This is a genomic window from Paenibacillus cellulosilyticus (assembly GCF_003182255.1).
Taxonomy (GTDB): domain Bacteria; phylum Bacillota; class Bacilli; order Paenibacillales; family Paenibacillaceae; genus Paenibacillus_T; species Paenibacillus_T cellulosilyticus.
On sequence record NZ_QGTQ01000027.1, the window covers coordinates 1 to 57,671 of the forward strand.

General features: G+C 51.4%; 53 protein-coding genes and 1 other RNA gene (1 of these 54 running past the window's edge). 49 read left to right on the plus strand and 5 right to left on the minus strand.

Annotated features, from left to right (window positions below; all coding sequences use genetic code 11):
- The first annotated feature begins 790 nt into the window (after positions 1-790).
- From addB to rnpB, 31 genes are all read left to right on the plus strand, one after another.
- Positions 791-4,405 (plus strand): helicase-exonuclease AddAB subunit AddB, encoded by a 3,615-nt coding sequence (gene addB / locus DFQ01_RS23895; protein ID WP_110046427.1) that lies wholly within the window; start codon positions 791-793, stop codon positions 4,403-4,405.
- Positions 4,386-8,342, plus strand: a complete 3,957-nt coding sequence (gene addA, locus DFQ01_RS23900) for a helicase-exonuclease AddAB subunit AddA (RefSeq protein ID WP_110046428.1) — start codon at positions 4,386-4,388, stop codon at positions 8,340-8,342. The genes addB and addA overlap by 20 nt, the downstream gene beginning before the upstream one ends.
- Positions 8,343-8,381: 39 nt before the next feature.
- Positions 8,382-8,993 carry a hypothetical protein gene (locus DFQ01_RS23905; protein ID WP_146216920.1) on the plus strand — a complete coding sequence of 204 codons (612 nt, stop codon included), beginning with the start codon at positions 8,382-8,384 and terminating at the stop codon, positions 8,991-8,993.
- A 91-nt stretch (positions 8,994-9,084) separates the two neighbouring features.
- Entirely contained in the window at positions 9,085-9,582 is a 498-nt protein-coding gene (locus tag DFQ01_RS31745) for a hypothetical protein (RefSeq protein ID WP_245946853.1), read from the plus strand.
- Positions 9,583-9,774: 192 nt separating this feature from the next.
- Positions 9,775-10,131, plus strand: a complete 357-nt coding sequence (locus tag DFQ01_RS23915) for a histidine triad nucleotide-binding protein (RefSeq protein WP_110046430.1) — start codon at positions 9,775-9,777, stop codon at positions 10,129-10,131.
- 83 nt (positions 10,132-10,214) lie between these two features.
- On the plus strand, positions 10,215-10,388 hold the full coding sequence (rpsU, locus tag DFQ01_RS23920; protein WP_005547957.1) for a 30S ribosomal protein S21: 174 nt from the start codon (positions 10,215-10,217) through the stop codon (positions 10,386-10,388).
- 15 nt (positions 10,389-10,403) lie between these two features.
- Positions 10,404-10,847, plus strand: coding sequence for a GatB/YqeY domain-containing protein (locus DFQ01_RS23925; protein WP_110046431.1), 444 nt, complete (start codon positions 10,404-10,406; stop codon positions 10,845-10,847).
- Between the two features lie 161 nt (positions 10,848-11,008).
- Positions 11,009-12,421 (plus strand): NfeD family protein, encoded by a 1,413-nt coding sequence (locus tag DFQ01_RS23930; protein ID WP_245946854.1) that lies wholly within the window; start codon positions 11,009-11,011, stop codon positions 12,419-12,421.
- Between the two features lie 14 nt (positions 12,422-12,435).
- Positions 12,436-13,431, plus strand: coding sequence for a flotillin-like protein FloA (gene floA / locus DFQ01_RS23935; protein WP_110046432.1), 996 nt, complete (start codon positions 12,436-12,438; stop codon positions 13,429-13,431).
- A gap of 5 nt (positions 13,432-13,436) precedes the next feature.
- Entirely contained in the window at positions 13,437-13,922 is a 486-nt protein-coding gene (locus DFQ01_RS23940) for a hypothetical protein (protein ID WP_110046433.1), read from the plus strand.
- Between the two features lie 147 nt (positions 13,923-14,069).
- Positions 14,070-14,345, plus strand: coding sequence for a sporulation protein YqfC (gene yqfC, locus DFQ01_RS23945; protein WP_110046434.1), 276 nt, complete (start codon positions 14,070-14,072; stop codon positions 14,343-14,345).
- Positions 14,346-14,359: 14 nt separating this feature from the next.
- A complete protein-coding gene (yqfD, locus tag DFQ01_RS23950; protein ID WP_110046435.1) occupies positions 14,360-15,553 on the plus strand; it encodes a sporulation protein YqfD in 1,194 nt (397 codons plus the stop codon).
- 6 nt (positions 15,554-15,559) lie between these two features.
- The gene (locus DFQ01_RS23955) at positions 15,560-16,531 is read left to right on the plus strand and encodes a PhoH family protein (RefSeq protein WP_110046436.1); all 972 of its coding nucleotides are present in this window, start codon (positions 15,560-15,562) and stop codon (positions 16,529-16,531) included.
- A 17-nt stretch (positions 16,532-16,548) separates the two neighbouring features.
- Positions 16,549-18,789: an HD family phosphohydrolase gene (locus DFQ01_RS23960; protein ID WP_110046437.1), complete on the plus strand. Its 2,241-nt coding sequence runs from the start codon at positions 16,549-16,551 to the stop codon at positions 18,787-18,789.
- The gene (gene ybeY, locus DFQ01_RS23965) at positions 18,786-19,283 is read left to right on the plus strand and encodes an rRNA maturation RNase YbeY (protein ID WP_110046438.1); all 498 of its coding nucleotides are present in this window, start codon (positions 18,786-18,788) and stop codon (positions 19,281-19,283) included. The genes DFQ01_RS23960 and ybeY overlap by 4 nt, the downstream gene beginning before the upstream one ends.
- Positions 19,283-19,648: a diacylglycerol kinase gene (locus DFQ01_RS23970; protein ID WP_110046439.1), complete on the plus strand. Its 366-nt coding sequence runs from the start codon at positions 19,283-19,285 to the stop codon at positions 19,646-19,648. The genes ybeY and DFQ01_RS23970 overlap by 1 nt, the downstream gene beginning before the upstream one ends.
- A gap of 40 nt (positions 19,649-19,688) precedes the next feature.
- Positions 19,689-20,123, plus strand: a complete 435-nt coding sequence (locus DFQ01_RS23975; RefSeq protein ID WP_110046440.1) for a cytidine deaminase — start codon at positions 19,689-19,691, stop codon at positions 20,121-20,123.
- A gap of 40 nt (positions 20,124-20,163) precedes the next feature.
- The gene (gene era / locus DFQ01_RS23980; protein ID WP_110046441.1) at positions 20,164-21,087 is read left to right on the plus strand and encodes a GTPase Era; all 924 of its coding nucleotides are present in this window, start codon (positions 20,164-20,166) and stop codon (positions 21,085-21,087) included.
- A gap of 143 nt (positions 21,088-21,230) precedes the next feature.
- Positions 21,231-21,392 (plus strand): YqzL family protein, encoded by a 162-nt coding sequence (locus DFQ01_RS23985; protein ID WP_110046442.1) that lies wholly within the window; start codon positions 21,231-21,233, stop codon positions 21,390-21,392.
- A gap of 79 nt (positions 21,393-21,471) precedes the next feature.
- A complete protein-coding gene (recO, locus tag DFQ01_RS23990; protein WP_110046443.1) occupies positions 21,472-22,224 on the plus strand; it encodes a DNA repair protein RecO in 753 nt (250 codons plus the stop codon).
- Positions 22,225-22,378: 154 nt separating this feature from the next.
- The gene (locus DFQ01_RS23995; RefSeq protein ID WP_110046444.1) at positions 22,379-23,794 is read left to right on the plus strand and encodes an MATE family efflux transporter; all 1,416 of its coding nucleotides are present in this window, start codon (positions 22,379-22,381) and stop codon (positions 23,792-23,794) included.
- A gap of 625 nt (positions 23,795-24,419) precedes the next feature.
- Positions 24,420-25,298: a glycine--tRNA ligase subunit alpha gene (glyQ, locus tag DFQ01_RS24000; protein WP_110046503.1), complete on the plus strand. Its 879-nt coding sequence runs from the start codon at positions 24,420-24,422 to the stop codon at positions 25,296-25,298.
- Positions 25,299-25,300: 2 nt separating this feature from the next.
- Positions 25,301-27,382, plus strand: a complete 2,082-nt coding sequence (glyS, locus tag DFQ01_RS24005; RefSeq protein ID WP_110046445.1) for a glycine--tRNA ligase subunit beta — start codon at positions 25,301-25,303, stop codon at positions 27,380-27,382.
- 971 nt (positions 27,383-28,353) lie between these two features.
- The gene (locus DFQ01_RS24010; RefSeq protein WP_110046446.1) at positions 28,354-29,163 is read left to right on the plus strand and encodes a pyruvate, water dikinase regulatory protein; all 810 of its coding nucleotides are present in this window, start codon (positions 28,354-28,356) and stop codon (positions 29,161-29,163) included.
- Positions 29,164-29,240: 77 nt separating this feature from the next.
- Positions 29,241-29,729, plus strand: coding sequence for a YaiI/YqxD family protein (locus tag DFQ01_RS24015; RefSeq protein WP_245946855.1), 489 nt, complete (start codon positions 29,241-29,243; stop codon positions 29,727-29,729).
- Positions 29,730-29,768: 39 nt separating this feature from the next.
- Positions 29,769-31,601 carry a DNA primase gene (gene dnaG, locus DFQ01_RS24020; RefSeq protein ID WP_110046509.1) on the plus strand — a complete coding sequence of 611 codons (1,833 nt, stop codon included), beginning with the start codon at positions 29,769-29,771 and terminating at the stop codon, positions 31,599-31,601.
- 36 nt (positions 31,602-31,637) lie between these two features.
- Entirely contained in the window at positions 31,638-32,774 is a 1,137-nt protein-coding gene (gene rpoD / locus DFQ01_RS24025) for an RNA polymerase sigma factor RpoD (protein ID WP_110046447.1), read from the plus strand.
- 65 nt (positions 32,775-32,839) lie between these two features.
- Complete coding sequence (locus DFQ01_RS24030; RefSeq protein ID WP_110046448.1) at positions 32,840-33,670, plus strand: hypothetical protein; 831 nt, start codon at positions 32,840-32,842, stop codon at positions 33,668-33,670.
- A complete protein-coding gene (locus DFQ01_RS24035; protein ID WP_245946856.1) occupies positions 33,670-34,464 on the plus strand; it encodes a tRNA (adenine(22)-N(1))-methyltransferase in 795 nt (264 codons plus the stop codon). The genes DFQ01_RS24030 and DFQ01_RS24035 overlap by 1 nt, the downstream gene beginning before the upstream one ends.
- Entirely contained in the window at positions 34,440-35,561 is a 1,122-nt protein-coding gene (locus DFQ01_RS24040; protein ID WP_110046450.1) for a Nif3-like dinuclear metal center hexameric protein, read from the plus strand. The genes DFQ01_RS24035 and DFQ01_RS24040 overlap by 25 nt, the downstream gene beginning before the upstream one ends.
- A 74-nt stretch (positions 35,562-35,635) precedes the next feature.
- Positions 35,636-36,038: RNase P RNA component class A (gene rnpB, locus DFQ01_RS24045), an RNA gene on the plus strand.
- Between the two features lie 227 nt (positions 36,039-36,265).
- On the opposite strand, the gene DFQ01_RS24050 is transcribed toward rnpB, so the two are convergent.
- A complete protein-coding gene (locus DFQ01_RS24050) occupies positions 36,266-38,143 on the minus strand; it encodes a S8 family peptidase (protein WP_245946857.1) in 1,878 nt (625 codons plus the stop codon).
- Between the two features lie 274 nt (positions 38,144-38,417).
- Here DFQ01_RS24050 and DFQ01_RS24055 point away from each other — a divergent pair, with 274 nt between their 5' ends.
- From DFQ01_RS24055 to thiI, 6 genes are all read left to right on the plus strand, one after another.
- Entirely contained in the window at positions 38,418-38,918 is a 501-nt protein-coding gene (locus DFQ01_RS24055; RefSeq protein ID WP_110046451.1) for a DUF3907 family protein, read from the plus strand.
- A gap of 52 nt (positions 38,919-38,970) precedes the next feature.
- The gene (locus DFQ01_RS24060) at positions 38,971-39,171 is read left to right on the plus strand and encodes a DUF1540 domain-containing protein (RefSeq protein ID WP_110046452.1); all 201 of its coding nucleotides are present in this window, start codon (positions 38,971-38,973) and stop codon (positions 39,169-39,171) included.
- 6 nt (positions 39,172-39,177) lie between these two features.
- A complete protein-coding gene (locus DFQ01_RS24065; RefSeq protein WP_110046453.1) occupies positions 39,178-39,606 on the plus strand; it encodes a hypothetical protein in 429 nt (142 codons plus the stop codon).
- A 172-nt stretch (positions 39,607-39,778) separates the two neighbouring features.
- Positions 39,779-40,477, plus strand: a complete 699-nt coding sequence (locus DFQ01_RS31975) for a lytic transglycosylase domain-containing protein (RefSeq protein WP_110046454.1) — start codon at positions 39,779-39,781, stop codon at positions 40,475-40,477.
- 322 nt (positions 40,478-40,799) lie between these two features.
- Complete coding sequence (locus DFQ01_RS24075) at positions 40,800-41,954, plus strand: cysteine desulfurase family protein (protein WP_110046455.1); 1,155 nt, start codon at positions 40,800-40,802, stop codon at positions 41,952-41,954.
- Positions 41,955-42,014: 60 nt separating this feature from the next.
- On the plus strand, positions 42,015-43,229 hold the full coding sequence (gene thiI, locus DFQ01_RS24080) for a tRNA uracil 4-sulfurtransferase ThiI (RefSeq protein ID WP_245946860.1): 1,215 nt from the start codon (positions 42,015-42,017) through the stop codon (positions 43,227-43,229).
- 34 nt (positions 43,230-43,263) lie between these two features.
- Here the strand turns inward: thiI and DFQ01_RS24085 are convergent, their stop codons facing one another.
- On the minus strand, positions 43,264-43,989 hold the full coding sequence (locus DFQ01_RS24085; protein ID WP_110046456.1) for a TerC family protein: 726 nt from the start codon (positions 43,987-43,989) through the stop codon (positions 43,264-43,266).
- 362 nt (positions 43,990-44,351) lie between these two features.
- On the opposite strand from DFQ01_RS24085, the gene DFQ01_RS24090 reads away from it, so the two are divergent.
- The 7 genes from DFQ01_RS24090 to DFQ01_RS31240 all read left to right on the plus strand — a co-directional run bounded on the left by DFQ01_RS24090 (position 44,352) and on the right by DFQ01_RS31240 (position 49,609).
- Complete coding sequence (locus DFQ01_RS24090) at positions 44,352-45,035, plus strand: TerC family protein (RefSeq protein ID WP_174812435.1); 684 nt, start codon at positions 44,352-44,354, stop codon at positions 45,033-45,035.
- A 214-nt stretch (positions 45,036-45,249) separates the two neighbouring features.
- Entirely contained in the window at positions 45,250-45,738 is a 489-nt protein-coding gene (locus tag DFQ01_RS24095) for a hypothetical protein (protein ID WP_245946858.1), read from the plus strand.
- A 67-nt stretch (positions 45,739-45,805) separates the two neighbouring features.
- The gene (gene typA / locus DFQ01_RS24100; RefSeq protein WP_110046458.1) at positions 45,806-47,653 is read left to right on the plus strand and encodes a translational GTPase TypA; all 1,848 of its coding nucleotides are present in this window, start codon (positions 45,806-45,808) and stop codon (positions 47,651-47,653) included.
- A gap of 33 nt (positions 47,654-47,686) precedes the next feature.
- Positions 47,687-47,986, plus strand: coding sequence for a YlaH-like family protein (locus DFQ01_RS24105; protein ID WP_110046459.1), 300 nt, complete (start codon positions 47,687-47,689; stop codon positions 47,984-47,986).
- Positions 47,987-48,023: 37 nt separating this feature from the next.
- Positions 48,024-48,299 (plus strand): hypothetical protein, encoded by a 276-nt coding sequence (locus tag DFQ01_RS24110; protein ID WP_110046460.1) that lies wholly within the window; start codon positions 48,024-48,026, stop codon positions 48,297-48,299.
- Positions 48,300-48,326: 27 nt separating this feature from the next.
- Positions 48,327-49,397, plus strand: a complete 1,071-nt coding sequence (locus DFQ01_RS24115) for an LCP family protein (RefSeq protein ID WP_110046461.1) — start codon at positions 48,327-48,329, stop codon at positions 49,395-49,397.
- Positions 49,398-49,468: 71 nt separating this feature from the next.
- Entirely contained in the window at positions 49,469-49,609 is a 141-nt protein-coding gene (locus DFQ01_RS31240) for a hypothetical protein (protein WP_174812434.1), read from the plus strand.
- Between the two features lie 41 nt (positions 49,610-49,650).
- Here the strand turns inward: DFQ01_RS31240 and DFQ01_RS24120 are convergent, their stop codons facing one another.
- Entirely contained in the window at positions 49,651-50,214 is a 564-nt protein-coding gene (locus DFQ01_RS24120; RefSeq protein WP_110046462.1) for a YhcN/YlaJ family sporulation lipoprotein, read from the minus strand.
- A gap of 118 nt (positions 50,215-50,332) precedes the next feature.
- Here DFQ01_RS24120 and DFQ01_RS24125 point away from each other — a divergent pair, with 118 nt between their 5' ends.
- Together DFQ01_RS24125 and DFQ01_RS24130 are read left to right on the plus strand one after the other, a co-directional pair.
- Complete coding sequence (locus DFQ01_RS24125) at positions 50,333-51,664, plus strand: PhoH family protein (RefSeq protein WP_110046463.1); 1,332 nt, start codon at positions 50,333-50,335, stop codon at positions 51,662-51,664.
- A 163-nt stretch (positions 51,665-51,827) separates the two neighbouring features.
- Positions 51,828-53,102, plus strand: coding sequence for an ABC transporter substrate-binding protein (locus DFQ01_RS24130; RefSeq protein WP_174812433.1), 1,275 nt, complete (start codon positions 51,828-51,830; stop codon positions 53,100-53,102).
- 22 nt (positions 53,103-53,124) lie between these two features.
- Here the strand turns inward: DFQ01_RS24130 and DFQ01_RS24135 are convergent, their stop codons facing one another.
- Entirely contained in the window at positions 53,125-54,210 is a 1,086-nt protein-coding gene (locus tag DFQ01_RS24135; RefSeq protein ID WP_110046465.1) for a coiled-coil domain-containing protein, read from the minus strand.
- 230 nt (positions 54,211-54,440) lie between these two features.
- Here DFQ01_RS24135 and DFQ01_RS24140 point away from each other — a divergent pair, with 230 nt between their 5' ends.
- A complete protein-coding gene (locus DFQ01_RS24140) occupies positions 54,441-55,661 on the plus strand; it encodes a class I SAM-dependent methyltransferase (protein ID WP_110046466.1) in 1,221 nt (406 codons plus the stop codon).
- A gap of 40 nt (positions 55,662-55,701) precedes the next feature.
- Here DFQ01_RS24140 and DFQ01_RS24145 read toward each other — a convergent pair whose 3' ends face one another.
- Positions 55,702-55,938 (minus strand): DUF2626 family protein, encoded by a 237-nt coding sequence (locus DFQ01_RS24145; RefSeq protein ID WP_110046467.1) that lies wholly within the window; start codon positions 55,936-55,938, stop codon positions 55,702-55,704.
- Between the two features lie 474 nt (positions 55,939-56,412).
- Here DFQ01_RS24145 and DFQ01_RS24150 point away from each other — a divergent pair, with 474 nt between their 5' ends.
- Together DFQ01_RS24150 and DFQ01_RS24155 are read left to right on the plus strand one after the other, a co-directional pair.
- Entirely contained in the window at positions 56,413-57,066 is a 654-nt protein-coding gene (locus DFQ01_RS24150) for an RsfA family transcriptional regulator (protein ID WP_110046468.1), read from the plus strand.
- Between the two features lie 202 nt (positions 57,067-57,268).
- Positions 57,269-57,671: the 5' end (the start) of a ketopantoate reductase family protein gene (locus DFQ01_RS24155; protein ID WP_174812432.1), read on the plus strand. It continues 593 nt past the right edge of the window; the window shows 403 of its 996 coding nt (coding positions 1-403); the start codon lies at positions 57,269-57,271; its stop codon lies beyond the right edge, outside the window.

The window sequence follows — 57,671 nt, forward strand, 5'->3', positions numbered from 1 at the left end:
TGCAGTAGAACTTAAAGAGAAGTGCGCATCAACGCAACTTCTGTTCCTGCATACCCCGACTGTGTCATCAACAACTGTCAGCCCTAATTCCATCGCTTCATCCGACATCTTAATAGTTGAAATCCTGCGAATGGTTGAGCATTCGTGAGAGAAACCCTTAAATACGAGGGAAGGTTGCGACAGAGGTTAACAACGTATCATCGATTATTACAAGGCAAATCCGTGCAGTTAAGCTCTATGACAACCCTTACAGCCAGAAATGGTACTCTAAAGGCGATATAAGCTCTGTGGCAACCGTAAGCCGTAAGCCCATTCACCTGCATCGCAGTGATTTCTTAGTTCCTAAAGAAGGCAGTGCTAACATCTAAAAGCACCGTCTTTCAGTTTACTTTTTAATCTCGATCCACCGGCTGTTTAGGAGGTGGATCAACAATCTTCGCTCCTCCGCTTGATGGCGACGTCCGCAATAAGCGGAGAGGCAGGGTCATGCTGTAGAAGCGTCAGCGTTTGCCTTTGTCTCCGGATTGTAACCTTATCTGATCTTATCTAATCAGAACAATCTGGAGACAACAGCAATCGTAAGCATGACCCTGCCTCGCAGCGCCCCGCCGACGTAATCCTTTATAAATTTTTATAATCTTTTGCATCAAACTTCAGTCACCAACAAGCCTTTTTCCCAGAATGTACGTTCGACTTCCCTGTGAAATCTATGTCGCAATATGCTAGAATAGAGACTACTTCATGCCCAATTTGAGAGGCGTGAAAATGATCGGAAAAAAGGTGGATCGAGATGGCGCTGCGATTTGTGCTCGGCCGCTCCGGGGCGGGGAAAACCCGGTACTGCATTGACGAAATTCGCGCCAAGCTGCGGGTGGAGCCCGATGGTCCGCCGCTTATTATGCTGGTGCCTGAACAGGCGACGTTCCAGAACGAATACGAGCTGCTGCGAGAAAGCACGAGACCGGGCACGATACGTGCGCAGGCGATGAGCTTCCGCCGTCTTGCTTTTCGCGTAATGCAGGAGACTGGCGGCACTGCGCTCGTCCCGATAGACGAGAACGGCAAGAATATGCTGCTCTACAAGCTGATGCATCGACTGGCACCTGAACTCAAGTTGTTCGAAGGGGCAGGCGCTCAGCCTGGCTTCATTGAAAGGCTCGGCGAACTGCTTACCGAGTGGAAGCGTTATGGCGTGGACGGCGGAATGCTGGCTGAAGTATCTAACGCTCATCCAGCTGCTGACGCTGCAGCTTCGCCGCTGCTCTCCAACAAAATGCATGACCTGAAGCTGCTGTACCAAGCGCTCGAATTGGAAACGGCGCATCTGTATGCCGATGCCGAAGACTATTTAACCTATCTCGCCCGCGGCTTCGCACTTAGCCCAGCCGTTGCAGGTGCAGAGATTTGGATCGACGGCTTCCACGGCTTTACGCCGAAGGAATACGAGTCGCTCGCTGCGATTATCGGCGCTTCCGCCAATGTGACGATTGCGCTGACGCTCGACCGTCCTTACGAAGCTGGCGAGCAGCCGCATGAGCTGGAGCTGTTCCATCCGACCGCAGAGACGTACATCAAACTGCGTGAACTTGCGGAGTTAAACGATATACAAATCAACGAGACGATTACGTTGAGCAGCCCGACGCTGCCGAGATTTGAAGGCAGAGCAGCGCTGGCTCATGCTGAGCGAAGCTACGCTACCCGCAGACCGATGCCTGCATCTATAAGCACTGAGGCGATGTTCGACCCCGAGCAGCCAGCTGGCGAAGTTTCCTTGCACGCCGCTCCTAACCGTAGGACGGAAGCAGAGGCTGCAGTACGCGATATGGTTCGCCGTGCGCGTGAAGAGGGCATGCGTTGGCGCGATATGGCCGTCATGGTGCGCAATGCAACGGATTACACCGATTATCTTACCGAGTTGATGCACGATTACGGCATTCCATACTTCCTTGACCAGAAACGATCGGCATCGCATCATCCGCTGGTCGAGTTTATTCGTTCGGCGCTGGAAACCGTCCTGCATGGCTGGAGCTACGACGCCGTATGCCGCTGCATGAAGACGGAGCTGTTGTTCCCGGATAGCAGTGAATCCCGATTGACCCGTGAATCGTTCGACCTGCTCGAAAATTACGCTCTCGCCGCTGGTATCGACGGCTGGCGTTGGTGTGAAAAGAAAAGCTGGAAGCCGCTCGTCCGCGAGTCCCTCGACAACGAAGAAGCGGCGGAAGCGAGCAAGAGCGAGCTTGCTCGCTTCCAAGTTGTAATGGAGGCGCGGGAAGCAATTGTTGCGCCACTCCAGCGGTTCGGCGATGCGCTCCGCAGTGCGAAGGATGTCCGCTCCATGTGCATGGCGCTGTACCGGCTGCTTGAGCGAGCTGACGCTGCTGACCGTCTCGAGCGCTGGAGCCGCGCGGATGCAGGAGCAGGCCGCGTACGGCAGTCGCGCACTCACCGCCAGCTGTGGGATGGCGTCATGTCGCTGCTCGATCAGCTCGTCGAAATGACGGGCGACGAACAGATGACGCCTGAGCTCTTTGCAGGCATGATCGAGACAGGTCTTGACAGCTTGAAGCTTGCCTCCGTTCCTCCATCGCTTGATCAAGTGCTGATCGGCAGCGTCGATCGTACGCGTTCAGGCGAGGTAAAGGTTTGCTATGTACTTGGGGCTAACGATGGTGTTCTCCCGAAGCGAATGCAGGAGGATGGCATCTTGACGGAGCAAGAACGTGACACATTGGCGGATAAAGGGCTTCCGCTCGCGCCAAGCGTTCGACGGAAACTGCTTGATGAGCGCTTCATGATTTACAACGCGATTGCTGCACCAAGCCGGCACTTATGGATAAGCTATGCGATGGCAGATGAAGAAGGCAAGAGCTTGCATCCATCGGAGCTGATTCGGCATCTGCGCGTCATGTTCCCACTTCTGCGAGAACGGACGCTTAGCAGTGAGCCAATCGCGGAGATGAGTCGTGACGAGCAGCTGGCATTTGTCGTACGCCCTGCAGCGGTGCTTCCATACCTAAACGCACAATTGCGTGCATGGCGGCAAGGTGCGGGCATTGACGACGTCTGGTGGGATATTTTCAACTGGTTCGCCATTCGGCCGCAGTGGCAGGAGCCGCTGCGCCAGCGGACGGCGGCGCTTGGTTACACGAATGATGTGCAGCCGCTTGATCCAGAGACAGCACGCCAGCTGTATGGCGAGCGTCTACGGGCAAGCGTGTCGCGGATGGAACGGTTCGTATCGTGTCCGTTCCAGCATTTTGCCGTCTATGGCCTGCGTCTTGAGGAACGTCCGATTTATCGGCTTGAAGCGCCGGATGTCGGGCAGCTGTTCCACGCTGCACTCAGCCGTATCGCAGATCGTTTCGGCAAGCGCTGGGGCGCTGTCACAGAGCAGCAGGCTGTCGACGTTGTGTCCGAGGCGGTCGAGGCGATTGCGCCGCGGCTGCAATCGGAGATACTGCTTAGCAGCGGCAGGCACCGGTATATGCTGGTCAAGCTGAAGGCCATCATTACGCAAGCGGCTCTCATGCTTGCCGATCATGCGAGGCGGGCAGCGTTCCATCCGGTCGGCTTAGAGGTTGATTTTGGACCGGAGGGGCATTTGCCATCGCTTATTATTCCGACGCCAGATGGCGGCGAGGTGGAGCTTGTCGGACGAATCGACCGCGTCGATGCGGCAGAGACGGACGAAGGGCTGCTCCTGCGCGTGATGGACTACAAATCCAGCTCGACCAGCCTGAGGATGGAAGAGGTGGCGTTCGGGCTGTCGCTCCAAATGCTCGCATACCTCGATGTGCTGCTGACGCACGGTGCGGCGTGGCTGGGAAGAGAAGTGAAGCCCGCGGGCGTGCTATATTTCCATGTTCATAATCCACTGCTTAGTGCATCAGGCGGTTTGAATCAAGAGGAGGCACGGAAGCAGCGGCTGAAGAAATTTAAGCCCAAGGGACTGCTTGTTGCCGATGAGAACATCGTTCGGCTTATGGACGGCGAGCTGGAATCCGGGCATTCGGAAGTGCTGCCGCTTGCAATTAAGAAGGATGGATCGTTCTACAGCACCTCCTCCGTACTTGCGGAGGAAAGCTGGGATTCGCTTCGCGTATCGGTGCGGCAGGCAATCGGACGAATCGGTAGTGCTATCGGCTGTGGTGCGGTCTCAATCTCGCCTTATCGGATGGGCGGGAAGTCGCCATGTACGTTCTGTTCGTACAAGCCGGTCTGCCAATTCGACCCGCTGTATGATGGCAACGAGTATGCGAAGCTGCCGAAGCTTGGCCGAGATGAGGTATGGTCCGTACTCGGGCATCAGCAAGGTGAGCCGAACGAGCATGTCCGTGAAACGGCAGCCGCTGCAGAGGCATTCATGACGAGGGGGAACGGGAATGACCGGCGTAACGTTTAGTCCGAAGCCGGAAGGCGCCGCTTGGACGGATGATCAGTGGCGTGCCGTATCGGCGGAAGGAAGTAATATTCTAGTTGCGGCTGCTGCCGGCTCAGGAAAAACTGCGGTATTGGTCGAACGAATTATTCGCAAAATCTCGAACGATGCCGACGTCGACCGGCTGCTCGTCGCGACGTTCACGAAGGCAGCAGCTTCCGAGATGAAGGAACGCGTCCGTATCGCCCTCGAAGTCGCGCTCGAGCGCAATCCTGAATCGGAGCATTTACGCCGCCAGCTTGCGCTTATCAACCGTTCATCGATCACAACGCTTCACTCGTTTTGTCTCGATGTCATCCGCAGCTATTACCCGCTGATCGGACTCGATCCGGGCTTTCGGATGGCAGGCGAGACCGAGAGTGAGCTGCTGCGTATCGACGCGTTAGACGCGTTGTTTGAGCACAAATATACAGGTGAGGACGCAGACAGCGGCATCTTCATGATGCTGGCCGACCGTTACGGCGGCGAGCGTGGTGACGAGCCGCTCTATCGGCTCGTTCAGAAGCTGTACGATTTCTCGCGCAGTAATCCGTGGCCGGATCACTGGCTGCGCGAAACGGCGGCGAAGTTTCGTTTTACGCCAGATGCATCACTAAGTGATACCGAATGGGTGGAAGCAGCGAAGGCTGATGTCCATCTGTCGCTAATCGGTGCTGCTGGTTTGCTTGAGCAGGCGTTGGAGCTTACAAGGCGCCCGGCTGGCCCTGCTCCTTATGCGGAGACGCTGTCGGACGATTTGAATATGGTCTCGGAGCTGCTAGGCGTAACGGCGATTGAGCCGTGGGAAGCTTGGGCAGAACGTTTCGCGGGAATAGCTTTTGGCAAGCTGAAAACGATGCGCGGCGATGAGTATGACAAAACGCTTCAGCAGCGGACCAAAGATCTGCGCGATAAAGTGAAAGGCTTGCTGTCGGGCGTAGCGGAACGTTGGTTCCATCGCACACCGGAGCAGTATCGTGCCGAGCTCGAAGAGCTCACACCGATGATGGAGACGCTGTCTGAGCTTGTCATTGATTTCGGCAAGCGATATGAAGCGCTGAAGCGTGATAAAGGGCTGCTCGATTTCAGTGACCTGGAGCACGGCTGTCTGTCCATCCTTCGCGATTCGAAGTCGACACCGGAGCAGGAGGTGCCGTCGGTGGCGGCGCTGGAATATCGAGAGCGGTTTGTCGAAATTTTGCTCGATGAATACCAGGATACGAATACGGTGCAGGAAGCGATCGTATCGCTGATCGCACGACCGGACAATCGGTTCATGGTCGGCGACGTGAAGCAAAGTATCTACCGATTCCGTCTCGCAGAGCCTAATTTGTTCCTGCACAAATATAAGACGTATATGCCAGCCGATCTCGTTGGTAAAAGGCCGACCGAAGCGGCGTCCGCCGAGAAGAGGGAGCAAGGTGTACGAATCGATCTTGCCCGCAACTTCCGCAGCCGGAGTGAAGTCGTCGATGGCGTAAACGGTATTTTCCGCGCGGTCATGCATGAGAACGTCGGCGAGCTGGAGTATGATGAACGCGCCGAGCTTGTGTGTGGAGCCTCGTATCCATCCCCTGACGTTCCTGGACGCTGCGCATCTGAGCTTGTGCTCGTCGATCGTAGTGGGTCAGCATCGGCGCAGACAGAGGAAGAGACGATGGATGCGGACAGCGATTCCGAATCCGAAGATGGAGCGCCGCGGTCGGACGCGGCGGATCTGCAGACCGCACAGCTTGAAGCACGGGTCATTGCAAGACGTATCCTTGATTTGCTGGCAGAGGGACATCCCGTGTGGGATGGCAAGCGCAAGGCGTATCGTCCGCTTCAAATGCGCGATATCGTCATTCTGCTGCGTGCCACAGCAAGCTGGGCGCCTATTCTGATCGAAGAGCTGCAGACGTTTGGCATTCCGGCCTATGCGGAGCTAGGCACGGGCTATTTTGACGCGACTGAGGTTGAAGTGATGATGTCGCTTCTTCGTGTCATCGATAACCCGTATCAGGATATCCCGCTTGCCGGCGTCTTGCGTTCGCCTATATTCGGTCTTACCGCCGAAGAGCTTGCCAAGGTGCGGATTAACGCAGGCAAAGGCAGCTTCTACGACGCGGTGCGGCGTGCGGCAGCGCAAGAGAACCTACGTGAAGAGATTCGGCTGAAGCTGGACCGTTTCCTCACGCGGCTGGAGCAATGGCGGGAAACGGCGCGACAAGGTGCAGTGACCGAGATGCTAGCTGCGCTGTATCGCGAGACGGGTTATTACGATTTCGTTGGTGGTTTGCCGGGAGGCTTACAGCGGCAGGCCAATTTGCGTGCTTTGCTCGACCGGGCTCGTCAATATGAATCGACCTCCTTCCGTGGACTGTTCCGTTTCCTGCGTTTTATCGAACGTATGCGAGATACGGGTGGTGACCTCGGTACAGCGCGTGCGCTCGGTGAGCAAGAAGATGTCGTACGCATCATGTCGATTCATAAGAGTAAAGGCCTCGAGTTTCCCGTTGTGTTCGTAGCGGGCCTTGGTAAAATGTTCAACATGCAGGATCTGAACGCTCCTTTCCTGCTCCACAAAGAGCTTGGCTATGGGCCGAAGTTCATTGATGCCGAGCTTCGCGTCAGCTACCCTACGCTTCCTTGCCTTGCGATTGGGCGGAAGCTGCGGATGGAGATGCTCGCCGAGGAGATGCGTATTCTGTACGTAGCGCTTACGCGTCCGAAGGAGAAAATGATACTCGTCGGCACCCTGAACGACGCGGTTGCGAAGCTGGAGGAATGGGCAGGAGCAATCGATACGAACGGCAGGCTGACGGATGATCGACTAGCGGCTGCGCGCTCTTATATCGATTGGATCGGGCCGCTTGCAGCTGGCAGCGGCGTGATTGGCACGACGAAGGTTGTGTCGTCCGAACCTTCGGACGAGGCGCAGGCGGTCATTGCAGTAGATGACTTGGAGGCGAGAGTGTTACTCGATGGACGCACACCTATCGATCGTTTGCCGCTGGACGGCTGGCGATTCGCCGTAATGCCTGCGTCGTTGTTCGCAGAGGAATCGGCGATTGTCATCGAAGCGGATGAGGAGCAGGAGCGGGAGAAGCGCGAGCGGATGCAGGCGATCGGCGAGCTTGCCATCATGGAATCATCCGATGCGGCGGAGGAAGTGGATCGATTGTTGTCGTGGACATATAATTATACGTCTGCGACTACGGTACCAGCCAAAACGTCGGTGACCGAGATGAAACGGCTGCATGACGAACGTGAGACAGAGGCGGAGCTGCTGATGCAGCTGCAAGAGATGGATCAAACAGCGGACATTGCATTCGGTGAGTCGCGTACGGAGGGTACATCTAACCCATCATCGTACACCTTCCGTCTGCGCAGACCACGGTTCATGGAGGAGAATGCCCTCACCGCTGCGGAGCGGGGAACTGCGAGTCACTTGCTCATGCAGCATGTCCCGCTGGACAAGCCCGTTACGCTCGAGATCCTTCAAGCGCTGGTCGATGATTTGATTTCACGCCGAATCATGACGAAGAAGCAAGCGGAGGCCATCCAGTTGGAGCCAGTTGTGGAGCTATTCACGAACACGCTTGGACAACGCATATTAGCAGCGGACTGGGTGAAGCGCGAAGTGCCGTTTAGCTGTGCTTTCCCGGCTTCACGCATCTATGGCCAACATGTGGAAGGCTCTGAGGATGAGCCGATTCTTATTCAAGGTGTCGTGGACTGCCTATTCCGCGACCAAGAAGGCATCGTGCTTCTCGACTACAAAACCGACCAGGTTTACATGCAGCAGTGGGATCGCGCGGCGGAGAAACACCGATTCCAACTGGAGCTTTATGCGGAAGCGCTAGAGATGTCACTTGGGCTGCCGATTCAGGAAAGCTATGTGCATTTCCTGAGTGGCGGTGTAACCGTACGTTTGCGTTAGGCTTGAAGGTTGAACATGGAATTGACGGAGGGTTTACTCGTGGAAATGAATACGAAGAAGAAGCGCTCATACACCGTTCCGGTGGTGCTGATAATGCTGACGTTCAGCTTGATCGGCAACGTATTTCTGTATTCTCAGCATTTGCAGAACGGCCAGGATAAGAAACAAGCGGATGGTCTGGCGATTATTAATGATGGGTTAGCTGCTAAGGCACATGTAGACGCTGCTCTGAATGCATTGAATGGACTGGAGGCATCGACTGCGGCTGATCGTCCTGAACTGCTGTACAAGCTCGGACAAGCGTCCGCAGACCAAGTGGACCTGCTTGCATTCATTGTCGATGCACGCAAGCATACGCTGTCGCCAACGATTTCGGATGAACAAAGTGTAAATGCACTGCAAGCGTTAAACAGCAAATTCGCTGCTATTGGCGCCATGTCTGGCGAACTGACAGCCGAAGATAAGCAAGCGATTCAATCGCTGCGCACGCTGTATTCGAAGCTGAAAGAACAGCTGGCCTCGTTCAAGCTTGAGAGCGGAGACAAAATGGTGGAGATGTCGGTGCTGACCGGAGGAAGCTGGGTCGATATCGGACTTGCCTTGGATCAGGCGATCGTAGACGCGCAAGCTGGGGCGGCTTCGAACGGATAAGAATTCGCAAGAAAAAGGGCGCGCCAAGTGCCATTCAGTAGCCAAATGCCTACTTCTGCATACATTGTAGGAGACAGGAGGGTGAACTGACATGGAACTTGGTAAATGGGGTCAAAAGCAGGCACCGGCCAAATCGGAAGCGTCGGTCAAGCCGGAAACGCTAGCGAAGCAGGAGACGTCGGTCAAGCCGGGTGCGCAAGCAAAGCCTGGCGCTGTGACGAAGCAGCCAACGGGGCTTAAGCCTTTGACAGCGCCTGTACCGCAGGTGACAGCGCCTGCAGCAGGCGACAAAACGGAAATGAAACATTGGTGCAAGCAGCATACGCACCGTTATGTATTAGCACGGACGTATAACGGCTGGTGCGTAGATGGTATTATCGAGCATATCGATGAGCAATTCGTGTGTCTCGCGGTACCATGCGGCGTTGTTTATGTGGATGCCCGCGGCTTCATGCCATTCGGTGGACCGTTTGGCGGACAGGTCGGCGCACCATTTTATCCATACCCGTACTATCCGCGTCGTCGCTTTATTCGGCAGACGCTGCCACTCGCTGCGCTGGTGGGGCTGTCGCTGCTGCCATTTTATTGACCATCAGATTAGCATTGAACGGCATGGCGCCTTGTGTGCATCTTTCCAAGCAATGGATGGGGCATGCATTTGGCGCCAAACGTTTGATTGCAATTGGACGAGCGGTCCCGATTTCGATATGATGGAAGTACGGAAGCATTGTACATATTGAGATTGTTAATAAAGCCGCCAGGGCAGGAAAGGGTGTAGAAGATGAGCTGTATTTTTTGTAAAATTGTAAATGGCGAACTGCCATCTCGCAAAGCTTATGAGAGCGAAACGGTTGTCGCATTCCATGACATCGTACCGCAAGCGCCTGTGCATGTCATAATCGTACCTAAGAAGCATATTGATACGATGAACGAAGTGGAGACGGGGACGGACGACGCAGTTGTTGCTGAGCTGTTCCATGCTGCTCGACAAATCGCGCGAGAGCTCGGTATTGCTGAATCAGGCTACCGTTTAGTTAATAATTGCAACGAAGATAGCGGGATGGAAGTTAGTCATCTACATATCCATTTATTGGGCGGCCGAAAATTGGGAGCAATAGTTTCTAGTCTAGGAAGTTGACACTGCCTTTCCTTATCCTCTATAATGAAATTTGATTACGGTGAAATGCTCTGGACGGTCTGTTTCGGAGGGAGGGAAAACTGGTGTCTGAAACGAAAGTTCGCAAAAACGAGACGATCGATGCTGCACTCCGCCGCTTCAAGCGCTCCATCGCAAAGGACGGCGTTCTTGCTGAGGTTAAGAAGCGCAAGCATTACGAGAAGCCAAGCGTGAAACGCAAGAAGAAGTCCGAGGCTGCGCGGAAAAGAAAGTTTTAGGAGGATCATGTCCCAATGAACCTTAGCGAAAGATTGAACGACGATATGAAGCAAGCGATGAAAAATCAGGACAAGTTTAAACTTACTACGATTCGCATGATTCGTGCGTCCATCAAGAACGCGGAGATTGATTTGAAGCGTCCCTTGGAGGATAGCGAAGTGCTTGATATACTGAGTCGTGAAATCAAACAACGTAAAGATTCCCTCCAAGAATTTAATAAAGCCGGCCGCGAAGATCTTGCTAAAGATGTTGCCGCAGAGATCGATATTATTGGTGTATACCTTCCCGAGCAGCTGACAGAAGAAGAAATCAAGTCAATTGTACTGCAGACCATCCAGGAAACCGGTGCTTCTTCAAAAGCCGAGATGGGGAAAGTCATGACCGCTCTTATGCCTAAGGTAAAAGGGCGCGCTGATGGTAAACTAGTAAATACGATTGTGCAACAATCCTTGCAATAAATTCATACGGACCCTAAACACTCCCTCGTTAGAGGGGGTGTTTTTTCAATTGTTCTAGTATAATTAAGGCTAAGTACATACAGCTTCTTACAAAAAACGCAACGTGTTGCCTATTCACGCGTATGCATTTGTAAACGGAAACAAGGGGGAGGCATCGTCATTTGTATGTTCGAAACCTGAAAATCGTTCGTCATTCAGTCCTTCGCTGCGCAGTCCTAATGCTGCTCGCCGTTGTGCTGCTGCCGTGGTTCGCAGGAACGTCGGCTCAAGCGGCTGCTGGAGCCGAGGAACAGTCGAAGGCTGCATCCACGGCTGGAGGGGCATTGTACATTGTTGAGGCGAAGCAGACTGTTGAAGCGGGACTAGAGTCATTCCTGGAGCGCGCCTACAAGGAAGCGGACGAGGCGCATGCGGAACGAGTGCTGCTCGTACTTAACACATTTGGCGGGCGGGTCGACAGTGCAGAAGGCATCGGCGAGCTCATTCGCTCCAGCAACGTGCCGACAACGGTGTTTGTTGAAGGGAAGGCTGTTTCTGCCGGTACGTACATCGCGCTTAACGCTGAGCAAATTGTCATGCAGCCCGGTAGTACGATTGGTGCTGCTGCTGTAGTTGATGGGTCTGGCTCACTGATTGACAACCCGAAGACGATCTCGTTCTGGACTGGGGAAATGATGGAGGCAGCTCGACTGCATGGTCGAAATCCAGATTATGCAGCAGCGATGACAGATGTGAATGCTTCGATTGAACTTAAGGAGATTGGCAGGAATAAGGCGAGCGGCGACATCCTGACGTTGACGGCTTCCGAAGCAGTGGAAGCTGGTTATGCGGAGCATGTGGCCAATAGTGTGGGGGAGACGATTCAGTGGCTGGGCCTAGAGGGTCGCACGCAGATTGAGATTGAGCCCTCCTGGACTGAAGATCTTGCGGCATGGCTTACGTCGCCCGTCATTGTAACGCTGCTTCTCATTCTCGGTATCGCAGGAATTGCGATTGAGATGCTGCTGCCAGGCTTCGGCATTCCGGGAATCGTCGGTATCGTTTCCTTCGTTCTGTTCTTCTTCGGTCATTATGTTGCAGGCTTCGCTGGTCAAGAGTCGGTGCTGCTCTTCATTCTTGGGCTCGCATTGCTGGCCTCAGAGCTGTTTATTCCGAGTTTTGGTATTCTTGGTACGCTGGGAGCGATCGCGCTTGTGTCGGGCGTTGTGACCGCCTCGCACGATGCGCTTACGGCGTTATATGCGCTGCTGATCGCTTTTGTCGTCGCAGCGGTTATTGTGTATGTGTTGGCCAAGAAGTACAGCCATCGTGGTATTTGGAACAAATTTATTCTTCGCGATAAGCTGTCTACCGAGCAAGGGTATGTTTCAAATCCTTCTCGCGAGATGATGATCGGAAGAACAGGTATTGCACTGACGCCGCTTCGTCCTGCTGGTGCCGTCGATATCGACGGCGAGAAGCTGGACGTCGTGACGGACGGCCGCTTTATCGCTGCAGGTGTTCCTGTCGTTATCGTCGCGGCAGAAGGTGCCCGCATCGTTGTCAAAGAAGTTCATACCACGACTAAAGAATAAAGGAGAGGTATCGTATGGATTCACAAATCGTCACCTTGTTGATTATCGCAGTCGTTGTCGTGTTTCTTATCATTTTCTTAAGCTTCTTCCCGATCATGCTTTGGATTTCTGCATTTGCTTCAGGTGTCCGCATCAGCATTATTACGCTCGTTGCGATGAGGCTTCGCCGCGTTGTTCCAAGCAGAATCGTCAATCCGCTCATCAAGGCAACGAAGGCGGGTCTTGGTCTTACCATTAATCAGCTCGAAAGCCACTTCCTTGCTGGTGGTAACGTTGACCGTGTCGTCAATGCGCTAATCGCCGCAGAGCGTGCCAACATTCATCTCGTGTTCGAACGTGCTGCAGCCATTGATCTTGCGGGTCGTGATGTACTCCAAGCGGTGCAAATGAGCGTAAATCCACGTGTCATTGAAACGCCAATCGTTGCCGCTGTCGCGAAGGATGGTATCGAAGTTAAGGTAAAAGCGCGCGTGACCGTTCGTGCCAACATCGAACGTCTCGTCGGCGGTGCAGGTGAAGAAACCATCATCGCGCGTGTTGGTGAAGGTATCGTTACAACGGTAGGCTCCTCTAACTCACATAAGGATGTCCTTGAGAATCCGGATATGATCTCGCGTACGGTGCTTGGTAAAGGACTTGATGCTGGTACGGCATTCGAAATTTTATCGATCGATATCGCGGACGTAGACGTAGGCAAAAACATCGGTGCTCATCTCCAGACCGAACAGGCTGAAGCGGATAAACGTATCGCGCAAGCGAAAGCGGAAGAACGCCGTGCAATGGCTGTTGCGCAGGAGCAGGAGATGAAGGCGAAGGTTGTTGAGATGCGTGCTCGCGTCGTTGAGTCGGAATCACAAGTTCCGCTTGCGATGGCGGATGCCTTGAAGAGCGGCAAGATCGGTGTTATGGACTATATGAACTTGAAGAACATCGAGGCCGATACGCAAATGCGCAGCTCGATTGGCAAGCCGGACGCGTCTAACGCTCCGAATGATGATAACAAGGCGTAACTCCTATGGAGAAGCTGATTGAATTTCTAATCCGTAACATTTACATCGTAATTGTAGTCGGAGGCTTCCTGTTGTCTGCGATCGGTAAAATGAGAGGCAGCAATAACAGGCAGCCTCGCCAGATGCCTCCCTTCGGCGGCGGAGAGCGGCAGCCTGCGCCTTCACCTGTTTATGACTCGCCGGACATTCGGCGGTCTGTAAGTCAGAGAGAATGGGAAGACGAAGACGAGGAAGAGGATTCGCCAGATGTGGCAAATACGCCGGCTGTCGAACAACGACCGTCGAGACCGGCGTATCAAGCCGTAACAGCTGCTCCAACTCCGTCTCGCCAGCCGCAAAGTGCAGACAGCGGCACCTCACCCTATACAGCTGGCCATCAAGGAAATCAGCCTGCTTCAGAGCTCACAGCAGCCACGCTGAGGCAAGCGATCGTATGGTCAGAGGTGTTAGGGCCTCCCCGGGCCAAACGCCCGTGGCGCAGCAAATCGTAACGCTAAATCGCAACACCGGCAGCCAGACATCTGGCGCCGGTGTTTTTTTTGTGCCAAATTCACTTCTTCTTGATGGAGGTTCGCTTCATAATTGGGTTTCGCTGCGCATAGGTTGGTAAAGTACGGGAGGAGGGAGCTGATACCGCTATGCGTCGAATGAACCGCAGATTACAGAAGTGGACGGCGAACCTGTTGGAGCTTCCTCAGGATGTTGTCTATGACCTTCCACGATTGACGATGATCGGCGATCGGCAGCTCTATATTGAGAACCATCGTGGCGTGCTTCATTTCTCCAGCGACCGGCTCCGTCTTGCGCTGAGCAAGGGCGAGCTAGAGGTGACAGGCGAAGACCTGGTCATTCGGACGATTTGGACGGAAGAAGTGTTCATAGAGGGTGTTATTAAGCATATTGAAGTTCGTTGAAAGGAGCGACCGGCATGAAGGGGACATGGATGCACTGGGTGAAAGGCATCGTAACGGTACGAGCGAGAGGTGGCGAGCTCGAATCGTTCGTTAACCAGGCGCTTCAAGGCGGTCTGGAGCTATGGTCCATAAGGCGGACAAGTGAGGGACAATTGGAATTCGAGACGACGATAGGACATTTTTTTCGTCTTCGTCCCTACTTAAAGCGGACAGGCTGTCGCATTCATGTAACCGACAGGAATGGTCTGCCGTTCTGGGGTTTGAAAGTGCGGCGCCGCATCTTTTTCGGTGTCGGACTTTTGTTGTTTTTTGTCGGGTTATACTTGCTCTCTTCACTCGTATGGAACGTTCAGGTGAACGGGAATATTCGTATATCGGACGAGCAGATTTTGAAGGCGGCAGAGGCAGAAGGGATTCATCAGCTGCAGTGGTCGTTCAAGCTGGATGATCCAGCTGTGTTGTCCAAGCGTATCGCGGCTCGGCTCCCCGACGCTTCTTGGGTCGGCGTCGAGAAGAAGGGTACCTCCATCGTGATTAACATCGTAGAGTCGACCAAGCCCGACCAGGGACCGCTCCTTAGTCCTAGACATCTCATCGCAACGGACGATGCGGTCATTACCGAAATTCAAGCGGATACCGGAAGACCGGTAGTTAAGCGGAATATGCGAGTGAAGAAAGGCGACATTCTTATCTCGGGTTGGTTAGGCGACGAGACGAACATGCAGACGGTAGTTGCCAAAGGCAAAGTACGTGGAATTGTTTGGCATGAATATGACATCGTTTCTCCATTGACAGAAAAGGTTAAAGTATATACAGGACTGTCGACAACGAAGTGGCATGTTGTCGCAGGAGGGAGAGCGCTGCAGGTCAGCGGCTTCGGCAAGACCCCCTATTCGGAATATGAAGTGGTTCAAAGGGAAGAACAGTTAACGTGGCATGGGATTAAGCTCCCGTTCGGCCGCATGAAAGAATCGGTACTAGAGGTTCGGCTGGATGAACGGACACTGACGAAGGAAGAGGCCGTAACGAAGGGAATCCAGCAGGCGAAAGCTGATTTAATGACGAAAGCGGGGTCAGACGCGGTTATTGTGGCGGAAAAACTTTTGCATGAAAAGACGGACAATGGTAAAGTTTATTTGAAAGTGCTTTTGGAAGTCGAACAATCTATTGTTACCGAAATGCCAATCGTGAGTACGCAAGGAGAATGAGTCTATTTGCACAATGAGACGAAATCGGTAAAATTGACGCTGCGCAATGCGGCGGAAGGTCTTGCAGTATTTGGTCCACAGGATCGATACTTGCGGTTAATCGAAGGACAAATGACTGCGTCGATTCAATCGCGCGATGCTGAAATTGTAATTAACGGTGACGCATCAGAGGTAGAATCGTTAGAACAGCTGTTCAGCGTTCTGCTGCAACTGGTTCGCGGTGGATTCACGCCGACTGAGCGTGACGTAACGTATGCGCTGGAATTGGCACGTTCCCTGCAGGCGGATCAACTGCTTGATTTGCTAACTTATACGATCACAACGACGTATAAAGGCAAGCCGATTCGCGTGAAGACGATCGGACAGCGTCATTACATCCAGACGATAAAGAAGAAAGACATCGTGTTCGGTATCGGCCCGGCCGGCACCGGTAAGACGTACTTAGCTGTCGTGCTCGCCGTTGCGGCGCTCAAGGAAGGCGCTGTCAAACGCATTATGCTGACTCGTCCTGCCGTTGAAGCAGGGGAGAACCTTGGCTTCCTCCCAGGTGATCTGCAAGAGAAGGTCGATCCTTACTTGCGGCCGCTGTATGACGCACTGCATGATGTGCTTGGTCTTGAACAGACGACGAAGCTGTTCGAACGCGGCATGATTGAAGTGGCACCGCTTGCTTATATGCGTGGGCGGACACTTGACGATTCGTTTATTATTCTCGATGAAGCACAGAATACAACACCTGAACAAATGAAAATGTTTCTGACGCGTCTTGGCTTTGGCTCGAAGATGGTCATTACAGGTGACGTTACACAGATTGACCTGCCACGGGGCAAGAAGAGCGGTCTCATTGAGGCGTCTCGCATTCTCCAAGGCATTGATGAAATCGGATTTATAACCTTTTCGGAGCAGGATGTCGTACGTCATACCTTGGTACAGAAGATTATTACGGCTTACAACCACGACGCGGAAAACCAAGCATAGAGAGGATTGTACGCTGCATGGACCGAAACAAGGACAACCGTCATAAATATCGGACGAGAACGACAGGCTGGAAGCAGAGCGCGGGCGTACGCTACGCGCTGCTTTTTCTGTTCATGCTGCTGTTCTATTTCAACTTCTCTCCTTATCTCGTACCGCAAACCTACAATGTGAAGAAAGGCGCGGTCAGTGAGAAGACGATTGAGGCGCCGAAGCAGATTTTCGACGAGAAGGCAACACTGCAGGCGCAGGAAAAAGCTGCTGAAGCGGTGGAGCAGATTTATACGTTTGTGTCCCTGCGAGGCGATCAACTGGCAGATCAGATTTTTGCTCGAATGGACCAGTTGAATCAAGATGACGGCGTCACGACGGAAGAGAAGATCGAAATTTATCGGAATGAAATTCCGCGCAAATATGAGGAGTACCTCGAGCAGTTCGCAAAGTCGAACCGCGGTCTTGGCACTTACAATGACTCGCTGCTCGACGAGATGCTGCAGGCTGCGAAGGAACAGAAGTATGCGATCCCTGAAGAGACGTACTATAAACTTCCGAAGCTAGAGCAAGATCAACTAGCGGAGATGCGTACGGTTGCAATGGAAACGGTTCGCAAGCTCATGGGCGAGCAGCTGCGTGACGCAGAGACCGCTCGTGCGCGTGTATCGGAGCTCGTCAACACCAGCACGCTGTCGAACCGGACGGCTCGCGAGATTGTGCAGGAGCTGGCTCGGTATGCGATAATGCCGAACAAGTTCTTGGATAAAGAAGCGACTAACGATGCTAGAGCGAATGCACGCGAGATGACGCAGCGCGTTATAATCCCGGAAGGCCAAGTCATTGTGGCGAAGGGCGAACTGATAACGGCCGAGAAGTATGAGATGCTCGAGAACGCAGGATTGCTTCAAGACAAGAAAACGTATTGGCCGCAGCTGGGCTCTTTCTTGTTGTCCGTGCTGTTTGTCGTCATTTTGTTTAATTTCATGGCGCAATCCGGCGGCATAAGTGGTGCTAAGCCGAAGTACGGTAATCCGCAATTGTTCATGCTGCTGCTTATCTTTATTCTAAATCTCACAATGATGCAGATCGTTAGCATACCGCAGACTGCGGATACGTCTTATGTCGGTTATCTCGCACCGGTTGCGACGGGCACAATGCTCATCGCGTTGCTGCTTGATATGCAAGTAGCAATCGTAAGCTCGTTCTTGTTCGCAATCGCAGGCAGCATTATATTCAATGCAGACCATGAGCGGCTGTTTGATTTCGATTATGGCTTCGTCATTGCGGTCGTATCGTTCTCGGCGATCTTTGCGGTGCATCGTGCAAGTCAGCGCTCGACGATCCTGAAAGCAGGCATCATGGCGAGCCTATTCGGAGCACTGTCCGTACTGGCGATTCAATTGCTCGGTGAAAAAATCGACGAGAGCCAGCTGCTGTACTCCACTGGCTTTGCATTTGCCAGCGGCTTGATAACAGCAGTTCTCGTTATCGGGATTATGCCGTTCTTCGAAGTTACATTTGGCATTCTATCTGCGCTCAAGCTGATTGAATTGTCGAGCCCGAACCATCCGCTGCTGCGCAAGCTGCTGACGGAGACGCCAGGCACATACCATCACTCCGTGATGGTCGGCAACTTGTCTGAAGCGGCTGCTGAGGCAATCGGAGCAGACGGTCTGCTTTGCCGGGTTGGTTCGTTCTATCATGATATCGGGAAGACGAAGCGGCCGAACTATTTTATCGAGAATCAGACGAATATCGAGAATCCGCACGATTCGATTGAGCCCAAACTAAGCAAGTCCATCATCGTTGCGCACGCGCGTGATGGGGTGGAGATGCTTCGCGGCTACAACATTCCGCGGCCGATCCGCGATATCGCAGAACAGCATCATGGAACGACGTTCCTGAAATATTTTTATCACAAGGCATTGAAGCAAGCGGAGGAGCACGGTGTGGAGCCGGACTTCACAGCAGATGACTTCCGTTACCCTGGACCGAAAGCGCAGTCCAAGGAGGCTGCGATTGTTGGCATTGCAGACTGTGTTGAAGCGGCTGTTCGAAGCTTGCGTAAGCCAACAATGGAACACATTGAAACGATGATCCACAAGATTATTAAGGACCGTCTGGATGATAATCAATTCAACGAATGCGACTTGACGATGAAAGAGCTCGATAAGATCGCTCAGACGCTGAAAGAAGCGGTCATCGGCATTTTCCACTCGCGGATTGAATATCCAGAAGACGTCAAACCGAAGGAGCGGCTGGCATGAGCTTGCAATTAGATTGGAGCAATGAGCAATCGAAGATTGAAATTCCGGATGCTTGGATTACCCGACTGGAGCAGCTGCTTCAGATTGCCGGCGAGCAGGAAGGGATTACGGAAGGCGAAGTATCGCTGACGTTCGTTGATGACGAGGAGATTCATCGTCTGAATCGCGAGTTCCGCAACATCGACCGCCCAACGGACGTATTGTCGTTCGCGATGCAGGAAGATGGCGAGGAAGAACCGGAGATTGTCTTCGAGGTAGAATCGGAGGATGAGCCCGATCCGTTCTCGGGCATGCTGGGCGATATTATTATTTCGACGGAGCGCGCGAAGCTGCAGAGCGAAGACTACGGCCATTCGCTCGAGCGCGAGCTCGGCTTCTTGTTCGTGCATGGTTTCCTTCATCTGATCGGTTATGATCACCAGGATGCAGAGACCGAAGCTGAGATGACGGCCAAGCAAGAAGCGGTGCTGCAGAAGGCCGGTCTGCCGCGTTAATGCGGCGGTTCATTGCGAGCCTGCGGGCTGCATTTGCAGGAATCGGATATGCGATACGCACGCAGCGGCACGTGCGTATTCATCTTACGGCGGCATTGCTCGTGTCAGCTGCTGCCATATGGCTGGAGCTGACAACGATTGAGTGGGCGCTCCTGCTCGTTCTGTTCGCACTCGTCATCGCACTTGAAATCGTCAATACGGCGATTGAGTTGACGATTGACCGCATCGGGCTGGAGCGGCATCCGCTTGCTAAAGCAGCCAAGGATACGGCGGCAGGCGCTGTTCTGATCGCTGTTATTTTCGCTATCGGAGTTGGTTTGCTGCTGCTCGGTCCACCGATGTGGCATCAGATGTTCGGGAAATAAGTAGTGAGTAGAAGACTCGCGGCATAGGAGGTCTGGATGCATGTCAGAAGCAGCAATCAAGCTGCAGCAGTGGGGCGAGTTGATGGATGCGGCGCGTGAAGCTCGGAATCGGGCCTACGTGCCGTATTCCCATTTTCAAGTCGGTGCAGCGCTCTTGGATAAAGATGGACGTGTGCATTACGGCTGTAATGTCGAGAATGCCGCTTACGGTCCGACGAACTGCGCAGAGCGGACCGCACTGTTCCGTGCGATTGCTGATGGCTGCCAGCCCGGGACGTTTCAAGCGATCGCAGTAATCGGCGATACGGAGGGCCCGATTGCGCCATGTGGTGTTTGCCGTCAAGTGCTGTTGGAGCTGTGCGGACCGGATATGCCCGTTGTAATGGGCAACCTGCAAGGAGATCGAGCGGTCATGACAGTTAGCGAATTGCTGCCTGGCGCGTTCTCGGCGGCTGATTTGAACAAAATAACGTAAAACGGAATAAGTACAGGAAGTGTAGAAGGGATATCAATTGATGAAGAACCAAACCGAACAACGTGGTAAACGCAAATTTCATTCTGGCTTTGTAGCCATTGTAGGAAGGCCGAATGTCGGCAAGTCGACACTGATGAATCATATTATTGGACAGAAAATCGCAATCATGTCGGACAAGCCGCAGACGACGCGGAACAAGATTCACGGTGTCTACACGAAGGACGATAAGCAGATCGTATTTCTCGATACGCCGGGCATCCATAAACCGACATCGAAGCTCGGCAATTTTATGGTCAAATCGGCTGTGAGCGCTCTGGAAGAGGTCGAAGCGGCACTGTTCTTGATCGACGTGTCGGAAGGGCTTGGCGGCGGCGACCGTTTTATTATTGAACAGCTCAAGAAAGTAAAGAACACGCCAGTATTCCTTGTCATGAATAAGATCGATAAGGTTGACCCCGAGACGTTGTTGAAGACGATCGTTCAGTACAAGGATCTGTATGAATTCGCTGAGATCGTACCGATTAGCGCGCTGCAAGGCAACAACGTGGAGACGCTTCTCGATCAGATTGGCAAATATTTGCCGGAAGGTCCGCAGTACTACCCGTCCGATCAAATTACGGACCACCCGGAACAATTCGTTGTTGCTGAGCTGATCCGTGAGAAAATTCTCCATCTGACACGTGAGGAAGTACCTCACTCGATCGCTGTGCAGATCGAAGATATGCGTGTACAGGAGAACGGCGTGGTCTATATCGGCGCAGTTATCTTCGTTGAACGCGATTCGCAGAAAGGCATTATTATTGGCAAGCAAGGCTCCTTGCTGAAGGAAGTCGGAAAGAAGGCGCGGCGTGACATCGAGACGCTGCTTGGCTCCCGCACCTTCCTTGAGCTGTGGGTTAAAGTGAAGAAGGACTGGCGCAACCAAGATCGAGTTCTGAAGGATCTAGGCTTCCAGCACGACTAACGAATGAGTCAGTTGGTCAAGGTGTAAGAGCTGCGAACAATTGACTAATTTTGACAAGGATACGTATTCCCCATTTATCGCAAGCTATAGGGTGTCAGGCAACGTTATGCGGTTTCTGACAGGGCGGAAAGGGGCGAATACGTATGCGAGATTTTTCGTGGAAGTATTTTTCGTTGACCGGCAACGTCGACGCGTTTTTGCTCTACAAGGAAATGCACCAGATTAGCGAGAACAATCCCGCAGAAGATGCAGCCTTCCTCGAGATGCAGGAGATTGAGGAGGAAGGAACGCCAGCTCCCGGCTAGAAGTGGGTAGGTGCGATGCATCGCGGTGTTGCTCCTGAACTGGCGCAGGGCGAATGCCTGCGATGGGAGAAGATAGGGGATGCTGTACCGAACCTGCGCCATCATTATTCGAAGTATGGATTATGGGGAAGGCAACAAAATAGTAACCCTGCTGACGGAGGGCGGCGGTAAAGCGGGTGTCATCATTCGTGGTGCGAAGAAAGCCCGAAGCCGTCACGGCTCGCTCGCCCAGCCGTTTACATACGGGGAATTTGTGTATTTCAAAGGAAACAGCGGCGGGCTGGGCACGCTGAATCATGGTGAGATTATGGAATCTCACCATTTGCTGCGCGAGCGGCTGGAGCTGGCTGCATACGCCTCGTATGCAGCGGAGCTCACCGACCGAAGCTTGCAGGAGGACGAGTCAGATCCGTTCCTGTATGCGCAGTTGAAGGCATGCTTCGAAGCGCTGCAAGCAGACAAAGATCCGCAGATCGTCAGCCACGTGTACGAGATGAAAATTTTGCAGCGTGCGGGTTACGATCCACAGCTGGATAACTGCGTGTCGTGCGACTCCGAGGACGCGCCATTCATGCTTAGTGTTGGAAGCGGCGGCGTATTGTGCAGACGATGCGCACATCGAGATCCGTATGCGATCCGTTTATCCGATGGAACGCTTAAGGTGCTAAGGTTGTTCCGACGTATGGATCTGAGGCGGCTTGGCAGCATTGCGCTGAAGCCGGAGACAAAAGAAGAAGTGAAGAAAGCGATGCGCCGTTTGCTTGATGCGCATCTGGGTCTTCAGCTGAAATCGCGAAATTTTCTCGATCAATTGGATAAATACGAGATATAACGGCACTCATAGGCTAATATGGAAGGGATGTTCGGAAATGTCGAACATCTCTTTCTTTTTTCGGCGTAAATGAATGAATTCGATTACATTTGAGGTTTGACGGTCTTTCCGCATGCCTTTACAATTGCGTCAGACAGGAGGGGCGGTTGACCATATGTTTAGAAAAAATAAAGCTTCGTCTTCTTCGGAAGAGTCGAAGCTGTCGATCTGGGCGCTGACGTGGCCGATCATGATCGAGATGACGCTCCAATTCATGCTCGGTACAGCAGATACCGTCATGGTGAGCCGGATTTCGGACGATGCAGTCGCCGTCGTCGGCATTTCCACGCAATTTTTTAATGCCGTAATCGTATTGTTTTCACTCGTTTGCAGCGGGTCCGGTATTCTCATTGCTCAGAAGTTAGGGGCAAACAAGAAGCTGGAGGCGAGGCAGATCGGCGTGATGTCGGTGGCCATTACAGCGATGATTGGTATCGTTGTATCCATCCTGCTTGTCAGCTGTACGAATCTGTTCATTAACATGCTGAATGTTCCGACTGAAATTCGTTCGCTGGCACATACGTATATGTCCATTGTCGGGGGCGGCATGATCATTACGGCGCTCAATCTGTCGTTTAGCACAACCGTCCGCAATACGGGGGATACCCGTTCACCGATGCTCATTGCAGTTGGTATGAACGTGCTTCATATCGTGCTGAACTACGGATTTATATTCGGAGCGTTCGGATTGCCGAAGTGGGGTCTGTACGGTGTTGCGTTATCGATGATCATTGCTCGTGCGACAGCAATGCTGTTCCAGCTGCGGCTGTTCCGGCACGCATTCGGTGAACGAATTCAGTTCCGCGAGTTTTTGACGTTTAACCGCAAGCTGCTGAAGGAAGTCGTCAAGCTAGGCTGGCCGCTCAGCATGAATGGCGCGTCATGGACGTTCTCGCAGCTAACCATCTTTTCATTCATCGCGACGATGGGGGCCGAGCAGTTGGCTACGCGTACATATCTGAACACCATCGAGTCTTTCGCGTTCCTCTTCGGGATGTCGCTGTCGATGGGCATACAGATTCGTATCAGCTATTTGTACGGAGCCGGCCGTTATCGAGAGATGTACTCCGATTCCTATAAGGTGCTTGTGCGAGGAATCGTCATCGTACTTGTGAACACCGGCATTATCCTGTTGTTCCGTCATCAACTGCTTCAGTTGTTCACCGACGATCAGCGCATCATCGACAGCGCCTTGTCGCTGTTATGGCTCAATCTCATATTGCAGCCGGGCAAAATGTGGAACATGGCGATTGGACAGTCGCTTAATGCAATTGGCGACAGTCGAAACGTGATGTATTATACCCTACCGATCATGTGGTTCTGCGCGGTTGTTGTCTCGTATTACCTTGCCGTACCGTTCGAGTATGGGCTCCTCGGTATCTATATCGGGATGATCAGCGACGAGTATGTTCGCGGAACGGTCAGTTTCTTACGCTGGCGCCATCATAAGAAAACAAAATTCGCATCTGCGTTCCGCTCATCTTCCGCGCAACTTGCGGAGGACGGTTCGACAAAGCCGGTATCGATTTGACAATGGAATGAAAAACGAATACTATATTTCAAGGCAAGTTGAATAAGGGTACATGTACGATGATGGAGAGAGTAATCGGAATGGATCGGCCGTTAAGCGATTCGGGGATAGTGAGAGCCCGGACGGATCATTCGATGAAAGGGCGCTCTGGAGTGCATTTTGTTTAAAAGAGGGTAGAAGCGCTGCCGGCTGTGAGCTGGGTGCAGTGATCTGCCAAGTAGGGTGGAACCGCGGGAGCATGCTCTCGTCCCTACGTCTGATCAATCAGGCGTAGAGGCGGGAGCTTTTTTGTGTCTACATAGGACCGGAGCGATGCCTTGAGCTTGAACATTGAATTAGGTAGTTCAAAAAGTCGTCTTTTGATCACGAAGCGGATCAGGAAGCCTATTCGACGTCGAAGCTTGCGTTCACCTTCGGAGTCCGGAGGTTATGCTTCCGATGCAGGTTTCCGCTGGAAACCTTGTACTCATGCAGGTGTTGCCTACACTGCGTTCCTCCGGAAGTTATTTGCGATACTTCAAGCGTTACAACCTGCGAGCAAATAACTTCAGTTCTCGCAATTTTCTCGGCGGACGAAAACCCGACTTTTTGAACCCATACTAAAAAAGGAGTAGAGCTTATGAAAATGAATTTCCAGAACATGATTCTTACGCTGCAGCAATTCTGGGCAGAGCAAAACTGCATTCTCGTACAGCCGTATGACGTCGAGAAGGGTGCAGGAACGCTGAACCCAATGACTTTTCTCCGAGTAATCGGTCCAGAGCCTTGGAATGTTGCTTATGTTGAGCCTTCCCGTCGTCCAGCGGACGGCCGTTATGGGGAGAACCCGAACCGTCTGTATCAGCATCACCAATTCCAAGTCATCATGAAGCCATCGCCTGACAACATTCAAGAGCTGTACCTGGAGAGCTTGAAGCGTCTGGGCATCGATCCAGCGCACCACGACATTCGTTTCGTAGAAGACAACTGGGAGCACCCAGGTCTTGGCGCATGGGGCCTTGGCTGGGAAGTGTGGCTGGACGGCATGGAAATCACGCAGTTCACGTACTTCCAACAAGTCGGCGGCATCGATATGAACCCGATTGCGGTTGAAATTACGTATGGTATGGAGCGTCTGGCTTCGTACATTCAAGAGAAAGAAAATGTGTTCGATTTGGAGTGGGTTGGCGATGTGAAATACGGTGACGTCTTCCTGCAGCCAGAGTTCGAGCATTCCAAATATACGTTTGAGAAGTCTGACACGGCGATGCTGTTCAAACTGTTCAACATGTACGAAGAAGAGTCGAAGAATGCACTCGAGAGCAATCTCGTATTCCCGGCCTATGATTATGCGCTCAAATGCTCGCATGCGTTTAACCTGCTTGATGCACGTGGTGCAATCAGCGTGACGGAACGTACGGGCTATATCATTCGTGTCCGCAACCTCGCTCGTGCTTGCGCAGCGACGTATCTGGAAGAACGCGAACGTCTCGGATTCCCGCTGCTTAAGAAAGGAGATGCGTAAGAATGGCTAAGGATCTATTGTTCGAGATCGGTCTTGAAGAGGTGCCTGCACGCTTCGTACGCGCTGCGGTAAACCAATTGAAAGATAAATTGTCGAAATGGCTGGACGATTCCCGTATTGCCTATGGCAAAGTAGAAGCTTATGCGACGCCACGCCGTCTGGCCGTACTCGTCAGCGAAGTTGCGGAGAAGCAATCGGACGTAAACGAGGAAGTAAAGGGCCCATCGCGCAAAATCGCACAAAACGAGCAAGGCGAATGGAGCAAAGCGGCACTCGGCTTCGCACGCAGCCAAGGCATCGAGCCGGAGCAGCTCTACTTCAAAGAACTGGCTGGCGTTGAATATGTGTACGGCAACAAAAGCAGCGTAGGCGTTGAGACGGCATCGGTGCTGTCGGAAGGTCTCGTCAGCATCATCTCATCGATGACGTTCCCTAAGAGCATGCGTTGGGGCAGCTATGACCTGAGGTTCGTGCGCCCCATCAAATGGCTGATCGCGTTGTTCGGCACGGACATCGTTTCACTCGAGATTACAGGTGTTCAGAGCAGCAATGTAACGCGCGGCCACCGTTTCCTCGGTTCCGAGACGACGATTGCGAAGCCAGCTGATTATGTGGAAGCACTTCGTGCACAACATGTCATTGTTGACATCGCAGAGCGTGAAGCAGAGATCGTTCGTCAGATCGAAGAGCTTGCGAAGGAAAAAGGATGGGAAATCGCCGTCAAGGAAGATTTGCTCGAAGAGGTTTTGTTCCTCGTCGAGACGCCAAGCGTCTTGTTCGGTACGTTTGATCCTTCATTCCTGAACATTCCGCAAGAGGTGCTCATCACGTCGATGCGTGAGCATCAGCGTTACTTCCCTGTCCTGGATAAGGAAGGCAAGCTGCTGCCATTCTTCGTAACCGTGCGTAACGGCGACCGTACATCGCTTGATGTTGTTGCTAAAGGTAACGAGAAAGTGCTTCGTGCTCGTCTGTCCGATGCGAAGTTCTTCTATGCAGAAGATCAGAAGCTCGCAATTGCAGACGCACTGGCGAAGCTGGAGACGATCGTTTACCAAGAAGAGCTTGGTACGGTGGCTGACAAAGTACGCCGCATCCGCGCCATTGCTGACAAGCTTGCATCGCATGTTGGTGCTGACACAACTGCAGCAGCCGACATCAGCCGTGCAGCTGATATCAGCAAGTTCGATCTCGTAACGCAAATGGTTGGTGAGTTTCCAGAGCTGCAGGGCATCATGGGAGAAGACTATGCGCGCAAAGCAGGCGAACGCGAAGCGGTTGCGAAAGCAATTAATGAGCATTACCAGCCGCGCTTCGCAGGTGACCGTGCGCCGGCAACGCTGCCAGGTGCCATTGTCAGCCTGTCCGACAAAATCGATACGATCGTTGGCTGCTTCTCGATTGGTATTATCCCAACGGGCTCGCAAGACCCGTACGCACTGCGCCGTCAAGCAGCTGGTATCGTACAGACTGTACTGTCGCAAAGCCTGCCGCTCGCACTCGGCGACTTGATCGATATCGCAATCTCGGTTCACGAGCAGCGGGGCTTGAAACGTTCTGCCGCTGACATTCGCAAAGACCTCTATGACTTCTTCGCCCTGCGCGTGAAGAACGTACTGACGGAGCAAGGCGTACGTTACGACGTGGTTGATGCGGTTATGGCTGCTGGCTTCGACAACCTGAAGCTGACGGTTGAGCGCGCGGCTGTACTGGCTGCACGTGCGGCTGGTGAAGCGAAGGATGAGTTCAAGCTGGTCGTTGACGCATGGAGCCGTGTGAACAACCTGGCTGCGAAAGCGGAAACGTCTGAAGTGAACGAAACGTTGTTCGTGGAAGCATCCGAACGTTCGCTGTACGATGCTTGGAAGTCCGTTCATCCGACGTATACGGAGCAGCTTGCAAGCGGCAATGTTGCCGGAGCACTGGAGTCGCTCGCATCGCTTAAAGCTCCGATTACGGGCTATTTCGATTCGGTTATGGTTATGGCGGAGCAGGAAGAAGTTCGTCGCAACCGTCTCGCGACGCTGGCATCGATTTCGGCAGATATCGTGAAGCTGGCTGACGTGAGCAAGCTGGTTTGGTAATAAGCTAAAACCTTTAGCTGAATCGAACGCTGCGATGGGCAGATCATTCTTCCGATCGCTGTTGTCCTCGGATTGTTCTGATTATATAAATTCAGAATTGGTAACAATCCGAGTGACAAAGGCGAACGCTGACGCTTCTCCAGAATGATACTGCCCTCTCCGCTGAAGGTGGCGCTACGCGCTTAACCTATTTTGGGGAGATTGATCGTTCGCGTCGTTAACTCCGCTCACGGTAATTTAAAGAGTTTATGGAGGGCCTTGGGGTCCTCCATCTCTGCGATTATCTTAACTTGGGAGAAGGTAAATAATACCTTCACGTCAAAGTAGGTAACGTGCGTCTTAAATACAAAATTGCCTACGTAATATGTTTAAGGTGCACTGATGCAGCGAATGCTGCAATTTTTTCGTTTTATGTGATTTTGGTTAGGACAAGGCGGGTCAATAGACTAAGAAAGCAAAGACACTAACGGATGTAACAGCGCTTATTTGGCTTAAAAAGCAGCTTTTCAAATTCTAACGGACGTAGTAGAGCTTATTTGGTCAGAATTCGATTAAACAGAGTAATTTGACCCCAATAGCCTCTCTTGTAACCGTTAGAATATCTATCTGCCTCCCAAACGCGAAATAACGTTTGTGTCAACCGTTAGGCATCTACTAAGTACGTAGAGTTACTTTTGCTTTACGGTTCCGCGAGTCCGAATTGGACGAGCGTTCAATCATTAAAAAGGAAAGCAGTTGGCATGAGGCGGTCGTGGAGCGAAGGTGTGGAATTGTTCCGTAGAAACGAAGTGTTCGCCTTTGTCTCCGGATTGTTACCTTTTCTGATCTTATCTAATCAGAACAATCGGGAGACAACAGCGATCGAAGGAACATTCCACACCGGAGCGGGGGTTAGAGCACGAACACACGCACTAATTGGTACTTCAACTAACCTACCACCCAGCCTCATGCCAAATGCTAAGGAGCTAGGTATGGAACAAAATCTGATCGTTTATGTCGTGTCTGACTCCGCGGGCGAGACAGGCGAATTCGTTGTCAGAGCAGCTGCGGCGCAATTCCATCCGATTCATGCGGATATTCGCAGAGCTCCCTTTATTCAAGATGTGTCCGCGCTTGAGCGTGTCGTTCAACGAGCAAAGCAGACGGGCGGCATCATTTTGTTCACACTCGTCATTCCAGAGCTTCGAGAGGCGCTGATCCAGCTTGGTCGTACGCAAGGTGTTGAATGCATCGACCTGCTTGGTCCGCTTGTCGCAAGCCTGGAACGCCAGACGGGTAAGTCTGCAAGGCAGGAGCCAGGGCTGAATCATGTACTGGACGCCGATTATTTTCGCAAGGTGGATGCCGTCGAGTTTGCTGTCAAATATGACGACGCACGTGATACGACGGGCGTACTCAAGGCGGATATCGTTCTAGTCGGGGTTTCTCGTACTTCGAAGACGCCGCTGTCGATGTACCTGGCTCACAAGAAATATAAAGTTGCCAACGTTCCGCTAGTACCAGAGCTGAAGCCGCCGAATGAATTGTTCGAGATTCGCAAGGACAAAATTATTGGTCTTACAATCGGCGTTCCGTACTTGAACATTATCCGCAAGGAACGGCTCAAGGCACTGGGCCTTCCGGATAGTGCGGCATACGCAGCGACTTCTCGAATTGAACAGGAGCTGGCCTATGCCGAAAGTATTATGAAGAAGCTGGATTGTACGATTATCGACGTATCTTTCCGCGCGGTGGAAGAGACTGCAAGCCTAATTATGGAACGGATTCGTCTTCAGAGTTAGGTTTGAGCAGGATTTTAATAAGCGATGCCGTATATAATAGTACGGTATTTCATTAACTATGAATGGTGATGTTAGCTATGCAGCCCCAAATGCAATCCGCTGCACAGGAAAGAGTGATCCTCGTCGACGCCGATGCTTGTCCGGTCAAACGTGAAATTGCTCTCGTTGCAGAGCAATTTAAGGTTCCCGTCATTATGGTATCGTCCTACGACCATTGGCTTGAGCCGTCAGCGGGCGTTCAGGTGATTCAAGTTGACCGCGGGAACGATTCGGTCGATTTGTACATCGTCAATCTTGTGAAGCGGGGGCACATTGTCGTCACACAGGATTTGGGGTTGTCATCGCTTGTGCTTGCGAAGGGCGGTCTAGTGCTTTCTAACCGAGGGGAAGAAATCGTCGAGGAGCAAATCGGTTACTTGCTGGAGCGTCGTCACGAATCGGCACGAAGACGCCGAGCCGGAGGCAGGACGAAGGGGCCAAAGGCATTGACCGACGAGGATCGGATTCGGTTTCAGCAAAAACTGACAAAACTTTTGAGCCCACGGCAGGAGTTTAGTCAGCCTTAGCGAATAGTAATTAGGTGCAAGAGGATAAGGGTGAGTAATGTGGCATACGGAAAAATTCCGGAATCCGCCATTGAAGCGGTACGCAATGCGCATGACATCGTGGAGACGGTAGGGAAATACGTGCATCTCACCAAGAACGGGAAGTACATGAAGGGCCTATGTCCGTTCCACTCGGAGCGAACGCCGTCGTTTACTGTAACGCCCGAATTGCAAATCTTCCATTGCTACGGCTGTGGCAAGAGCGGCAACGTCATTCGATTCATCGCTGAGATTGAAGGGTACTCCTTTCCCGAAGCGGTACGCGTATTGGCAGAGGAAGCGAGCATACCCGTTACTTGGGCTGACGCTGCTGATGCAGGACCTCCTGCGGATCCGAACCGAGACAAGCAGATTGAAGCACATGAGCTAACGGCCAAGCTGTATCATCATTTATTGATGAATACGAAGCAGGGGCAATCAGCACTTGCTTATTTGCGTGGACGGGGAATGTCCGATAAGTTGATTGACCAATTCTCGATCGGATATGCGCCAGAGTCTTGGGACACGCTCGCCAAGTTTCTGGATTCAAGGAAGTTTCCGCTTCCGCTGATGGAGAAGGCTGGTTTATTGTCATCAAAGCAGGATGGCAGCGGGTACGTGGATCGATTTCGCGGACGAATCATGTTTCCAATTTGGAATCGTGACGGCAAGGTGATTGCTTTCGCAGGACGTATTATGGGGGATGGCCAGCCGAAATATTTGAACTCGCCGGAATCACCGTTATTTACGAAGAGCCGCACGCTGTACAACTTCAACAATGCTCGGCCGGATATACGCAAACGGCGCAAAGTGGTCGTATTCGAAGGGTACATGGACGTCATTAAGACGTGGAGTGCAGGCATTCGGAATGGTGTAGCGACGATGGGAACGGCACTGACGGACGAGCATGCAGCGATATTAGCTCGATCGGCTGATGAGGTCACGATCTGTTATGATGGCGACTCTGCTGGTAAGGCAGCCGCTATGAAAGCGATACCCATGTTCGAGAAAGCAGGAATGACCGTATCTGTCGCCATGCTGCCAGGCAACATGGATCCGGATGAGGCAATCGAGGCGTATGGACCGGATGCTTTTTTACGAGATGTAATGGATCACCCCGTGTCTGCAGTGAAATTTAAGCTTATATATTTGCGAAAAAACCATATGCTAGAAGAAGATGAGGGCCGTCGCAAATATTTGCTTGAAGCATCGAAAATTGTGGCTGAGCTTGAAACAGCGACTGAGCGCGAAATGTACATGAAAGAGCTGTCACGCGAGTTTGGCGTTTCGATGGATGCACTGAAGCAGGATGTCCATGCGGTACGCTTGACAAATCAAAATTTGCAAAGCCCAAGGGATAATAACGATTTTTCGTGGAATAATGGTAGGAATGAAAAGCGTCCTTCGTCTTTTGGACCACCTACATTGCTCCCTGCCTACCAACAGGCTGAACGGAAATTGTTATCCGTCATGATGCGAGACGCAGCAACGGCTCGGACGGTGCACGATCAGCTAGGCGATGCTTTTTATGTTGAGGATCACGCAGCGCTTGCTGCTTATTTATATGCATTTTATGCGCAAGGTCATGATCCTGATGTCAAACGGTTCATCTCCACGCTTCAAGACGATCGTCTTGAGCGGACAGCCGCTTCGATTCTGTTAATGGACGGCGATTTTTCATTCAATGAGCAGGTGCTCAACGATTTCATTCGGGAAATTCGTAAAGTTCCTCTTTTACGCGAGTTGGAACAGAAGAAGGAGCAGTTGGTGCGGGCGGAGCGATCCGGAGACATTGCGCAGGCTGTGCAAATTGGAATTGAGATTATAACCCTAGAAAAAGAACTGAAGGAATAGCAGGATGATCGTTTCTAGGGAGGAGGGAGTCGGAATATGGCGAATGATCAACATACTGAACTAGATACGGAGCAGAAGCTTGAGTTGGTTAAAGACCAACTAATCGATCACGGTAAGAAGAGATCCTCCTTAACGTACAAAGAGATAATGGAGAAGCTTGCCCCATTCGATCAGGATCCTGAACAAATCGATGAGTTCTTCGAGCAGCTTGATGACTTGGGAATTGAGGTCGTCAATGAGAATGACGATGACTCCCGGATGGGTCGGGACGAGCATGATCGGGAGAGAGATCAAGAGCACGACGAATTCAATTTCGATGATGATCTATCATTGCCGCCAGGCATTAAGATTAATGATCCAGTGCGCATGTACTTGAAAGAAATTGGACGGGTTCCGCTGTTGTCGGCTGACGATGAGGTGGAATTGGCTAAGAGGATCGAGAAGGGCGATGAAGAAGCGAAGCGTCGTCTTGCAGAAGCAAACTTGCGACTCGTCGTAAGTATTGCGAAGCGTTATGTCGGACGCGGCATGCTGTTCCTCGACTTGATCCAGGAAGGCAACATGGGTCTGATCAAGGCTGTCGAGAAGTTCGACCATACGAAAGGGTACAAATTTAGTACCTACGCAACATGGTGGATTCGTCAAGCCATTACGCGTGCGATCGCCGATCAGGCGCGTACGATTCGGATTCCAGTCCACATGGTAGAGACCATTAACAAGCTTATCCGGGTTTCCCGTCAATTACTGCAAGAGCTGGGACGCGAACCGACGCCAGAAGAAATCGCGGCGGAGATGGAGCTTAGCACCGATAAAGTTAGAGAGATCATGAAGATTGCACAAGAGCCAGTATCGCTGGAAACACCGATTGGTGAGGAAGACGATTCGCATCTTGGTGATTTTATCGAGGATCAGGAAGCACTTGCGCCGGCGGACGCAGCCGCTTATGAGTTGCTGAAGGAGCAGCTTGAAGATGTGCTGGACACGCTGACGGAGCGGGAGGAGAACGTACTTCGCCTTCGTTTCGGACTCGACGACGGGCGTACGCGCACGCTGGAGGAAGTCGGCAAAGTGTTCGGTGTTACGCGCGAACGGATTCGCCAGATTGAGGCCAAAGCGCTTCGCAAGCTGAGACATCCAAGCCGCAGCAAGCGGTTGAAAGATTTTCTTGAATAATCAGCAAGGACCTTTCTGCTTCATGCAGCAAGGTCTTTTTTTCCAAATCTGAAGGGGAGCGGATTATGGATCAGCAACGAGGAAAAGTCATTGTACAAGAAATTGAGTACTGGCAAAAAAGCAAGCTGCTGCCGGATCACTACTGTGATTTCCTGCTAAATCTGTATGCTGAGCAAGCGGATCAATCGAAGCCGTCGAACCGGTTAACCGGGCGTGCTGCCGAAGCTGCAAGAAGCGCTTCAGGTAAGCAATGGCTGTTTGCAATTGTCTTTTTTTCCTTGATTTGCTTCGTTGTACTTCATTTTAACGCTTTTCATCCGCTATTGCAAATAGGTGTAACGGCTGTCGGCTTCGTGCTTTTGCTGTGGTACGGGCAACGAATGCGGCGTAAAAATGAGGCTGCAGGTATCGCTGTTATCGGGATGGATATGCTAGGATTGCTTGGTATGGGAATTTATATTCTGCATCAGCATGACGATAACAGCTGGTCTTCAAAAGCACTGCTGCTAGCGGGCTGTGCACTGCTGTGGATTTGTTACGGGATTGGCGCCCGACTATCGCTGCTGCATTTGGCTGGATGGGTTGTACTTATTTTGCTATATGCATGGGTGCTGGCAAGACGAGATGTTGAACCGCCTTGGTATGAAATTCAGCTCTATTGGGTGCCGATGACGTTCGTATTCGCGTGGTTTAGCTGGTTTATACAGCGTTGGTCGCGTCCCGTTGCTGCAGTGCTGTTCATCATCGGCTGCTTCATCTGGTTTATGCCGGAGCTGTATAGTACGATGTTTGTTGAAGATCGAGCATGGCCGCAGTTGATTATGTTCGCCAAGATCGCGATAGGCGGAGGGCTGCTGTTTGGATTAAGAAAACAATGGATTGCGTGGGTCGCTTAATGATAACGAAATTGTCTCATCGGCTTGGCACAATTGCTGAGCTAGTGCAAAGCGGTGCGCGTGTAGCCGATATCGGCTCTGACCACGCGTTGCTGCCGGTCTATCTTGTGTCTACGGGGAAGTGTCCTACTGCTGTCGCCGGTGAACTGAACCAAGGTCCGTTCGAAGCAGCTCGGAAACAGGTTCGCGAAGCAGGACTGTCACAGAAGGTTGATGTTCGTAAAGGAAATGGCTTGGCGGTTGTCACACCTGGTGAGACGGATACGATAACGATTGCAGGAATGGGCGGTCACTTAATCGCTTCGATTCTAGAAGAAGGCCGTGTCGCAGGGAAGCTGGAGCATGTAAGCGAGCTTGTGCTGCAGCCGAATGTCGGTGAGGATGCGGTTCGTCATTGGTTGACGGAGCATGGCTGGTCGCTCATGGAAGAGCGAATTCTAGAAGAGGATGGCAAAATTTACGAAGTGCTTCGAGCAATACGCTCGGAAGAAGCAGCATTACATAACAACGAGTTATATCAACCATCGCGTCTGCCTGTTCAATCGAATTCGGAAGTATCCATTAGCAGCGAAGAGGCAGTAGAACTTCTGTATCGATTCGGACCGTATTTGCTGGTTGAACCAACCGATGTCTTTTATCTCAAATGGGATAGTGAGCTTCGCAAAATGGATCGCATATGCGGGCAGATGGAGCAGTCTGGAGCGGAAGAGGCGATTACTCGAGCCAAGCAATTCCGTCATGAAATGGCGCAAATAGAGGAGGTGCTTACATGTTTGCGAAAGGACAAACCGTAGCGCAGCTGATGGAGCAGCTTGCTCCAAAACATTATGCTGTCGAAGGAGACCGCATCGGACTTCAGCTCGGTACGCTCAGCAAACCCATTACGAAGGTATTGGTTGCGCTAGACGTTACGGATGCGGTGGTAGATGAAGCGATTGAAGCAGGTGCGAATCTGATTATTGCGCATCACGCAATCATTTTCCGACCACTGGCTAAGATTGATACATCGACACCGGCAGGCAGGCTGTATGAGAAGCTTATCAAGCATGATATCGCTGTTTATATCGCGCATACGAATCTCGATGTGACGGATGGTGGTATTAACGATTGGATGGCCGATATGCTTGGTATCGCAGCAGAAGGCCGTACGAGCCTCGAGGAGGTACATACGGATAAGCTGTATAAGCTTGTCGTGTTCGTTCCGGAGACGCACGGAGAGCTCGTGCAGCAAGCGTTGTGGAATGCTGGCGCTGGTGCGATTGGTAACTATGACAGCTGCAGCTTCGTTATTGAAGGAACGGGGACGTTCCGTCCAGGAGCCAATACCGATCCATTCATTGGCAAGCAAGGCAAGCTGGAACAGGTGAAGGAAGTACGCATTGAAACGGTGGTGCCGCACAGCATTCATCGTGCAGCTGTTCAAGCGATGCTCAAGGCACATCCTTACGAAGAGGTTGCTTACGACTTGTATCCGATCGATCTGAAGGGTCGTTCATTTGGTCTTGGACGTGTTGGCAAGCTGGAGCAGCCTACTACAATGGGTGAGCTGGTCGAACGAGTGAAAGCTGCGTTTGAGGTACCGTATGTGCGTGTTGTAGGCGATTTGAATGCACCTGTGAAGAAGCTTGCAGTTCTCGGCGGCTCCGGTGCAAAGTATGTTCGAGCAGCATCGTTTGCAGGCGCCGACGTGCTCGTAACAGGCGATATCGACTACCATACGGCGCATGATGCACTAGCAGACGGCATGATGATTATTGACCCTGGACATAACGTTGAGAAAATAATGAAGCAGCGCGTAGCTGACTGGCTTGCGGCTCGTCTAGCAGAGCGAAAATCGACGACAGAGGTCGTCGCTTCAAGTTTATCGACGGAGCCGTTCCAATTTGTATAACGTTTGGATGCATTGGTTAACGATAATGGGTTGAGCTTTCGTAAATTTGCAGGTATACTAACTAAGCGAACCGGAAAGTTTGACAGACAATCGCTGGCGGCTATAGGCCGCGAGAGGAAAGTCCGGGCTCCGTAGGGCAGGATGCTGGATAACGTCCAGTCAGCGCGAGCTGAAGGATAGTGCCACAGAAATGGACCGCCGATGGCCGGCTTACGCCGGATCAGGTAAGGGTGGAACCGTGGTGTAAGAGACCACGAGGAGTATAGGTGACTATATTCCTGGTAAACCCCATCTGGAGCAAGACCGAGAGAACGCAGCGCTGCAAAGCGCACCCTTGCCCGGGGCGTGTTCGGGTTGGTTGCTTGAGCCGTTCAGCAATGTTCGGCCTAGATAGATGATTGTCGCTAAGTAGGTGGGAGGGTCGTTCCCGTTTGCACCACCGAAAGTACAGAACCCGGCTTACGGCAAACTTTCCGCACGATCCAAATAATGGATACAATAAAGAGTTGGCTCTGCGTCATGCAATCATGACAGCAGCGCGCAACTCTTTTTTTGTTCCTTCGCTGCTCAACCCAAAATAAAAATAAGCGCGACCGAGTCAGTCTCAGCCGCGCTTTTTCTATAACATACTAGCTTGCTCGAACGAAAGCTGTGCCCGCTAGGGCATGCGACTTCTTGCAGGCAGTCAATTACCCGCAAAGCCCCTATGATTTCCCCAGCTTGCGCGCAACATTATGCGGATAACGCTGCAGCGAGACAGCCGATTGCTCTGCGGCATCGAGCGCTTTGACGACGTCGATTTGGCCATAACCAAAGTAGTTGTCCTTGCCTTTATCGCCCAGATCTTTTGCCGTCTGCCGGATAATGTCCATTACTTCCGTGTTCTTCAACTGCGGATTAATGGAACGAATTAGCGCAGCCAGTGCGGCTACGTGCGGACTTGCCATCGAAGTGCCAGACAGGGCAGCATATTGGCTGCCAGGATAGGTGCTTGCGATCGCGTCGCCTGGAGCGGCTACGTCAATGTAGTCGCCGTAATTCGAGAAGGAAGCTCGCTTGCCATTCTGGTCAGTTGCAGCGACAGCGAGCACTTCTTTATAAGCGGCTGGGTAACCCGGACGATCTGTGTTGTCATTCCCGCTTGCTGCGACGAGAACAACGTCATGGTCGAAGGCGTATTTGAGCGCATCGTGCAGAAATTCGGCTTCTGCATAGTTGCCGAGGCTCATGTTGATCACCTTGGCACCGTGGTCAGTAGCCCAGATAACACCTTGTGCGACGGAGTAGGTAGAGCCAGCACCACTGCTGTCGAGTACTTTGACTGGCAATAATTTGTTATACCAAGTCATTCCGGCGACCCCTTCGCCGTTGTTGACGGATGCAGCTATAATGCCTGCTACGTGTGTGCCGTGGCCCACATCGTCGTCGGGCGCATCTTCTTCACTTACGATATTCATCCCTGTGGCGAGCTTGCCTTTCAAATCAGGGTGATCGGCTTGGACGCCTGTATCCAGCACGCCTATAAGGATGGTATCGCTGCCTTTGCCGACACTCCATCCCTTCTCTGTGCTAATCGTAGGTAAATTCCATTGATATTCTTTATAAAGCACATCATTCGGAATAATCGACCTATGATTATCCGATAATGCTGATGGCTGGCCTGATTGTATTTGACGATCGTTCGTCATATATAAATAATGGGGCTCGACATATACCGGCTTCCAGCGCTGCTGAAAATAACGCATCATCGTCTTCGTTTCCATCTTCTTGGAGCGGAACACAAACGTGTAACCAAGCTTCTGGACAGAAATCGCATTAATATCTTTGCGAATTTGTGCCAGTTCAAGATCGGACGGATCTGTATGGAATCGAACGACGACCTCGTTAATGTGGTAGTGGCTTGCGCCGCCGTTGTCTTCGCCTGTTCGTACAGTTGTCTCTTCTGTGGAGTTCGCTTTCACGGACTCGACGCGATAATGTCCTTCAGCTGGATAAGGGACAAGCCGCAGGTTACGGCGTTGATGACGTTCGACTTGGCCTACAACATCCTGCTTCACGAGGCCGACGACGCCACTGCCAAGATGCTTCGGCTCAGGGCTGCCTAGTACGATGTAGCGTTGCCCGTCTTGCATGAACGGGGAAGACGAATACTTATCTCCTTTGGCTACAGCTGCACGAGCTTCCTTGAGCAACTTCACTGCTTTGTCGCCAACATTGTCTGGTATGGCGCCACGATCAACCGACCGCTTAGGGTTCATCCAGCTAACGTAGAGCATATGCTTATGCATGTCCATCATGTTTTTGATTTTCTCGTTCTTGGTAGAACCTTCAGTATGTCCCGAAGCTAGATGCGCGAAATCCTTTGTGCATTCGGTCGTACACAGCATCGATGTAGCGTCCATATCATGCTGCATAATTTTGAGCTTGCTAGCTGTTTCAGCCTTGACGGACTCCGCATGTGATTTGGCGGTAGGAGCTGGTGCTGACTTGCTTGCTTTTGGCTCAGAACAGGACGTAAGGGGCATAACCATTAGTGCGGCTGTTGCCAAAGCGATCCAGCCTTTCCATTGTTGTTGTCGCAACTATTATTCCTCCATCTCCCCAATATGGGGCTATTCGCAGCATTCCTCCTTAGAGTAAGAAATCGGGATGTAAATTATGCGGAGAATGAGCGAAGGAGTGTACCATCGAGCATTTATTTATGGTACGATAATAAAGATTTTGTTGAAATATAAGTCGCGATAAGTCATCGATTTATGTAGGCTTATATTTTACCGGTATGAAACGCTGCTAGCACCACTCAGACGCCAGCAGGCCGTTTTACTTCGACGGGATAAGAAAGGGGAGCAACTCCATATGCCAGTTGCCAACGTTAAAGGTTTAAGCGAAACAACACACGCGAAGCTGAAGGAAGCTATTGTTCAATTAGAGTCGTTCCTGAACGAATATGCAGTGCCGCAGCTTGTGAATGGCGATACGAGTGAAGGCGCGGCGCTCTTCTATAAAGGGCTGCTCGCGGATCTGCGTCATCTGCTCGTTTACTCGGAGACGGTATATGAAAAAATCGGTATCGTCCTGCGCCGTCCGAACTTCGATACGGAAGCTGCTGAACGCAGCCTGTACGAGGCATACCATCAAGCGGTTGCAGCATTCTTCTATCCGAAGAACGAGTGCTACTCGGAAGATGGCCGTTACGCTTACACGGGTCAAGATGCCATTCGTTTCCGTTTTGTTCCGACTCGTCCGGCACGTGAAATCGTATTGTCGGTATCCAAAGTGTATGAAGAGCTTCGTGATGAGCTGGCTTACTACGAGAATGACTACATGACACAGCGCCGCATGCAAGGGCAAAAATAACCTCGCATGTGCTCGCCTCCGCTGCGGCAAGCTAGTAGCGGAGGTGATGGTGATGCCAAGTGGCGTCAAGTGCAGCGTGTCGAATTGTACATTCTGGAAGGAAGGCAATCGTTGCAATGCCGATCAGATCGAGGTCGATTTAGACGCGCATGCCTCATTTTATGCGGAGTTTGCAAGTGAATCATTTATCGATCATCAGGATGAAGCAACTGAATCATCTGTCACCTGCTGCCAAACGTTTCGGAAGAGGTGACTTAAGATGGGCAACGATTGGGAAGATTGGAGTTCACAGCCTGAAGAAGAATCGAACCATCATCATCCGCGCCGTACGGTATGGAGAAGACGCAAGCGGCGGGATGATGCGGAATTTTCGGCTGAAGCAGGAGCATTTCCAAGTTATACGGGCTATTTGCCAGATGCGCACAAGCGCCACGAAGCACATGTATATCAAGAAACGACGCGAAGGTCATCGTCAACGGCTTCATCTACAGTCGGATGGGTCGGCCTTATATTCGCCATTGCTTCTTGGTTTCTGTGGCCGGTTATTATGGGACCGACTGCAGCTGCACTAGGCTTGTACGCATTCAGTACAGGCAGTCGGGCGCTTGGCATATGGGCCATGACGCTTGGTATTATTGCGGCTGCTGTCTATCTAGTGCTCATACCGATCTATATGGCAGCCCGATGAATGTAACGAAGCCGGTGTTTCCGATTATCGGAAATATCGGCTTTTTGTCGAAATCGGACTTTAAGCGGATATAGTTAGGACTGGCGAACTGTGCCGAAACCATGTAGAATAATATCGAAACATGCGTAGGTATCATTTTATAACAAATTACTTGGACATCGGGAGAGATCATATGAGTATCGATCCACGTACTATGGCGACCCTGCTGAAGATGCAATGGACGAGTCAAACAAGCGGCGATTATGCAGCATCGCCTTTCACTGCCGTAACAGGCGACGGTGATTCTACAATATTTGACACATTACTGTCGCAATATATGTCAGGAGCAAGCATTGATACTTCGGACTTGTCGACGTATACATCGCTCGCATCACTTGGACTCGGTGACAATATCGTACCGCCAATTGCAGGTCTTGATGATTTGATGTACGCTTCGCTTCAACAACAGTCGGGCGCTACGGCTTCCTCGACGGAGTATGATACATACATTAATGAAGCTGCAGCGAAGTATGGCATCGATCCATCACTCATACGTGCGGTTATCCAAACAGAGTCGTCCTTCAACTCGAACGCCGTTTCTTCTGCTGGGGCGAAGGGCTTAATGCAGCTTATGGACGGCACGGCAAGAAGTCTTGGCGTAAACAATTCATTTGATCCAGCGCAAAATATAGAAGGAGGCACGAAGTATCTGGCCTCACTGCTGGACAAATATAACGGCAATGAAGCAGTGGCACTCGCTGCTTACAACGCTGGCCCAGGACGCGTAGACCGTTTACAGATCTCAACGAACGAGCAGCTCCAAGCGATGGCGTCATCGCTCCCAGTCGAGACCCAACGTTACGTAGCAAAAGTGCTGGCTGCTAAGTCGTAAAAAGACGAACTTTCTTACACTAATATTTTCAATTCGTCGGAAGGCTCCGTGAGGAGCCTTTCTTGATTTATAAGTATCTTTTCTTCCTTTATTTACAACACAATAAGTAAGCTGTGCCCATAAGGGCACGCGAGTCCCGCCACCTAAGTATGCGACCGCACCTCTGCTCATCCCACGTTTTTCCTTCCGGGGTCCAGGGAACGGGAGTCCCATGGGGTCCTCCCTAGCAGGGAGGATTTAGGTGGGTAGAAATTTTAGATTGTAGAACTTTATAAAGAAAACAACGGGGTTATAGGGGCGGAGCCCCTAAGGAGGCATTGCCATGCATTATTTCGATCACTGTGCTTCAACGCCGCCACGCGAAGAAGTCATTCAGACGCTCGCGGAAGTGATGCGCATTCATTATGCGAATCCATCTTCCATTCATCAGGCTGGTGCCGAAGCTGGTCAGTTGATTGAGCGTTCGAGAGGGCTTATCGCGAAGCTATTCAAGACGAAGCCAGAGGAATGGGTATTCACGTCGGGAGGAACGGAGAGCAATAACCTCGCAATTCGAGGTGTGGCCAAACAGTTTGCAAGCCGCGGGAAGCATTTGATTACGACGATGGTGGAGCATGCCTCCGTGTACGAAACGTTCCAGCAATTAGAGCAGGACGGCTATAACGTTACGTATTTGCCGGTGGATGAGCGGGGGGTTGTGTCAATCGAGGCGCTGAAAGCGGCGCTAACGGATGAGACGATTCTCGTGAGCATCATGCATGTGAATAACGAGAACGGTGCTATTCAACCGATTGCTGAGATTGGCCGATTGCTGAAGGAGTATCCGAAAACACTGTTCCACGTGGATGCTGTACAAAGTATTGGCAAGCTGCCAATTGAATTGACAAGCTGGGGCATCGATCTTCTGTCGGGTTCGGCTCACAAGGTGCGAGGACCAAAAGGGGTTGGCATTGTATACATTCGAAGCGGGCTATCTATTGCGCCGTTGCTCACTGGCGGTGAACAGGAGCGTGCGCTGCGTGCAGGCACGTCGAACACTCCGGCAATCGTTGCATCAGCAAAGGCGTTCCGAATGGCGATGGAAGCGGCAGAGAACCATAACAAGCAATGGACCTTGCTTCGCAATCAATTAATTGATCGGCTATCTCAAATACCGGAGTTAATCGTGAACAGCAGCAAGGACTCACGCCACTCGGCTCCACATATCGTTCATTTCAGCTACCCTGGGATGAAACCGGAGGTAATGGTTCATGCGCTGGAGAAGCTAGGATTTGTCGTCTCGACCAAATCGGCTTGCTCCTCCAAGGATGACAAACCATCGCGTGTTATTTTGGCGATGTCGGGTGATGCAAGACGTGCGGCCAGCGGGATCAGAATCAGCTTTGGGGACGAGCATACGGCAAGTGATGTGGAGCAGCTTGCAGATGCCATTGGGCGTACAGTAGCTGATTTGAAGCCAATGGAGAGGAGAATTTAATTGTCGTCAACAATGAGATCAGGATCTTTGAACGAAGATCAACATCACTCTGCTTATGATATGGTATTACTGCGTCTAGGCAGTGAAATTACGGTGAAGGGGAAAAACCGTCATCGGTTCGAGCAAGTGCTCGCGGATCATGTACGCAAAGCATTGCGTCCATTTGAGCGGGTAGTCGTACAGCATACGTACGGCAGACTGTATGTGATGCTTAATGAGCATCCATACGAGGAGGTAGCAGCTGCGCTGCGTGACGTATTCGGCCTTGTCTCATTCAGTCCGGTTAAGAAGGCGGAAGCGGAACTGGATGCGATTCGTGATACTGCATTGGCTGTATTCAGAGCGAATAAAGGACCGAAGAGCACATTCAAAGTAACGGTTAAACGCGGCTGGAAGCAATTCCCCCATAATTCGATGGAAATGAACCATCAGGTTGCTTCGCATGTCCTGCGTGAAACACCGGAGCTGAAGGTAGATATTCGTAATCCCGACGTGGAGCTTCGTGTGGATATCCAACAGGGCGCGGCATATGTGTACTGTGACGTCGAGCAAGGAGCAGGTGGTTTCCCTTACGGTGCGAACGGCAAAGCGCTGCTGCTGCTTTCTGGCGGCATTGACAGCCCCGTAGCCGGATGGCTTGGCATGCGGAAGGGTTTGACGCTCGAAGCTGTTCATTTCCACTCCTATCCGTTTACAAGCGAGCAAGCGAAGGAGAAAGTTGTCACGCTCTCGAAGCGGCTGCTTCATTATACGAATGGCAAGTTCAAGCTGCATCTCGTGCCGTTCACCGATATTCAGACGAGCTTTGCTCAAGCTGGCCAGGAACGGCTTATCATTACGTTGATGCGGCGCGCAATGCTTCGCATTACAGAAATGATTGCAGAGCGCGAAAGTGCCCATGCGATCGTGACGGGCGACAGCCTTGGTCAAGTCGCCAGCCAGACGCTCGGCAGCATGAACGTTATCGGACGAGCTACAGATCTGCCGCTTCTGCGGCCGCTCGTTATGATGGACAAAGTCGATATCATTCGAATCGCGGAGCAGATCGGCACGTATGAGACGAGCATTTTGCCTTATGAGGATTGCTGTACCTTGTTCGTACCGAAGTCGCCAACGACGAATCCGAATCTAGAATCGGTCGAGAAAGCGGAAGCGACGATCGACAACCTTGATGAGATGATCGCTCTCGCCGTTAAGAATACGGTAACTGTCGTTTTGAAGCAGGATGAGGCCGAGAAAAAGGCAGCAGAAACAGCAGAAGACCGCTGGTTCTAAATTAACCTTTACAATAATGATAAAACAGGGACTCCTAAGCGGAGTCCCTGTTGCTTATAACGGCTTGCTTACTCGTACGCTGCTTCCGTCTGCGTTTGAAGTTGTTTGTTGCCATACCTGCAACGACAACCAATAAGATACACAATGCAATAAAGCCCCAAAAAATCCACGCGCTTTGATCGAAGAAAGATTTGAGTTTCTCTTCATGGGTAATCATCTTAGCCGCGGTATAAGCGAGTACGCCGGAGCCGACGTATACAATCCATGGGAATCGATTAATGAGACGGATAAACAAAGTGCTTCCCCATACGACGATCGGAATGCTGATGAGGAGTCCGAGAATAACGAGCAAGTCGTTGCCGTGTGCCGCACCTGCTACTGCGATAACGTTATCCAGCCCCATTGCGGCATCTGCGATAATAATGGTCCGAATCGACTGCCAGAGCGTGCTTCCGGCTTTGATATTATCGTGGTCCTCTTCCTGCACCAGCAGCTTATAAGCGATGAATAAGAGCAGGATGCCCCCAACGACTAGCAGCCAAGGAATTTCTAACAAATGGACAACGAGCAGCGTAGCGACTGCACGAATGACGACCGCGCCGATCGTTCCCCCGATGACTGCCTTGCGCTGTTGTGCTGCAGGCAAATTCCGAGCGGCCATGCCAATGACGATTGCGTTATCACCTGCTAACACCAGGTCGATGAACACAATTTGCAGCAGAGCAGCAGCAAACGCCCACGATAAAATTTCCAGCTCCATTTCAATAAGCCCTCCTCATGCGTTCAACTATTTCTCCTTACGGACGAATGAAGACATACGTTTCAACCAAAATTGTGAACATATTTGTACAGGCTTGGACATACCTCTGATTAAGCGGATGCTTTCTCAAGGAAGTTAGCAAATTGCTAAGCGTATGCTTTCGAAGCAAGCAATTTGCTTGCAGGCAGTGGTGTCGAAGAAGTTAGCAAATTGCTAAGCGTATGCTTTCGAAGCAAGCAATTTGCTTGCAGGCAGTATCACAAGGATGTTAGCAAATTGCTAAGCGTATGCTTTCGTAGTGAGCAATTTGCTCGCAGGTAGTATCTCAATGTAGTTAGCAAATTGCTTTAAGGAGTGTGTACATGTTGGATAGCCTACTCGTATTTATGCAGATCGTCCTCATTAATATGCTGCTTAGCGGCGATAATGCCGTCGTCATCGCGATGGCGAGCAATGGGCTGCCTAATGCCCAGCGGAAAAAAGCCGTATGGTGGGGGAGCGCTGCAGCTGTACTGCTTCGCTGTATATTGACGGTTGCGGCGGTCGCGCTGCTTCAAATTCCATACCTGCAGGCGACAGGCGCACTACTGCTTGGCATGATTGCCGTAAAGCTGTTCCGTGACGCGTTTAATGGCGATGAGGCGGACATGCTGGGCAATGGCGGCCGTAAACGCTCGGTCTCGCTTATAACGGCAATCCGTACGATCGTCGCGGCCGATTTTATTATGAGCTTGGACAATGTGCTCGCAATTGCGGCGATTGCTGATGGCGAACCGGTGCTGCTCATTCTCGGTATTGTTGCCAGCATTCCGATCATCATATGGGGCAGCCATTTTGTAGGGGCGCTGCTTCGAAAGTTTCCTCCACTGGTGTATGTTGGGGCTGCGCTGCTCGGCTACGCGGCTGGTGAAATGCTGGTAAGCGATCCAGGATTAAATAAGTTGTTTCACAGCACGTCAACTTTGCATGAGGCTGTTCCGTTGTTCTGCATCCCACTGGTTATCATTATAGGACTCATTGGCAGGCCTAAACTTCGTACGCATTAATCGGGCATAAAGATCGTGTCGGCTGCATCTGACTCTGCGGAGCGGATGAGCCGACATTTTCTTTTTACAATCAACCTGTGGTTTACACTGGTTTTTTATGCTCAGTTCTATTACACTAGAGGTTGCGAGAAGTGACGGGATCGTGTCGTCTTTCGTCGAAAGAGATTGGCGGCGATACAGATACCGATTGTAACCGGAACGATCGGGGGGAATCATGTTGTCTAAACAGCATTATGCAGGTATCGCTCTGCTTGGAGCAGGGCTTGTCATTCTGCTTGGCAAAGCAGGCTTTTTCAGCTTTATCGGCAGTATACTGTGGCCAGTCGTACTGCTCATCGCAGGCATTCTGCTGCACGTGCTTTACTTCGGGAGAATGCTTCCAACAGTCGCGCTTGTGCCAGCAGGGACGCTTTCAGTCTACGGACTGTTATTTCTGTTCTGCAGTGTGTTCGGGTGGTCGTTTTTTCAACACTTGTGGCCGTTGGTACTGTTTGGCCCGGCAGCGGGATTGTATGAATATTACGCCTTCGAACCATTTAAGCCTCGCCTTGCACTGCAGCTAGCCGTTGGCTTGGGGGCTGTGACGGTCGTTGCGTTTGGTTTCATCCTCATTACAAGCTGGAGCATCTATGTCATCGGGCTTGTACTGATTGGAGCAGGCTTGTGGCTGACGGTAGGGCGCGGCCGCAAGTCACGTTGGTAGTGCCCGCCCCCTGCATTCGCACCCGGTAATAATATAGAACATAGACAAATTGGAGTGGATTAAGATCATGAAAGAAAGACAGAACATCCGCAACATCGCGATTATTGCACACGTTGACCACGGCAAGACAACGCTCGTAGACAAGCTGCTTCAGCAATCTGGTACGTTCCGTGACCATGAAGCGGTACAAGAGCGCGCGATGGACTCGAACGATATCGAGCGGGAGCGCGGTATTACGATTTTGGCGAAAAATACGGCGATCAATTACAAAGAGTATCTGATCAACATCGTCGATACGCCAGGCCACGCCGACTTCGGCGGCGAAGTAGAACGTATTATGAAAATGGTTGACGGCGTATGTCTCGTTGTTGACTCCTTCGAGGGCTGTATGCCACAGACGAAATTCGTGCTCCGCAAAGCGCTCGAATCGAACCTGACACCAATCGTAGTTGTTAACAAAATCGACCGCCCGAACGCTCGTCCTGCAGAAGTAATCGACGAAGTGCTCGATCTGTTCATCGAGCTTGGCGCTTCGGACGAGCAGCTTGACTTCCCAGTCGTATACGCTTCGGGACTTATGGGCACGTCGAGCTTGGAGCCGGAAGTAGAGAAGCAAGAAGAGAACATGCGCGCCCTGTACGATACGATTGTGGAGAAAATCCCATCGCCTACCGAAAGTGTAGAGGAGCCGCTGCAATTCCTCGTTACGCTGCTTGATTATAACGAATACCTGGGTCGTATCGCCGTTGGCCGCGTTAACCGCGGTGTAGTAAAGCAAGGTCAAGCCATTGCTGTTATGACGCGTGAAGGCGGCATTAAGCAAGCTCGCATCGAGAAGCTGTTTGGCTTCCACGGACTGAAACGTATCGAGGTTGAAGAAGCTGGCGCAGGTGACATCGTTGCAATCGCTGGTATTAAAGATATTAATATCGGCGAAACGCTCGCTGATCCAGCGAATCCAGAAGCGCTGCCTGTCCTGACGATCGATGAGCCGACGCTGCAAATGACGTTCCTCGTGAACAACAGCCCATTCGCAGGCCGCGAAGGTAAATGGGTAACATCCCGTAAGCTTCGCGAACGTCTGTACAAAGAGCTGGAGACGGACGTTGCGCTGCGCGTTGAGGATACGGACAGCCCGGACGCATTCATCGTTGCTGGTCGCGGTGAGCTGCACCTCGGTATTCTGATCGAGAACATGCGTCGTGAAGGTTTTGAGATGCAAGTGTCTAAGCCTGAAGTTATCGTTAAAGAAGTGGACGGCGTGAAATGCGAGCCGTACGAGCGACTGCTCATCGACGTACCAGAAGAGAGCATGGGCGCAGTAATGGAAAGTCTCGGAACGCGTAAAGCCGAGATGGTGAACATGATTAACAACGGTACAGGCCAAGTTCGCCTTGAATTCATCATGCCAGCTCGTGGTCTGATCGGCTATCGTACGAACTTCCTGACGATGACGCGCGGCTATGGCATTATGAACCATGCATTCGACAGCTTTGGTCCAGTTATCGCTTCTAATGTTGGCGGACGTCACCAAGGCGTACTCGTATCGAGCGAGAACGGCACGTCGACGTTCTATGGCATGCTGGGCGTTGAGGATCGCGGTATGCTGTTCCTTGAGCCAGGTACGGAAGTATACGAAGGCATGATCGTTGGCGAGCACAACCGCGACAACGACATTATCGTTAATATTTGTAAAGAAAAAGCGCTGACGAACGTTCGTTCGGCTACGAAGGAAGATACGGTTAAGCTGAAAACGCCAATCCTGTTCTCTCTCGAGGCAGCGCTGGAGTACCTCAACGATGACGAATATTGCGAAATCACACCGAAATCGGTTCGTCTTCGTAAGAAGATCCTGAACAAAAGCGAGCGCGAGCGTGCGGAGAAGCACCGCAAAATGGCGCAAGCCAACGCGTAACGCTGTGAACGACGTTGAAGGAGGATTTGTACGATGCAAGAATGGTTTAGCAACCATCCGCTCGTTACGTACGTCTTAATATTGGCGTGCATCATTTACATCTTCAATGCGGTGTTTCGAGTCAAGCGACTGCCGATCCTCAAGGAAGTTCTTGCACACCTCGTCATGGCGATTGGAGCGTTCGTTCTGTACATTCTTCAGGTCGATAAGCTGCCAATCATTCAATGCATGGCAGTGGCGATTCTCATGATGATGATGCTTCGTGGACGGCAGCTGTACGACAAGCTGCGCAGCAAGCGCAACGGAGACGTTAAGACAGATTCTAGCCAGTAACCATTAGCCTGTAATAGGCGAGGAGCGATGAGGTCAGATGAAGCTGGAGGATGCTCTCTTCAATTGGCTGCAAATCGAACGTGTGGCGCAGGCGCGGCCCGACGATGAGGCCGCGCTTGATACACGAGATTTTTTCCTGCAAGTGCTTCGGGAGGATCACGGAATTAATCGAGTCCGTGTAACTTCCGAGGATGCGACGATGGTGTATGTGCGCATCGAGAAGGAGGAAGGCGGCACGAAGCTGTTTTTCTTCGATCGTGAGGCGGCAGACCAGCTGGTGAATGATGTCTATAATGATCGCTGTCAATCATGAATGACACATGGACAGAAGGTGATTACGATGGATTCGAATACGCCGCTGCCGCCCCGCTCGGGCAAAAGGATGTCCAATGGAGGCAACCAGAAGCAGACGTATAAGACAAGCAAGGCAGTAAAGCCGAAGAAACGTGTCCGATGGGGCAGGATTATCGGGATGCTGGTTCTCGCGGCTGTATTGTTGATTGGATGGTTTGTTGTCGATCTATTCTTCAAAGCAGATAAGGCTATCGGCGTCATCTCGCTGCCAACCAAGAATGTCGAGGTTCCAGCGGAGGAGTCGGTTAAGGTGAAGCCGACTGCCGTCCTGCTGCTCGGGCTTGATTCGCGTGAGAAAACCGGAACGATGAATACAGACGTCATTATGGTCGCGGCAATGAATCCGGAGACGAAGAAAGTGACTGTCGTAACCGTCCCTCGTGACACGAAGATTGAACAATCAGGTTACGCCCAGCACAAGGCAAACAGCTATTATGCAAATTTCTATCATGAGGCACTGAAGACCACGGATGATAAAGAAGAAGCAAAGCTTCAGGCGCTTGATAAGATGAAGACGATGTTTGGCCGTTACTTCGGTATCGACATCAAGTATGCATCGATCATAAACTTCCAAGGCTTCGCGGATGTCGTTGATGCATTGGGTGGTGTTGAGGTCGACGTCGATATGGACATGCGTTATGTCGATAATGCAGACGGTACGAACATCAACCTGAAGAAAGGCCTCCAAGAGCTTAACGGGGAACAAGCACTTGACTTTGTTCGATACCGTAAATCGAATGATGGCAAGAACATGTCGAGCGATTTCGACCGCAATCGCCGTCAAGGTGAAGTTCTTGGTGAGATTGTCGATCGCCTGAAGTCACTCGGCGGCGCAACGAAACTTGGCTCGGTCATCGAGGCAGTAGGCGGCAACATGCGGACGGATATTCCGGAATCGGAAATTAAGCAGCTGATGTTCACTTATTTCGGTCTGACACGTTCAGACGTCGAATTTATGCCGCTTGAAGGCAAATGGATTAGTCCGTATGTTCATGCGGACGAGCAAAGCCTAGCGGATACCCGTCAAGCGCTGAGAGCCCAATTGTCCGATCAGTAGTAGTACGAAGCGTATAAGCTGTGTTATAATGGGGATACGCAGTAGACGCCATTGCCAAGGAGGTCATGCCGATGACCGAACTGATCCGAGCAAGATTCGAGGTTGTGAAGATAACCCTGATTGGCGATCCATTAGCAGCTGCATACCGCCTTGTACCGAAAGTGAATACGATGGAAGGACAAGTATGGTCTTCTGTCATAAACAAAGCCTAGCGATTATCGCTAGGCTTTTTGTGTACTTTTTTCATTCGAGTTCACAAATTTTTATTAATCTTCGGTGCTTGTTTGTTCATGCTCTGCTCGGTATGTTCATCTTTCGGTATCGTATCGCGCGGCATCTGTGGAACGATCCTTCCAATGATGTCCGCCATCTCCTCTGAGAAGCCTTGGATCGGACGTCCATTTCGAATGTCCGCTCCAATCTCCTTCAACCGCTCCGATAAGTCCATATCTGCGGTCACGATGGCGTTGACACCGTAAGGATCTTTGCGGAATGCTTCAGCTACGGAGTATTTGATCGTTCCGATGCGTGAACGCTCCAGCTTCGAGTCGACATCGATACCGACGACGGCGAGGTTTCCTACAATGACACAATGTGCATTTTTCACACCGTGTATGCCTTTCGCTAACGCTTCAAGATGAGCTGCAACAGATTTGCTATCGGTGATTGCTTTGGCTCTTGGTTCTGTCTGCTGTGCCCTTACATTCGAATTATTCTGAGGAGAGGGTGATGTCTCATTGCGCGCCACGGTGCCGCAGCCTGCAGTTAGCAGGCACAGCACGGCCGCGGACGCAAGGCAACCCTGAAGTGTGCGCATATCGCTACCAGACCTTTCACAAATCACTTTTGTCGTCGCTGCATAGTTTGCCCGAAGCTGAATATGGTTATGTATGCCTTTCGTCACCAGATCGATTTCGGCGCCAGGAGGGTCCGCGATGAAAAAAATTTTCGTGCTCGATACGAATGTGCTGCTCCACGATCCGCAAGCCATCTTCGCATTCGACGACAATGAGGTCATCATACCGGCGATAGTACTCGAGGAAATCGACTCCAAAAAGCGGCTGGCCGATGAGCTCGGCCGTAACGCACGTTCGGTCTCTAGACTCCTGGATGGGATGCGGGAGCAGGGACACTTGCACGAGGGCATTGTGCTGAGGAATGGCGGATTGCTGAAGGTGGAGCTGAACCATCGAAGCTTCGTCCGCGTTCAAGAAATGTTCGGCGAAATGACCAATGACAACCGGATTCTCGCAGTGGCGCTAAATTATGATATGGAGGAGCGGGAGAAAGGATCGAACACACGGACCGTGCTCGTAAGCAAGGACGTGCTTGTTCGAATCAAGGCTGACGTGCTTGGCTTGGAAGCGCAGGATTATTTGTCCGATCGCACGGTGTCTGCTACCGACCTTTACGCTGGCTATTCTACCCTCCATGTACATCCATCCGTCATTGATGAGTTCTATACGTACCGGTTTCTGTCCTTGAAGAGTCTGCAGCTGTCCATGAAATTGTATCCGAATGAGTTCGTCATCCTGCGGGATGAAATGGGAACGTCCAAATCAGCACTGCTTAAGGTGAGTCAGGATGGGGTGAGGCTGGAGCCGCTTTATCTAAGTAATGATGCGGTTTGGGGAATTACAGCGCGCAATGCACAGCAGCGAATGGCATTGGAGCTTCTGCTCAATGATGACATCCCGCTCGTAACATTGACAGGCAAGGCTGGTACCGGCAAGACGCTGCTGGCGCTCGCAGCCGGCCTGCTGAAAGTTGAAGACGAACATAAGTACAAGAAGCTGCTTATCGCTCGGCCAGTCGTGCCAATGGGCAAAGATATCGGATATTTGCCAGGGGAGAAGGAGGAGAAGCTGCGTCCGTGGATGCAGCCGATCTATGATAACCTGGAATACTTATTCGATACGAAGAAAAGCGGCGATATTGATAAAATATTAATGGGACTCGGCAGCATCCAGGTAGAGGCGCTCACCTATATTCGCGGCCGATCAATTCCAGGGCAGTTCATTATTATTGACGAAGCGCAGAACTTGACGAAGCACGAGGTGAAGACAATCGTCTCGCGCGTCGGTGAAGGCAGCAAAATCGTCCTCATGGGCGATCCGGAGCAGATCGACCATCCGTATCTGGATTCTATTAGCAACGGCCTGACGCACATTGTAGAGCGTTTTAAAGGCGAGAGCTCCAGCGGCCACATTACACTGGAGAAAGGCGAACGGTCGAAGCTGGCACAGCTGGCAGCCGATTTGCTGTGAGAGCAGCATACATGAATTCAAAACGGACGCGGCTGCGTCCGTTTTTTATTTTACGACGAGTATTGTAGGAAAGAAGTCATAAAGAAGAGGGAGACAACGGAACGACTCGTTTGATATGATAGAAAGAACTATACCTGTATTTGGAAAGGAAGGAAAATGTGCTGTGGTGCATCGTAAATCTACGCTCCTGCTGCTGACAGGTTCATTAGCGGCTGTTATTGTCGTGTTCCTATCGCTGGTTAACCTGCCGAATGGAAGTTCTTCGCCATCGACCAAGGGTGGAGAGACGGTCACACCGATGCCTGCAGGCCAATCAGGGGATGATTTGCAGCACATAATCGTAAGCGTTTCCATTCGTGAAAATGAGTTTGATGATATGCTTGAAGCAACTAGTCGATTTATGGAGGCCAATCCGAACATTACGGTTGAGCTGCGCAATGTGAGTCCTGATCTGGCGTACGACAGCTTGAAGAGCGATGCACAGCTTGGTACAGGTCCGGATATTGCGCTAATGGATAATGGATGGGTGAAGGAATTTGCAGTGCTCGGCTATTTGAAGCCGCTCGATTCGCTGGTTGCTACGATGCCGGGAGAGTGGCTGGGCGGTCTGCTCGAGCCGCTCAATTGGAACAATTATTGGTGGGGGATGCCGAAGGATGCCGATCCACAGGTTGTCGTGTGGAGCAGGCCGTTGTTGAATCAGTTGACAGGAGGAGTGGTTCCGTCAGACTGGAGTTCTTTAGCTGATCTCGCCGCTAAGGTAGGAGCTGTTAATTCGGAAGTTCCGATCGTACAATTCGACCCGTCGGAAGCCCGAGAATTGCTCGTCTGGATGGATTCATTCCCTTCCAAGGAACGAACGGAGCTGCTTCAACCATTCGAGTCGGAATTAAAGGAACGGCTTACGTTTCTTGCAGAAGGACAAGGGTCAGCTTTCACAGTGATCCGGTCAAGCGGGGGGGATAAAGCGGAGAAGTTAGCAGCAGGGGAACTACTATCAGCGGTCATGCCATGGTCTGACCTGCAAGCCTTGACGCTGGAGAGGCGTTCCAAGCTCGCGACAAGCTATCCGAACGGTTGGTTCGGTGGGCGAAGCTTCGTTGTTTTCTCGCACAGCCGTGCAAAGGATGAAGCTGTGACGTTATGGCTGAAGCAGATGGCGGGAAGCGATGAGCAGCAGGCAGCATATGAGCGGTACCGACTGCTGCCATCCCTCAAGCCGTTGTATGCGACACGCGAACAAACCATTTTTGATATCGGTATGAATCAAATGGCGGATTTCGTCTGGCTGAAGCAGCTGGATGCAACGTCCAGCCAGACGCCTGACCCGCAGTGGCCGATTCGACTGGCGAATTGGAAGCGAGTTTGGAATGATCTCAGCCGTTCCGACGAATGGCTGGCTGAACTGGCGGAGCGATGGAATGACAGCTTTACATGATAAGTAACAATGGATATAAGGACTAGAATTGAACGGCAAGTGTGATGACCAGCTCGCCATCGTTGATTTCGACCTTCTTTGCGGTTAGGAATTTAAGAACTTGCTGCGGATAGAAGCTTAGGTCGAATGTTTCCTCCAGCTCTTGTCTCGTTGTATCAGGCAGCGGAATATTGTTGAATTTGAGCGAGTTGATATGGAATTGAATATGGTTCTTTGGCTCAGATTCGACGGTATATGTACCGGCTACTTCAATGGATATCCCATCACGTGATCCGCTTGCGATGACTTGTCCGTCTTTGAATTGAAAGGCAAACACGTTGAACAGCTCGTTTTGCTCACGGAGGAAGTCATTAAGTGCATCTTCTGGTATTCGCAGCTTGTAGTTGAATCCGTTAATTTCCAGGTAGTCCTTATTGTTCTGCGCCCATTCAGGCAGGTGATCCATCGCATCGGACAATGCCTTGAAATAGGTGCGAACCTCGCGAATGCCGACATTGTTCCAATACGTGTTGAGCTGTTCCATCAGCAGTCTGAGCTTTTCTGCATCCGACCTACCCTCAAGCGTTATGTTCATTTCCTTCTGCAGTTGAGCGACTCGGTCGCGCTGCTTCAATAGGTCCTCTTCTACTTGCTGCAGTTTGCGCTGCTGCTCCGACTGCTCCTCATATTCATGCCGCAGCGACCTTGCTTGCTCGGTATATTGCGTCATCAATGTTCGATCCCGTGAGAAAATAATGTCGATGTAATCCAGCAGCGTCAGCCAATCTTTCAACGAGTGGAAGGACAGAAGCACACGCAGCAGCCAGTCCCGTTCGCCCATATAGTAGGAGCGCAGCACCTTGCCTGTTTCTTCGCGCTGCTCAGCTAGCTTCTTCTCCTGGTCATCGATACGAGTCTGGGTAGCTGTAAGGACGGCCTTTTGCTTCGTTTGTTCTTGCTGTACTCGCGTTATTTCTTTGTCGATTTCGACTACAGAGAGGCTTTTCTCTAGCAGCTGTTGAATCTCTACATCATCGGGAGTTAGTGCGGAGGCATTGCCGACCGTCTCGAATAAGAGGAGAGCCGCCACAAGCGCAGCTATACTCGAACGCCGAATCCAGGCGATCATGCAGGTTCCCTCCTTAGCGTTAGCAAATGTAGTCAAGCCTAGCATTACTGTATGCGGGCATCTCTCCTATAATATCTCATCACGTAATAATTTTATAGTTTCTGAGTGAGGATGCAGGAACAATAAATGGTTGTTGGTGGCGATCAACCTACCTCGAAATGCGGTTGTTCATTCTATGTATTCCCCGATAGGGTTCTTATTTGAGATTCAGGATAAGGGGTGGCAGCTTAATGGACAAGTTAATCCATAGATTGAGCAGCCGGATTGCTGCGATTATTGAGCAGGAAGGCGTACCTGCAGAGACAAGGGAAGGGGCGGTATGTAAAGCGATCCCATTCAGCCGATACATGGAACTCTGCTTGTACGATGAACATGAGGGTTATTATCGAAGTGGAAGCATTCGAACGGGACGCCAAGGCGACTTCTATACGAGCGGTGCAATTGGCGGCATTATGGGCCAAATGCTCGCACGGTATATACAAGGTGCAGTTGAAGGGAATAGAGGTTTTAGTCTTATCGCAGAGTGGGGGGCTGGAGCGGGAGCGATAACTAGTCAGATGCTTGAAACGTGGCGTGATCATTCCCTGGATTGGCTTCAGACCATTGACTACGGTGTTGTTGATGACCATCCACGCCATCTGGAAGCTGCAAAGGAGCGATTGGATTGTTTATTGGGGCATGAACGAGGAGCGGGGACACGATCCATTAGCTTCTATAACTCGGAGGAGGCAGCAGCAGCGGTTCGTAAATTTGGAGCTGCTCAACATGTCATCATCTTTGCAAATGAGCTAATCGATGCAATGCCCGTACATCGAGTTGTTTTGCGTGAAGGAGAGCTGGTTGAGCTTGGTGTCTGTCATGTGGAGACGGCGAGAGACATTTCATTCGGCTGGTCTTACATGCCGTTATCTTCGAAAGCGATAGCAGATTCGATTGAAGCGGATGGCGTTACAATGTTGGAAGGGCAAGAGACGGAAATAAACCTCGTCGCAGAGCAATGGTTGGAGATGATTGGTGAAATCGTAAACAGCGGGATGCTGATCTTAATCGACTACGGTCATTCCGCAGCAGAATATCGTGCCAGCTATCGGATGCAGGGAACATTGATGTGCTATAAACAACATCTCGCACATGATAATCCGTTTGTTTCACCGGGGGTGCAGGATATAACGGCACACGTGAATTTTACAGCGCTCCGGAGAGCGGCAGAACGAGCGGGTTGGAAAGTCGCTGAAGAGACGACGCAGCTGCAATTTCTAATGGACCAAGGGATTTTGGATCTGCTGCGAAGTCATCAGGATCGCGATCCATTTAGTGAGACCTCGAAGCGTAATCGAGCTATTCGGCAGCTGCTGCTGTCCGACGGGATGAGTGAGACGTTTAAAGTACTCGTGTTGACCAAAGGTGAATTCATAATACAGCGCATACAAAAACAACCGGAATCGGTCTGATTCCGGTTGTTTCGTTGTGGTATCAATCGTTTGAAGTGTATTAGAATGGGAGACCCATCTTAAATACGGTCCAATAGCTGAAACCGACAAACGAGAATACCATGTAGCCCCAGAACATTAGAATGTATGTACGTTCCGAGAAGTTCAAATAGCCGAGTAAGATGAACGCGGCGGCTTGCATGAAGAACAAGAGCGACATTTCGGTCATGTCCCCTGCAAATGACATCAAGCCAATGACGAAACACCAAAAGCCAAGAACGCGAAACATGCGTGCCATTCTCCATCCCCCTCTCTTCGATTCGACCTTTTTTTTCTATTGCTCATTATAACGTTACGTACAAGCAGTGTAAACCGGAATCAGTGACAAACCGGAAACTTTTTTCAAATCCAAGAAAGTATAGGTAATTGTCCTATACGCAAGCTTGGATTCTCCGGAATGAAACGCGTAGAGCCGCTAAGTAGCGGCAACCGCCGTTTCACCTTGAATCCAAGAAAGTATAGGTAAATGTCCTATACGCAAGCTTGGATTCACCGGAATGAAACGCGTTAAGCCGTCATGTAGGGGCGGCAACCGTCGTTTCACCTTGAAATGTTTGGATAGCTTGCACATATAGTTTGCGCACAATTGAGAACAATCATGTATGAGCTAATAAAAAAATGGATATATAAATTAGTATCCGATAGATTCTATGAAATCTACCAAGGGCATAGAGATAACTAAGCGCCTTTAACGTTAGGAGGTTTGGGTAGCATGACAGCAGTCAGACAAGATGCATGGAGTCCTGACGACGATATTATTCTTGCGGAGGTAACGCTGCGGCATATTCGGGAAGGAAGTACACAGCTTGCTGCCTTCGAAGAGGTCGGAGAGCGGATCGGAAGAACCTCAGCAGCGTGTGGATTCCGTTGGAACAGTTGTGTTCGTAAACGGTATGAGGATGCGATTCAGATCGCGAAGCAGCATAGGCAGAAACGTAATTATTTGAAGAAACAGTCGTCTTCTGTTACCGCTGCTCCGCATGTTTCGTCCCTATCGATTGTGGATGAGGACAGCAAGTCATTCAAGCAGGATGTAATCTCGGAAGAAAGCATTACGATAGACGGTATAATCCGCTTCTTGCGGCAATGGCGCGGCGCCTATCAAGAGCTTCAACGCCAAGTGAAGCTGCTGGAGAAGGATTTGCTCGACCGTGATGAAGAGCTATCCGAGCTGCGGGCAGAGAATCATCGACTTAATAGTGAAGTCACGAATGCACAGACGGATTATCGGACCGTTAACGATGACTATAAGACGTTGATTCAAATTATGGACCGTGCTCGTAGACTTGCAGTATTGAACGAAGAAGATGAACTGAAGCCTCGGTTCAAAATGGATGCGAACGGCAATTTGGAGCGCATTGAATAACCGAATGGTTCAGTTGAAGCAGACGCCCTCGCATGAGTAGATGCGGAGGGCGTTTTTGCGTTAAAATTCAAGAAAGGGCAGCTCCGACGCCATTACCCCTAGGAATAAAGAGATCGACCTACTAATAGGTTGGACGGGGGTACAGGCTATCGAAATGGTAAATGTTCGTTATTACTTATTAATTGAAGGAAGTGTTTCATACATGAGATTTGATATTGTAGGTGGAGGCGCGATAGGACTGCTGTATGGCGCTAGACTCGCTCTTGCAGGCCATCCTATTACGATTTGGACGCGAACGGTCGAGCAGGCGGAGAAGCTGGCGGACGACGGAATTGAGTTGGTACGAGAAGGCACGATTACGATTGCAGATGTGGAAGCCTTCCCTTTGAAAAATTGCAGTCGAAGCGCCCGACAAATCGATGACCCGGATCGAGTTGTTCTCGTAGCCGTGAAGCAGACCCAGTTAACGGATGCTCTCATCAAACAGATTACGTTGCTAGCTGGACAAGACACGATTGTAATCGGTTTGCAAAATGGTATCGGACATGCCGAGAAGCTGTATGAAGCGCTGCCACATGCCGATGTGATGACGGCTGTTACAACGG

What these genes read in the sequence shown, in the direction of transcription:
- DFQ01_RS31240 (WP_174812434.1), top strand. Translation starts at nt 49,469, where the DNA reads ATGACCGAACTGATCCGAGCAAGATTCGAGGTTGTGAAGATAACCCTG.
- DFQ01_RS24055 (WP_110046451.1), top strand. Translation starts at nt 38,418, where the DNA reads ATGCCAGTTGCCAACGTTAAAGGTTTAAGCGAAACAACACACGCGAAG.
- addA (WP_110046428.1), top strand. Translation starts at nt 4,386, where the DNA reads ATGACCGGCGTAACGTTTAGTCCGAAGCCGGAAGGCGCCGCTTGGACG.
- yqfC (WP_110046434.1), top strand. Translation starts at nt 14,070, where the DNA reads ATGCGTCGAATGAACCGCAGATTACAGAAGTGGACGGCGAACCTGTTG.
- typA (WP_110046458.1), top strand. Translation starts at nt 45,806, where the DNA reads ATGAAAGAAAGACAGAACATCCGCAACATCGCGATTATTGCACACGTT.
- DFQ01_RS24065 (WP_110046453.1), top strand. Translation starts at nt 39,178, where the DNA reads ATGGGCAACGATTGGGAAGATTGGAGTTCACAGCCTGAAGAAGAATCG.
- glyQ (WP_110046503.1), top strand. Translation starts at nt 24,420, where the DNA reads ATGAATTTCCAGAACATGATTCTTACGCTGCAGCAATTCTGGGCAGAG.
- DFQ01_RS23925 (WP_110046431.1), top strand. Translation starts at nt 10,404, where the DNA reads ATGAACCTTAGCGAAAGATTGAACGACGATATGAAGCAAGCGATGAAA.
- DFQ01_RS23970 (WP_110046439.1), top strand. Translation starts at nt 19,283, where the DNA reads ATGCGGCGGTTCATTGCGAGCCTGCGGGCTGCATTTGCAGGAATCGGA.
- DFQ01_RS24095 (WP_245946858.1), top strand. Translation starts at nt 45,250, where the DNA reads ATGTTGTCTAAACAGCATTATGCAGGTATCGCTCTGCTTGGAGCAGGG.
- addB (WP_110046427.1), top strand. Translation starts at nt 791, where the DNA reads ATGGCGCTGCGATTTGTGCTCGGCCGCTCCGGGGCGGGGAAAACCCGG.
- DFQ01_RS23960 (WP_110046437.1), top strand. Translation starts at nt 16,549, where the DNA reads ATGGACCGAAACAAGGACAACCGTCATAAATATCGGACGAGAACGACA.
- DFQ01_RS24115 (WP_110046461.1), top strand. Translation starts at nt 48,327, where the DNA reads ATGGATTCGAATACGCCGCTGCCGCCCCGCTCGGGCAAAAGGATGTCC.
- DFQ01_RS23975 (WP_110046440.1), top strand. Translation starts at nt 19,689, where the DNA reads ATGTCAGAAGCAGCAATCAAGCTGCAGCAGTGGGGCGAGTTGATGGAT.
- DFQ01_RS24035 (WP_245946856.1), top strand. Translation starts at nt 33,670, where the DNA reads ATGATAACGAAATTGTCTCATCGGCTTGGCACAATTGCTGAGCTAGTG.
- DFQ01_RS24120 (WP_110046462.1), bottom strand. Translation starts at nt 50,214, where the DNA reads ATGCGCACACTTCAGGGTTGCCTTGCGTCCGCGGCCGTGCTGTGCCTG.
- DFQ01_RS24075 (WP_110046455.1), top strand. Translation starts at nt 40,800, where the DNA reads ATGCATTATTTCGATCACTGTGCTTCAACGCCGCCACGCGAAGAAGTC.
- DFQ01_RS24145 (WP_110046467.1), bottom strand. Translation starts at nt 55,938, where the DNA reads ATGGCACGCATGTTTCGCGTTCTTGGCTTTTGGTGTTTCGTCATTGGC.
- DFQ01_RS24040 (WP_110046450.1), top strand. Translation starts at nt 34,440, where the DNA reads ATGTTTGCGAAAGGACAAACCGTAGCGCAGCTGATGGAGCAGCTTGCT.
- thiI (WP_245946860.1), top strand. Translation starts at nt 42,015, where the DNA reads ATGGTATTACTGCGTCTAGGCAGTGAAATTACGGTGAAGGGGAAAAAC.
- DFQ01_RS24110 (WP_110046460.1), top strand. Translation starts at nt 48,024, where the DNA reads ATGAAGCTGGAGGATGCTCTCTTCAATTGGCTGCAAATCGAACGTGTG.
- DFQ01_RS23940 (WP_110046433.1), top strand. Translation starts at nt 13,437, where the DNA reads ATGGAGAAGCTGATTGAATTTCTAATCCGTAACATTTACATCGTAATT.
- ybeY (WP_110046438.1), top strand. Translation starts at nt 18,786, where the DNA reads ATGAGCTTGCAATTAGATTGGAGCAATGAGCAATCGAAGATTGAAATT.
- DFQ01_RS24125 (WP_110046463.1), top strand. Translation starts at nt 50,333, where the DNA reads ATGAAAAAAATTTTCGTGCTCGATACGAATGTGCTGCTCCACGATCCG.
- DFQ01_RS24105 (WP_110046459.1), top strand. Translation starts at nt 47,687, where the DNA reads ATGCAAGAATGGTTTAGCAACCATCCGCTCGTTACGTACGTCTTAATA.
- DFQ01_RS23995 (WP_110046444.1), top strand. Translation starts at nt 22,379, where the DNA reads ATGTTTAGAAAAAATAAAGCTTCGTCTTCTTCGGAAGAGTCGAAGCTG.
- DFQ01_RS31975 (WP_110046454.1), top strand. Translation starts at nt 39,779, where the DNA reads ATGAGTATCGATCCACGTACTATGGCGACCCTGCTGAAGATGCAATGG.
- yqfD (WP_110046435.1), top strand. Translation starts at nt 14,360, where the DNA reads ATGAAGGGGACATGGATGCACTGGGTGAAAGGCATCGTAACGGTACGA.
- DFQ01_RS24060 (WP_110046452.1), top strand. Translation starts at nt 38,971, where the DNA reads ATGCCAAGTGGCGTCAAGTGCAGCGTGTCGAATTGTACATTCTGGAAG.
- DFQ01_RS24140 (WP_110046466.1), top strand. Translation starts at nt 54,441, where the DNA reads ATGGACAAGTTAATCCATAGATTGAGCAGCCGGATTGCTGCGATTATT.
- DFQ01_RS23915 (WP_110046430.1), top strand. Translation starts at nt 9,775, where the DNA reads ATGAGCTGTATTTTTTGTAAAATTGTAAATGGCGAACTGCCATCTCGC.
- DFQ01_RS24135 (WP_110046465.1), bottom strand. Translation starts at nt 54,210, where the DNA reads ATGATCGCCTGGATTCGGCGTTCGAGTATAGCTGCGCTTGTGGCGGCT.
- DFQ01_RS23985 (WP_110046442.1), top strand. Translation starts at nt 21,231, where the DNA reads ATGCGAGATTTTTCGTGGAAGTATTTTTCGTTGACCGGCAACGTCGAC.
- DFQ01_RS24085 (WP_110046456.1), bottom strand. Translation starts at nt 43,989, where the DNA reads ATGGAGCTGGAAATTTTATCGTGGGCGTTTGCTGCTGCTCTGCTGCAA.
- DFQ01_RS24015 (WP_245946855.1), top strand. Translation starts at nt 29,241, where the DNA reads ATGCAGCCCCAAATGCAATCCGCTGCACAGGAAAGAGTGATCCTCGTC.
- DFQ01_RS24010 (WP_110046446.1), top strand. Translation starts at nt 28,354, where the DNA reads ATGGAACAAAATCTGATCGTTTATGTCGTGTCTGACTCCGCGGGCGAG.
- DFQ01_RS31745 (WP_245946853.1), top strand. Translation starts at nt 9,085, where the DNA reads ATGGAACTTGGTAAATGGGGTCAAAAGCAGGCACCGGCCAAATCGGAA.
- floA (WP_110046432.1), top strand. Translation starts at nt 12,436, where the DNA reads ATGGATTCACAAATCGTCACCTTGTTGATTATCGCAGTCGTTGTCGTG.
- era (WP_110046441.1), top strand. Translation starts at nt 20,164, where the DNA reads ATGAAGAACCAAACCGAACAACGTGGTAAACGCAAATTTCATTCTGGC.
- rpoD (WP_110046447.1), top strand. Translation starts at nt 31,638, where the DNA reads ATGGCGAATGATCAACATACTGAACTAGATACGGAGCAGAAGCTTGAG.
- DFQ01_RS24150 (WP_110046468.1), top strand. Translation starts at nt 56,413, where the DNA reads ATGACAGCAGTCAGACAAGATGCATGGAGTCCTGACGACGATATTATT.
- DFQ01_RS24090 (WP_174812435.1), top strand. Translation starts at nt 44,352, where the DNA reads ATGTTGGATAGCCTACTCGTATTTATGCAGATCGTCCTCATTAATATG.
- glyS (WP_110046445.1), top strand. Translation starts at nt 25,301, where the DNA reads ATGGCTAAGGATCTATTGTTCGAGATCGGTCTTGAAGAGGTGCCTGCA.
- recO (WP_110046443.1), top strand. Translation starts at nt 21,472, where the DNA reads ATGCTGTACCGAACCTGCGCCATCATTATTCGAAGTATGGATTATGGG.
- DFQ01_RS24030 (WP_110046448.1), top strand. Translation starts at nt 32,840, where the DNA reads ATGGATCAGCAACGAGGAAAAGTCATTGTACAAGAAATTGAGTACTGG.